This is a genomic window from Halomonas sp. DP8Y7-1, assembly GCF_019801685.1.
Lineage (GTDB): Bacteria > Pseudomonadota > Gammaproteobacteria > Pseudomonadales > Halomonadaceae > Halomonas > Halomonas litopenaei_A.
This window is the reverse complement of record NZ_JAHVIN010000001.1, coordinates 57,672-115,342: the sequence shown is the minus strand read 5'-3', so window position 1 is coordinate 115,342 and position 57,671 is coordinate 57,672. Positions and strand designations below refer to the sequence as shown.

46 protein-coding genes (2 of these 46 cut by a window edge) are annotated in these 57,671 nt (G+C 62.2%); 25 read left to right on the top strand and 21 right to left on the bottom strand.

All coding sequences use genetic code 11. The features are described from left to right. From KUV41_RS00470 to KUV41_RS19615, 3 genes are all read right to left on the bottom strand, one after another. On the bottom strand, positions 1–308 hold the start of the coding sequence (locus KUV41_RS00470; protein ID WP_222483662.1) for an acyl-CoA dehydrogenase. It extends 1,480 nt beyond the left edge of the window; 308 of the gene's 1,788 nt are visible here — the first part of the coding sequence; the start codon lies at positions 306–308; its stop codon lies beyond the left edge, outside the window. Positions 309–769: 461 nt separating this feature from the next. Beyond that, positions 770–1,408: an outer membrane lipoprotein chaperone LolA gene (gene lolA, locus KUV41_RS00465; RefSeq protein WP_206944357.1), complete on the bottom strand. Its 639-nt coding sequence runs from the start codon at positions 1,406–1,408 to the stop codon at positions 770–772. 190 nt (positions 1,409–1,598) lie between these two features. Beyond that, entirely contained in the window at positions 1,599–5,324 is a 3,726-nt protein-coding gene (locus KUV41_RS19615; RefSeq protein ID WP_222483660.1) for a DNA translocase FtsK, read from the bottom strand. Between the two features lie 139 nt (positions 5,325–5,463). Between KUV41_RS19615 and aat the strand changes: the two genes are divergently transcribed. From aat to infA, 3 genes are all read left to right on the top strand, one after another. Further along, the gene (gene aat / locus KUV41_RS00455) at positions 5,464–6,189 is read left to right on the top strand and encodes a leucyl/phenylalanyl-tRNA--protein transferase (RefSeq protein ID WP_222239297.1); all 726 of its coding nucleotides are present in this window, start codon (positions 5,464–5,466) and stop codon (positions 6,187–6,189) included. 194 nt (positions 6,190–6,383) lie between these two features. Beyond that, entirely contained in the window at positions 6,384–7,130 is a 747-nt protein-coding gene (locus KUV41_RS00450; protein ID WP_206944362.1) for an arginyltransferase, read from the top strand. Positions 7,131–7,403: 273 nt separating this feature from the next. Continuing rightward, the gene (gene infA, locus KUV41_RS00445) at positions 7,404–7,622 is read left to right on the top strand and encodes a translation initiation factor IF-1 (RefSeq protein ID WP_013332816.1); all 219 of its coding nucleotides are present in this window, start codon (positions 7,404–7,406) and stop codon (positions 7,620–7,622) included. A 414-nt stretch (positions 7,623–8,036) separates the two neighbouring features. Here infA and clpA read toward each other — a convergent pair whose 3' ends face one another. The 3 genes from clpA to icd all read right to left on the bottom strand — a co-directional run bounded on the left by clpA (position 8,037) and on the right by icd (position 12,349). Further along, positions 8,037–10,313: an ATP-dependent Clp protease ATP-binding subunit ClpA gene (clpA, locus tag KUV41_RS00440; RefSeq protein ID WP_222239296.1), complete on the bottom strand. Its 2,277-nt coding sequence runs from the start codon at positions 10,311–10,313 to the stop codon at positions 8,037–8,039. Positions 10,314–10,493: 180 nt separating this feature from the next. Continuing rightward, positions 10,494–10,841: an ATP-dependent Clp protease adapter ClpS gene (gene clpS, locus KUV41_RS00435; protein ID WP_206944514.1), complete on the bottom strand. Its 348-nt coding sequence runs from the start codon at positions 10,839–10,841 to the stop codon at positions 10,494–10,496. 251 nt (positions 10,842–11,092) lie between these two features. Next, positions 11,093–12,349, bottom strand: a complete 1,257-nt coding sequence (gene icd / locus KUV41_RS00430; protein WP_206944366.1) for an NADP-dependent isocitrate dehydrogenase — start codon at positions 12,347–12,349, stop codon at positions 11,093–11,095. A 144-nt stretch (positions 12,350–12,493) separates the two neighbouring features. Here icd and KUV41_RS00425 point away from each other — a divergent pair, with 144 nt between their 5' ends. The 9 genes from KUV41_RS00425 (at position 12,494) to KUV41_RS00385 (ending at position 21,510) form a co-directional block, all read left to right on the top strand. Continuing rightward, positions 12,494–13,081, top strand: coding sequence for a pseudouridine synthase (locus KUV41_RS00425; RefSeq protein ID WP_222164231.1), 588 nt, complete (start codon positions 12,494–12,496; stop codon positions 13,079–13,081). After that, the gene (locus tag KUV41_RS00420; RefSeq protein WP_206944515.1) at positions 13,078–13,527 is read left to right on the top strand and encodes an NUDIX domain-containing protein; all 450 of its coding nucleotides are present in this window, start codon (positions 13,078–13,080) and stop codon (positions 13,525–13,527) included. The genes KUV41_RS00425 and KUV41_RS00420 overlap by 4 nt, the downstream gene beginning before the upstream one ends. 66 nt (positions 13,528–13,593) lie before the next feature. Beyond that, positions 13,594–14,706, top strand: a complete 1,113-nt coding sequence (gene mnmA, locus KUV41_RS00415) for a tRNA 2-thiouridine(34) synthase MnmA (RefSeq protein WP_222483658.1) — start codon at positions 13,594–13,596, stop codon at positions 14,704–14,706. Beyond that, positions 14,703–15,341: a high frequency lysogenization protein HflD gene (gene hflD / locus KUV41_RS00410; protein ID WP_206944372.1), complete on the top strand. Its 639-nt coding sequence runs from the start codon at positions 14,703–14,705 to the stop codon at positions 15,339–15,341. The genes mnmA and hflD overlap by 4 nt, the downstream gene beginning before the upstream one ends. A gap of 50 nt (positions 15,342–15,391) precedes the next feature. Continuing rightward, a complete protein-coding gene (gene purB / locus KUV41_RS00405) occupies positions 15,392–16,765 on the top strand; it encodes an adenylosuccinate lyase (protein ID WP_222164233.1) in 1,374 nt (457 codons plus the stop codon). A 174-nt stretch (positions 16,766–16,939) separates the two neighbouring features. Then, positions 16,940–18,139, top strand: a complete 1,200-nt coding sequence (locus tag KUV41_RS00400) for a cupin domain-containing protein (protein WP_222483656.1) — start codon at positions 16,940–16,942, stop codon at positions 18,137–18,139. Then, complete coding sequence (locus tag KUV41_RS00395; RefSeq protein ID WP_222483654.1) at positions 18,132–18,560, top strand: GNAT family N-acetyltransferase; 429 nt, start codon at positions 18,132–18,134, stop codon at positions 18,558–18,560. Before KUV41_RS00400 ends, KUV41_RS00395 begins: the two co-directional genes overlap by 8 nt. A 436-nt stretch (positions 18,561–18,996) precedes the next feature. Then, positions 18,997–20,592 (top strand): isocitrate lyase, encoded by a 1,596-nt coding sequence (locus KUV41_RS00390; RefSeq protein WP_206944379.1) that lies wholly within the window; start codon positions 18,997–18,999, stop codon positions 20,590–20,592. A 447-nt stretch (positions 20,593–21,039) separates the two neighbouring features. Further along, positions 21,040–21,510 carry a glycine zipper 2TM domain-containing protein gene (locus KUV41_RS00385; protein ID WP_222164235.1) on the top strand — a complete coding sequence of 157 codons (471 nt, stop codon included), beginning with the start codon at positions 21,040–21,042 and terminating at the stop codon, positions 21,508–21,510. A gap of 164 nt (positions 21,511–21,674) precedes the next feature. Here KUV41_RS00385 and KUV41_RS00380 read toward each other — a convergent pair whose 3' ends face one another. Then, positions 21,675–21,950 (bottom strand): hypothetical protein, encoded by a 276-nt coding sequence (locus KUV41_RS00380; RefSeq protein ID WP_206944381.1) that lies wholly within the window; start codon positions 21,948–21,950, stop codon positions 21,675–21,677. A gap of 217 nt (positions 21,951–22,167) precedes the next feature. Here KUV41_RS00380 and KUV41_RS00375 point away from each other — a divergent pair, with 217 nt between their 5' ends. After that, a complete protein-coding gene (locus KUV41_RS00375; protein WP_045992921.1) occupies positions 22,168–22,650 on the top strand; it encodes a peptidylprolyl isomerase in 483 nt (160 codons plus the stop codon). A 343-nt stretch (positions 22,651–22,993) separates the two neighbouring features. Here the strand turns inward: KUV41_RS00375 and KUV41_RS00370 are convergent, their stop codons facing one another. Together KUV41_RS00370 and KUV41_RS00365 are read right to left on the bottom strand one after the other, a co-directional pair. Next, positions 22,994–23,632 carry a CDP-alcohol phosphatidyltransferase family protein gene (locus KUV41_RS00370; protein ID WP_222483652.1) on the bottom strand — a complete coding sequence of 213 codons (639 nt, stop codon included), beginning with the start codon at positions 23,630–23,632 and terminating at the stop codon, positions 22,994–22,996. A 93-nt stretch (positions 23,633–23,725) separates the two neighbouring features. Further along, positions 23,726–25,969 (bottom strand): FAD-dependent oxidoreductase, encoded by a 2,244-nt coding sequence (locus KUV41_RS00365; protein WP_222483650.1) that lies wholly within the window; start codon positions 25,967–25,969, stop codon positions 23,726–23,728. Positions 25,970–26,253: 284 nt separating this feature from the next. On the opposite strand from KUV41_RS00365, the gene msrA reads away from it, so the two are divergent. After that, positions 26,254–26,895 carry a peptide-methionine (S)-S-oxide reductase MsrA gene (gene msrA / locus KUV41_RS00360; protein ID WP_222483648.1) on the top strand — a complete coding sequence of 214 codons (642 nt, stop codon included), beginning with the start codon at positions 26,254–26,256 and terminating at the stop codon, positions 26,893–26,895. Between the two features lie 173 nt (positions 26,896–27,068). Here the strand turns inward: msrA and KUV41_RS00355 are convergent, their stop codons facing one another. Further along, positions 27,069–28,289, bottom strand: a complete 1,221-nt coding sequence (locus KUV41_RS00355; RefSeq protein ID WP_222483646.1) for an MFS transporter — start codon at positions 28,287–28,289, stop codon at positions 27,069–27,071. A gap of 87 nt (positions 28,290–28,376) precedes the next feature. On the opposite strand from KUV41_RS00355, the gene KUV41_RS00350 reads away from it, so the two are divergent. After that, positions 28,377–29,264 carry a LysR family transcriptional regulator gene (locus KUV41_RS00350; RefSeq protein WP_222164240.1) on the top strand — a complete coding sequence of 296 codons (888 nt, stop codon included), beginning with the start codon at positions 28,377–28,379 and terminating at the stop codon, positions 29,262–29,264. 151 nt (positions 29,265–29,415) lie between these two features. On the opposite strand, the gene KUV41_RS00345 is transcribed toward KUV41_RS00350, so the two are convergent. Both KUV41_RS00345 and KUV41_RS00340 read right to left on the bottom strand, forming a co-directional pair. Further along, positions 29,416–29,892, bottom strand: coding sequence for a C40 family peptidase (locus tag KUV41_RS00345; protein WP_308126695.1), 477 nt, complete (start codon positions 29,890–29,892; stop codon positions 29,416–29,418). 385 nt (positions 29,893–30,277) lie between these two features. Beyond that, positions 30,278–32,734, bottom strand: coding sequence for a DUF1266 domain-containing protein (locus KUV41_RS00340; protein ID WP_222483644.1), 2,457 nt, complete (start codon positions 32,732–32,734; stop codon positions 30,278–30,280). A gap of 369 nt (positions 32,735–33,103) precedes the next feature. On the opposite strand from KUV41_RS00340, the gene KUV41_RS00335 reads away from it, so the two are divergent. From KUV41_RS00335 to KUV41_RS00325, 3 genes are all read left to right on the top strand, one after another. After that, positions 33,104–34,543 (top strand): NAD-dependent succinate-semialdehyde dehydrogenase, encoded by a 1,440-nt coding sequence (locus KUV41_RS00335; protein WP_206944390.1) that lies wholly within the window; start codon positions 33,104–33,106, stop codon positions 34,541–34,543. A 167-nt stretch (positions 34,544–34,710) separates the two neighbouring features. After that, the gene (locus KUV41_RS00330; RefSeq protein ID WP_206944392.1) at positions 34,711–36,003 is read left to right on the top strand and encodes an aspartate aminotransferase family protein; all 1,293 of its coding nucleotides are present in this window, start codon (positions 34,711–34,713) and stop codon (positions 36,001–36,003) included. Positions 36,004–36,184: 181 nt separating this feature from the next. Next, entirely contained in the window at positions 36,185–37,603 is a 1,419-nt protein-coding gene (locus tag KUV41_RS00325) for an amidase (RefSeq protein WP_222483642.1), read from the top strand. A gap of 1,299 nt (positions 37,604–38,902) precedes the next feature. Here the strand turns inward: KUV41_RS00325 and KUV41_RS00320 are convergent. Together KUV41_RS00320 and KUV41_RS00315 are read right to left on the bottom strand one after the other, a co-directional pair. Further along, the gene (locus tag KUV41_RS00320) at positions 38,903–39,142 is read right to left on the bottom strand and encodes a GlsB/YeaQ/YmgE family stress response membrane protein (RefSeq protein ID WP_206944395.1); all 240 of its coding nucleotides are present in this window, start codon (positions 39,140–39,142) and stop codon (positions 38,903–38,905) included. Positions 39,143–39,512: 370 nt separating this feature from the next. Beyond that, a complete protein-coding gene (locus KUV41_RS00315; RefSeq protein ID WP_206944396.1) occupies positions 39,513–40,067 on the bottom strand; it encodes a DUF924 family protein in 555 nt (184 codons plus the stop codon). A gap of 161 nt (positions 40,068–40,228) precedes the next feature. Between KUV41_RS00315 and KUV41_RS00310 the strand changes: the two genes are divergently transcribed. The 6 genes from KUV41_RS00310 (at position 40,229) to KUV41_RS00285 (ending at position 47,317) form a co-directional block, all read left to right on the top strand. Continuing rightward, positions 40,229–40,450 (top strand): hypothetical protein, encoded by a 222-nt coding sequence (locus tag KUV41_RS00310; protein WP_222483634.1) that lies wholly within the window; start codon positions 40,229–40,231, stop codon positions 40,448–40,450. Positions 40,451–40,809: 359 nt separating this feature from the next. After that, the gene (locus KUV41_RS00305; RefSeq protein WP_222239283.1) at positions 40,810–42,405 is read left to right on the top strand and encodes a solute:sodium symporter family transporter; all 1,596 of its coding nucleotides are present in this window, start codon (positions 40,810–40,812) and stop codon (positions 42,403–42,405) included. A gap of 167 nt (positions 42,406–42,572) precedes the next feature. Then, positions 42,573–43,565, top strand: coding sequence for a GlxA family transcriptional regulator (locus tag KUV41_RS00300; RefSeq protein ID WP_261395871.1), 993 nt, complete (start codon positions 42,573–42,575; stop codon positions 43,563–43,565). Positions 43,566–43,662: 97 nt separating this feature from the next. After that, positions 43,663–44,841 (top strand): MFS transporter, encoded by a 1,179-nt coding sequence (locus KUV41_RS00295; RefSeq protein WP_222164283.1) that lies wholly within the window; start codon positions 43,663–43,665, stop codon positions 44,839–44,841. A gap of 20 nt (positions 44,842–44,861) precedes the next feature. Continuing rightward, complete coding sequence (locus KUV41_RS00290) at positions 44,862–46,265, top strand: YcjX family protein (RefSeq protein WP_222483632.1); 1,404 nt, start codon at positions 44,862–44,864, stop codon at positions 46,263–46,265. Then, positions 46,262–47,317, top strand: coding sequence for a YcjF family protein (locus KUV41_RS00285; protein WP_222483630.1), 1,056 nt, complete (start codon positions 46,262–46,264; stop codon positions 47,315–47,317). The genes KUV41_RS00290 and KUV41_RS00285 overlap by 4 nt, the downstream gene beginning before the upstream one ends. Before the next feature lie 79 nt (positions 47,318–47,396). Here the strand turns inward: KUV41_RS00285 and KUV41_RS00280 are convergent, their stop codons facing one another. From KUV41_RS00280 to KUV41_RS00250, 7 genes are all read right to left on the bottom strand, one after another. Beyond that, a complete protein-coding gene (locus KUV41_RS00280; RefSeq protein ID WP_222483622.1) occupies positions 47,397–48,581 on the bottom strand; it encodes an AGE family epimerase/isomerase in 1,185 nt (394 codons plus the stop codon). A gap of 128 nt (positions 48,582–48,709) precedes the next feature. Continuing rightward, complete coding sequence (locus KUV41_RS00275; protein ID WP_222483615.1) at positions 48,710–49,525, bottom strand: Cof-type HAD-IIB family hydrolase; 816 nt, start codon at positions 49,523–49,525, stop codon at positions 48,710–48,712. Between the two features lie 186 nt (positions 49,526–49,711). After that, entirely contained in the window at positions 49,712–51,421 is a 1,710-nt protein-coding gene (nagE, locus tag KUV41_RS00270) for an N-acetylglucosamine-specific PTS transporter subunit IIBC (protein ID WP_222483613.1), read from the bottom strand. After that, complete coding sequence (ptsP, locus tag KUV41_RS00265) at positions 51,418–53,985, bottom strand: phosphoenolpyruvate--protein phosphotransferase (protein ID WP_222483612.1); 2,568 nt, start codon at positions 53,983–53,985, stop codon at positions 51,418–51,420. Before ptsP ends, nagE begins: the two co-directional genes overlap by 4 nt. A gap of 56 nt (positions 53,986–54,041) precedes the next feature. Further along, complete coding sequence (locus tag KUV41_RS00260) at positions 54,042–55,061, bottom strand: SIS domain-containing protein (RefSeq protein ID WP_222483611.1); 1,020 nt, start codon at positions 55,059–55,061, stop codon at positions 54,042–54,044. Continuing rightward, positions 55,045–56,181: an N-acetylglucosamine-6-phosphate deacetylase gene (gene nagA, locus KUV41_RS00255; protein ID WP_206944411.1), complete on the bottom strand. Its 1,137-nt coding sequence runs from the start codon at positions 56,179–56,181 to the stop codon at positions 55,045–55,047. Before nagA ends, KUV41_RS00260 begins: the two co-directional genes overlap by 17 nt. Positions 56,182–56,190: 9 nt before the next feature. Then, complete coding sequence (locus KUV41_RS00250) at positions 56,191–56,925, bottom strand: GntR family transcriptional regulator (RefSeq protein WP_206944413.1); 735 nt, start codon at positions 56,923–56,925, stop codon at positions 56,191–56,193. A gap of 307 nt (positions 56,926–57,232) precedes the next feature. Here KUV41_RS00250 and KUV41_RS00245 point away from each other — a divergent pair, with 307 nt between their 5' ends. Continuing rightward, on the top strand, positions 57,233–57,671 hold the 5' end (the start) of the coding sequence (locus KUV41_RS00245) for an exoribonuclease II (RefSeq protein ID WP_222483610.1). Its footprint extends 1,502 nt past the window's final position; the window shows 439 of its 1,941 coding nt (coding positions 1–439); its start codon is at positions 57,233–57,235; the stop codon falls past the right edge of the window.

Genomic DNA, 57,671 nt, shown 5'->3' with positions numbered 1-57,671 from the left:
CCTTGTCCGCCCAGCGACTCGGATACACCAATGCCATTCCAGCCGCCTTCCGCGTAGGCCTGGTAAGCCTCAGCAAACCCATCCGGCAACGTCACCCCGCCGTCGTCGCGTCGTTGGCAGCCCTGGCGATCCCCTGTGGCATTCAGGGGCCCCCACACATCGGTGGCTAGCTTTCCGGCTTCTTCCAGCACGGCATCGATCAGATCAGGACTGACCTCGCCGAAGACCGGCAGGTCCAGGGATTTGTGCTCAAGCAACTCACTCAGCACAAAGGCCATGTCTTTCAAAGGAGCGGCGTAGGGATACATGGGGGCACCTCATGAAAACGATACCCGCGATAGTAGATTCCCTAGTCGACGCAAACTATTGGGCCAAGGTCGAAAAACCGTAAAACGGTGATCTTCGACAAGGTCCATGCTCAGACCGGCAAGGTGCACGCACTGAGATGGGGCCAGCAACTGCCCAGGGCCAGGCCCCGTGGCGACGCCCTGTCAGTGCTCGGCAGACATCCTGCCGTACACAGAGGTGACGGGGCATGCCCCCAGGGATAAGGGATAAGGGATAAGGGAGAAGGGAAAAGCGAGAAGCGATGAAGGCGGTGATCAGAACGGAGGCTGCGGCAAAGGGGGTCAGAGAAAAAAAGTGGCCAGAAAAGACAGCGCCGCCGCCCGAAGGGGCGACGGCGGCATCAGGTCCCGAGTCTCTGTTCCGTCCTGACTGGCCGTGAAAGGCCAAGACATCAGAGCGACGACCCTACCGGACCCGTGGATCAGGGTGTCTGGCGAATGACATCAGTACCCTCGGGAATATCGAACTGGTAGCGCCCGTCATCGATCTGGCCATTCTGCTCGGCGTTGTCAAAGGCAATCGCCGTGCGTTGGCCGGTGCTGTCGGTCATTTCCAGTGCCGCCAACTCCTCGCTGTAGAAGGTCAGGCGCAGGCTTTCAAACAAGGTGTCGGCCGCCTTGGGTTCCAGCGTGAAGGTCTCCGAGGTGCCTTGCTGGGAGCTCGACACGTTATAGCTGTCGGTCAGCTCGCTGGCACTTCCCGACAACAGCAAGGCAGGCGTGTGCGTAACGCGTTCGTCCAGAGCCTGGATAGTGGCTTGCTGCAGGTCCGGGTCGAACAAGGTGACTTCGCTGCCGTCCGATACCACCACCTGCTCATACGGCGCCTCTACCTCCCAGCGGAACTTGCCGGGACGTGACAGCCACATGTGCCCCTCCGTACGCTGCAGTCGCTGACCGCTGCCGTCCAGAATCTGCTGTTCAAAATCGGCAGAGTAGGTGTTCAGCGGCTCCAGCATGCGCGTCAGTCGCTCGGCACCATCCGCCAGCGCAGTAGCAGGCACCGCAAGTGCCAGTGCGAGCGTGGCCAAGCCGGAAGTCAGGGTAAGGCGTGCAGGCATAGCGTCTCTCCGTCGATATGGTCGATTTCCCTGTCGTGCCGAAGTTGCTCCGGCATGAACGGGCATGTCCCTTTGAGCCCAGTATGCCTGGCAAGTTGCCATGAGTCTCAAACGCAACCGTCTGTTGCATGGTCGTTTCATGGTAGCGCCGCATGCGTCGCCAAAAAGAGACACATGCGACGATCGGGGGCTAGCCTCCTGCGGGAGGCGGTGCCAGCACTTCACGTCCACCGTTGGTGCCCATGGAGGACACGACACCGGCCATTTCCATGGCTTCCACCAGACGCGCGGCCCGGTTGTAGCCGATCTTGAAACGCCGCTGCACGGCGGAGATAGATGCGCGCCGCGACTCGGTAACAAAGGCCACCGCCTCGTCATACAGCGCATCCTGTTCGGCATCGCTGTCGTCACCGGAGCCCTCAGCCTCCAGCCCGGTCAAGGCATCGGCGGAGACACCCCCCGACAGGATCTCGTCAATGTACTCAGGCTCGCCACGGCGCTTCCAGTCCTCGACCACTCGGTGAACTTCGTCATCGTCGACGAAGGCCCCGTGAACGCGAGTGGGCTGGCCCGAGCCGGCCGGCAGATAGAGCATATCGCCGTGACCGAGCAGGTTTTCAGCGCCGCCCTGGTCGAGAATAGTGCGCGAATCCACTCGCGACGACACCTGGAAGGCCATGCGCGTGGGAATGTTGGCCTTGATCAGGCCGGTCACCACGTCCACGGACGGACGCTGGGTCGCCAGCACCAGATGGATACCCGCGGCGCGCGCTTTCTGGGCCAGGCGAGCAATCAGTTCCTCGACCTTCTTGCCGACGATCATGAACATGTCGGCAAACTCGTCGATCACCACCACGATGTACGGCAGCTTTTCCAGCACCGGAGGGGTCTGATGCATTTCCCACGGCTGAGGCTCCCACAACGGATCCGCCACCTGGGCGCCGGCACGCTCGGCTTCATCCAGCTTGCTGTTGAAGCCGGCGATATTCCGCACCCCCATGGCCGCCATCAGCTTGTAGCGGCGTTCCATCTCGGCCACACACCAGCGCAGCGCGTTGGCGGCTTCCTTCATGTCGGTGACGACAGGCGCCAGCAGATGCGGGATTCCGTCGTAGACCGACAGCTCAAGCATCTTGGGATCGACCATGATCAGGCGTAATTCGTCAGGGGTCGCCTTGAGCAGCATCGAGATCAACATGGCATTGACCCCGACGGACTTGCCCGAACCGGTCGTACCGGCCACCAGCACGTGAGGCATCTTGCCCAGGTTGGCGACCACCGCCGCTCCCCCGATGTCCTGGCCCAATGCCATGGTCAGAGCGGAGGCCTCGTCCTGATAGCGATCCGAATCGATCACCTCGCGCAGGCGAATCATGGCCCGGTTGGGATTGGGAATCTCGATCCCCACGGTGGGACGCCCCGGAATCACCTCCACCACGCGGACGCTCTTGACCATCAGCGAACGCGCCAGATCCTTGGCCAGGTTGCTGATCTTGGACACCTTCACTCCCGCTGCGGGCTTGATCTCGAAGCGGGTGATGACCGGACCCGGCCATGTGTCGACCACCTCGGCCTTCACGCCATATTCGCGCAGGCGCATTTCCAGCAGCTCCGCCATGTCGGCAAGCTGCTCTTCGGTGTAGTTGGGCTGGTGCGGCTCGGGCGGCGTCAACAGTCGCAGACCCGGCAAGTCACCATCGGGTTCGGGCAGATCATCGAAGCCGGAACGCTGGTTCTGCAGGTGCTCCACGGTCCACAGCGTCGGGCCGCCCTGATCGGCCGCTTCCCTCCCCTGCTCCGCTGTCGCCACATGGGGAGTGACCGGCGCATCGCTATCCTGGTGGTGGACATGCCCGCGGTCCTCGGCCGATGGCTCAGCTGAAGAGGCGTCGCCCCTTGGCGGAGCCTCTGCCGCCGTCACAGACGACTGCTGCCGACTGTCCACGGTGGGCTGCGACACGCTGTCAGGGTGAGCGCTTACCACCCGCCGAGGGGCCTCGTGCGTGGACGACAGCAGTCCAGCGCTGGACGCCAGGGCGCCACCAGCCAGCGCACCGCCGTCGTCTGGCAACACCGGCTCGGGGATATCCTCTGCCCGCCTTTCTTCGCGCTGAGGCGCTTCAGGGGTAGCAGCAGCGGGAGCTGCAGCGCCAGCTGTTGAGGAACCAGCCGTGGAGGGCCCAGTTGTAGAGGGACCAGCTGTGGAGGATGCAGCTTCGCTGGGCGGCTGCGGGGCGTTCGTCCTGTGCTGTCCCTGATTCGTACTGTGCTGTCCCTGAATAGCAGCGCCCCGAATAGCAGAGCCCTGAGGTGGCGCTTCGTCCTCGGCGTGAGCCGGCGACGGAGGCTGCGATGTCGTCGCACCGGCGTCAGCGGCATCTTCGGCTGCACGCTGGCCCGCGTGATCTTGAGGCGCCGGAGAGGCTGATACGCCGCTCTGCGCGGTGTCAGCGTCAAGCCTGCGCTCCTGGGCCTCGGCACTGGTGCTTTCTGGGGCCACGCTGCGCGTCTCATGGGGCATCGAGGCCGCCGGCTCAGGGGCAGCAGCCCCGGCGGCGGGCTCATCGCGCTCAGCGCGCAGGGCAAACGTTGGCTCCGCGGGCTGGCGGGTGTCACGCCTGACGTCAGCGGAGTGTCGTGTTGGCGAGCCCGCAACCGTATCGTCACTCGGGCCTGTCCCGAGACTCGCGCCCAGGGTGGGCTCCCGGCGCTCGCGGGCTGAGGTTGGTGCACTGCCAAAAGACGGCTCACGGCGAGCGGCTGTCCCAGCCTCCCTTTCGTGTTCCCGAGAGGGGCTGACAGAATCTCTAGCAGCGGGGGCACGCCCATGACGCTCATCAGCACCCAAGGCAGGCGCTGGCTCCTCCCTGCTTGCCCTCAGCCCAATGGAGGGCTCAGTGGCCGCGCGGCTATGGCCGGCTGTCGCCAGTCGTTCGGTATAGGCAGCCCCCGGCTGTTTGGCTGACGGCGTGGATTCCGCCACCTCCCATGGAATATCGGTGCCGTCCTCGGTGTCCCACTGCAGGCGCTCGGAGGCGACATCGCGACGACGGCCCAGCAAGCGCTGCCACCAGGCAGGCTTGTTTGCGGCCCCGTCTTGCTCGTCTTCGTCCTGAATGCCGCGCTGGGTGTGGTCCTCGACCGATGACTCCACACGATCCGCCTCAGCATCCGAAAGAGCCGGATCCTGGGCCTGCTTGCGCGCGGAGACAGCCTCGTCGGAGGCATCCTTGCCGCCCGCGAAACGCGCCTTGATCCAACGCCCCAACAGCAGGCAACGATGACCGGCCTCGTCCATCACGTTCAGCCAGGACAAGCCGGTGAACAATGGCATCCCGCCCAGAATCCCGACGACCGCCAGCAGCCCTGTGCCGCCATACCCGACTAGCGGGCGCAGCGCACCGACCAGCCCCACGCCAAGTATGCCGCCAGTGGAATACGGCAATACACTTTCCGGGTGGTTGAAATACAGCGCGCCGAGAGTCGTCGATCCCAGCAGCAGCAGCACCAGGCCGCCACAGCGAACGGCTAGCGCAGTGGCATCCCACTCAAACTCGACCCGCCGGGAGCGAATCAGATACCACGCCGCGAACGCCAGCATTCCCGGCCACCACAGGGCACTGACCCCAAACAGCGAGTACAGCACGTCGGCTAGCCAGGCGCCGATCGGCCCCATCCAGTTGGCGACGTCGGTTTCAGGACCGCTGCTCGACCAGCCAGGATCTGCAGGTTCAAAGCTGAACAGTGCCAGCAACAGGAACACACAGGCGGCCAGCAGCACGATGATGACACCTTCCCTGGCAGAGCCGTGCAGACGCAGGCCAACTTTCTTGGCGGTCTCCTTGGCAGCTGCCGCCGTCGCTCGAGACGACACAGACTTCTTGTTGGCACTCAAATGGCCTTCCCCTTGCGCCATGGCGGCGTCTTCCATCCTACTGACTGGCCCTCATGATACCGAGCCAGCCGGTGAGCGAATAGGCCCCAGACGGCTTGAGCGTGCCGCCATCTGGGGGCACACTCGCCTGTTGATCAAAAACCCTGTTGAAGGGAGCCCCATGCTACCCTGGCTATCCCCCTACCCGGTCGCCTTTCCCAGCGTCGAGACGGCCCTTGACGACCCCGACGGCTTGTTGGCTGCAGGGGGCGACCTGACCCCCGAATGGTTGATTGCCGCCTATCGTCGCGGCATCTTTCCTTGGTACAGCGATGACCAGCCCATCCTGTGGTGGAGTCCGAATCCTCGCATGGTACTGCGTCCCGACGAACTGCGCGTGCGTCGGAGTCTGGCCAAACGCGTCCGCAATGCAGGTTTTACTGTCACCGCCAATCGCGCCTTCACGTCGGTGGTTGCCGCCTGCGCTGCTCCCCGAGGTGGCGACCAGGATGGCACCTGGATCATCGACGAGATGCGCAGCGCCTATGACCAACTCCACCGCATGGGTGTGGCTCATTCGGTAGAAGTATGGCGTGACACCACTCTGGTAGGAGGGCTGTATGGTGTAGCACTTGGTCCTGTGTTCTTTGGCGAATCCATGTTCAGTCGCGAGGCTGACGCGTCCAAGATCGCCCTGGTCCATCTGGCACATGCGATGCAGCGGGGAGCCGGCAAGCTTATCGACTGCCAGATGCAGACCCCGCATCTGGCCAGCCTGGGCGCTAGAGGTATCGCCCGATCCGAGTTCATCGGCTATCTTGAGAAGTGGCTGGATGGCCTGGACACAGACGCTCTGGTCACGCCTGCGTGGTCCTTTGCTGACGTGGCTTGCGTCGACAACGTCTGACTCGGCGCTTGCCATCGCAGTGGGTGCATCGCCACGCCCCCCCTGCCGTTGGAATCATTGAGTTGAGATCATTGAGTTGAGGTCATTGCAGTTCAGACCACGGCAGTTCAGACCACGGCAGTTGAGAGCATTGCAGCGGGTCATGCCTTTGCCTGACGACCGACGAGACGCCATCCGACAGGGAGACGGCCGCCTTGAGCAGCAACACACCGCGGCAACCGGTCCGCGACCTGAGGTTTTTCCTCACGGTGCCACACGCTTGCAGCTACCTGCCAGAAAAAGAGGCGACCACGCTGTTCCTTGATCCCAAGGAATCGCCGGGGCCGAGTGTGTATGATGCGCTGACGCTGCTCGGCTTTCGGCGCAGCGGGCTTCACCTGTACCGCCCCCACTGCGAAGGCTGCCATGCCTGTGTCTCGGTGCGGATTCCTGTCGCGGAATTTCGTCCAAACAGGAGCCAGAAACGTTTGATGCGGCGCAATGCCGATCTGACCGTCGACGTGGTACCTGCCCGCTTCGACTCTTCCCACTATGATCTCTATGCGCGCTATATCTGCACTCGCCACCACGATGGCGACATGTTCCCCCCAAGCCATGAACAGTACCGCACCTTTCTGAGTCTCGACCAGCCTTATGCCCGACTGCTGGAGATGCGACTCGACGACAGGCTGGTGGCGGTCTCCGCCTTCGATGAACTCGGCCACGGCCTGTCAGCCATCTACACCTTCTTCGACCCCGAGCAGAGCCTCGAGAGGCGATCCCTTGGCACCCAGGCGGTGCTCACCCTGATCCAGATGGCGTCGGCGAAAGGGCTTGACCACGTATACCTAGGTTACTGGATCGAGGCGTGTCGCAAGATGAGCTACAAGAGCAACTTCACTCCCCTCGAAAGGCTGGACGGGCGCCTGTGGCGCCGGCTGGTACCTACCGAACACGGCTGAACGCCTGGCGCTGTACCGCCCTGAGTCGCGCCAGGGTCGCCACTGCTCACTCGATCCAGACAGCCTATGCTGCCAGCAACGACGGCATGCCAGTGACAGGGTAAACACCAAAGGCGTCAGACCTCAGTCTAGACATCTGCCGTTTTTTCAGGCAACTCACTTTGCCATCTGCCCCAGCATCCGGCAGAATATCGCGCTATCCTGACCAGAGTAACGGCAGTCGCGCCGCGCGGTCGGGCATCACTCTGTCTACACATGCGAGGATTCGCCTATATGGCACGCGAAGACCATATTGAAATGGAAGGCGTGGTCGTCGACACGCTTCCCAACACCATGTTCCGGGTCGAGCTGGAAAACGGCCACGTGGTCACCGCCCACATCTCGGGCAAGATGCGCAAGAACTACATCCGCATCCTGACCGGGGACAAGGTCAAGGTCGAGTTGACTCCCTATGACCTGTCCAAGGGTCGCATCGTATACCGTTCTCGTTGAGATCGGCCGGCGTCAGCGCTTTGCGTAGACGCCACTTGCCGGTATCGCGCCCGTCGGGCGTGCCCGCCTCGCCGGCAAGCGCAGCTCCCTGATATTCGGGTCAATGCCCATCGGCATTCGGCCCCTATCGCCCAGTGCTGGAGCACTCCTGACACTGGTGCTGGATAACACCGGAGCCTGGCGCAAACGCCGCCTGCTGCGCAGCCCACCCCTGCCACGATTTACGTAGCAGGGTGGCGCTTGGCGTCCGGAACTCGCCTGCGTTTTTAACACCCTGCCGCCTTGCTGCCCGGTCCCGTGGGCAAGCGAGCCAGCAGGCGATACCTACAAGAACGCCCTGTCATAAGACAGGGCGTCATCTCTTGCTTCAGCGGTGTCCTCAAGACTCGCTGCGGCCTAAACCAGAGAGCTCAGTCAGGGCGCATCGGCCAGCTCCACATCGGTGGAGAGATGCAACTCGCCACTTTCGAGGCTGACATGAACAACACCCCCGTGCTCAGCCAGATCTCCAAACAAGATCATCTCGGCCAAGGGCTTCTTCAGCTTCTCCTGAATCAACCTTGCCATCGGGCGAGCTCCCATGTCCGGGTCATAGCCCATGGTCGCAAGCCAATCTCTCGCCTCGTCATCGACTTCCAGCTGAACACGCTTTTCGTCTAGCTGAGCCTGCAGTTCCACCAGGAACTTGTCGACCACGTTGCGCACCACCGGCTTGGGCAACGCCGAGAACTGGATAATGCCGTCCAGGCGATTGCGGAATTCCGGTGTAAAGGTCTTGCGAATCGCCTCCATGGCATCGGTGGAGTGATCCTGGGTCTGGAAGCCGATGGAGCGGCGCGTCGCGATCTCCACACCCGCGTTGGATGTCATGATCAGGATGACGTGACGGAAGTCCGCCTCGCGACCATTGTTGTCGGTAAGACGCCCGTGATCCATCACCTGCAGCAGCAGATTGAACACTTCCGGATGTGCCTTCTCGATTTCATCCAGCAGCAGCACGCAATGGGGCTGTTTGGTCACTGCTTCTGTCAGCAGGCCGCCCTGGTCATACCCTACATAGCCGGGAGGTGCGCCGATAAGACGTGAAACGGTGTGCCGCTCCATGTACTCCGACATGTCGAAGCGCAGCAGCTCGACGCCCATGATGTGCGCCAGCTGGCGAGCCACCTCGGTCTTGCCCACTCCCGTCGGGCCAGCAAACAGGAAGCTGCCCACAGGCTTGTCAGGAGACTTGAGCCCAGCGCGAGAGAGCTTGATCGCCGCCGCCAGGCTATCGATGGCCTCATCCTGGCCGAACACCAGCATCTTGAGGTCGCGATCCAGATTCTCCAGCAGCTTGCGATCGGAGCTGGACACGCTCTTCGGCGGAATTCTAGCAATCGATGCGACTACCGCCTCGACCTGATCCACATCGATGGTATCGACACGCATCTCGGGCGGCAGCAAGCGCTGGTGAGCGCCCGCTTCGTCAATGACATCGATGGCCTTATCCGGCAGGAAGCGGTCGTTGATGTAACGGTCGGCCAAGCGGGCCGCACTGTCGAGCGCAGCGTCGGTGTACTTGAGCTGGTGATGCTCCTCGAAGCGCGAGCGCAAGCCCTTGAGGATCTTGATGGAGTCTTCCACCGAGGGAGCCAGGACGTCGACCTTCTGGAAACGACGCGCCAGCGCCCGGTCCTTCTCGAAGATACCGCGGAACTCCTGGAAGGTGGTCGAACCGATGCAGCGCAACTCGCCGGAAGACAGCAGAGGCTTAAGCAGGTTCGAGGCATCCATCACCCCGCCAGAGGCCGCCCCCGCGCCGATCACGGTATGAATCTCGTCGATGAACAGAATCGCGTTGGGCAACTTGCGCAATTCGGCCAGCAGGCTCTTCAGGCGCTTCTCGAAGTCACCGCGATACTTGGTACCCGCCAGCAGTGCGCCCATATCGAGGGAGTACACGACGGCATCCCCGATCACGTCGGGAACGTCCTCCTCGACGATGCGCTTGGCCAGGCCCTCGGCGATGGCTGTCTTGCCCACCCCGGCCTCGCCCACCAGCAGCGGATTGTTCTTGCGACGGCGTGCCAGAATCTGCACCACACGCTCAAGCTCGTGGTCGCGGCCGATCAGCGGATCGATCTTGCCCATACGCGCCTGTTCGTTGAGGTTGGTAGCAAACCCGGTCAACGGGTTGCCGCCGGCCTCGGTGCTGCCATCTTCAGCATCTTCTGCCTCCGGCGACGATGCCGCCGGGCTTTGACCGTGACCGGTCACCTTCGAAATACCGTGAGCGATATAGTTGACGGCGTCGACACGGGCCACGTTCTGCTGTTTCAGGAAGTAGACCGCCTGGCTCTCCTGCTCGGAGAAGATGGCCACCAGCACGTTGGCGCCCGTCACTTCGCTCTTGCCTGAAGACTGCACATGGAAGACCGCACGCTGCAGGACACGCTGGAACCCGAGGGTGGGCTGCGTCTCGCGCTCGGTCTGGTCTTCCGGAATCAGCGGCGTCGTGGAATTGATAAAGTCCTGCAGGTCAGACCGCAGCTTGTCGAGGTTAGCCCCGCAGGCACGCAGCACGTCTGATGCTGACGCATTATCCAGAAGTGCCAGCAGCAGGTGCTCCACGGTCATGAACTCGTGGCGCTTGGAGCGCGCCACGGTGAAGGCCGTGTTCAGGGTCAGTTCAAGTTCTTTGCTCAGCATGGCAGTCCCCTTCTCGCCGCCTAGGGCTTGCGTCGGATCTTTTATGGTCCGGCACCATCAACATCGGGTACAAATGGCGCCGTTGCAAGTTCTTCGTCAACGGAGGACGCGTCTCCGTTAACGCATGTGCCGCCTCATGCGCCCACATCACAGGCAGATCAGCGATTCTCAGGATTCCACCTAGTCCGCCGCTTCAATATCGCTCAGCAGAGGATGCTGACACTCCCTGGCATACTCGTTGACCTGGTGACTCTTGGTCTCGGCAATGTCGTGGGTAAAGACGCCACAGGTGGCTTTGCCATGGCTGTGCACTGTCAGCATGATCTGCACGGCCGTCTCGCTATCCAGGTGAAAGAACGTCCTGAGAACCTCCACCACAAACTCCATGGGGGTGAAGTCGTCATTATGCAAGACAACCTTATACATGGGTGGCTTGGCTAACTCAGGATCGGCTTCCTGAGTGGCCAGGTCACCGTCGTCCTGTTCGTCGGGCTCTCCCGGCGGACGCGTCATTCCTGCCACCGGCATCTGGATCCAGAGCGGATCCTCGTCTCTTGCGTTGAACATAGGCCTCACACTGTCAATCGGGTGCCCGCGCTCACCCGCGTCGAGCATTGGACGTCTGGGGCGCGGTAGGGTTCCCTCTCATTATCGGGAATCCCGACGCGGCTTTCACCCTCTACGCGGACAAAATGCAAAAGGCCCTCGCCGGCGAGGGCGAGGGCCTTGTCTGTCAGCACTGACAACGAGCAGGACGGCTCGTCGCTCGGTGCAGTCGCTTACATGTTGTCAGCGACAGCCTGACCGAACTCAGAGCACTTGAACAGCGTGGCATTTTCCATCAGGCGGTGGAAGTCATAAGTGACTTCACCCTTGCTGATGGCTTTCTCCATGCCTTTCAGCACCAGATCAGCAGCCTCGACCCAGCCCATGTGACGCAGCATCATCTCGGCAGACAGGATCAGCGAGCCCGGGTTGACCTTGTCCTGGCCAGCGTACTTCGGCGCAGTACCGTGAGTCGCTTCGAACATGGCAGTGGTGTCGGAGATGTTGGCGCCCGGAGCAATACCGATGCCGCCGACTTCAGCCGCCAGAGCGTCGGACAGGTAGTCACCGTTCAGGTTCAGGGTCGCGATGACGTCATATTCGGCCGGACGCAGCAGGATCTGCTGCAGCATCGCGTCAGCGATCACGTCCTTGACCACGATGTCCTTGCCGGTCTTCGGGTTCTTGAAGGTCATCCAGGGGCCGCCATCGAGGAGCTCAGCGCCAAACTCTTCCTTGGCCAGCTCATAGCCCCAATCCTTGAAGGCGCCTTCGGTGAACTTCATGATGTTGCCCTTGTGCACCAGGGTCAGCGACTCGCGGTCGTTGTCGATGGTGTACTGCAGGGCCTGGCGCACGAGACGCTTGGTGCCTTCCTCGGACACCGGCTTGACGCCAATGCCGCAACCCTCGGGGAAGCGGATGTTGGTCACGCCCATTTCCTCGCGCAGGAACTTGATGACCTTGTCGGCCTCAGCGGTACCCGCCTTCCACTCGATACCGGCATAGATATCTTCAGAGTTCTCGCGGAAGATAACCATGTCGACGTCAGCGGGCTTCTTGACCGGGCTAGGCACGCCTTCGAACCAGCGCACCGGACGCTGGCAGACATACAGGTCCAGCTTCTGGCGCAGTGCGACGTTCAAGGAGCGGATACCACCGCCCACCGGCGTGGTCAGCGGGCCCTTGATGGAAACGATGTATTCCTTGACCGCTTCCAGGGTTTCTTCCGGCAGCCAGGTGTCCGCGTCATAGACGTGGGTGGCCTTCTCGCCGGCGTAGACTTCCATCCAGTGGATCTTGCGCTCGCCGTTGTAGGCCTTCTGCACAGCGGCGTCGATGGCGATCTTCATCGCCGGGGTGACGTCGACACCGATACCATCACCCTCGATGAACGGGATGATCGGGTTGTTCGGCACATTCAGGCTGTTGTCGGCGTTAGCGGTGATCTTTTCGCCGCCCTCAGGGACGACAATTTTCTGGAAACCCATTGAGAACTCCCCTGTCAGGTCTATTCAGTGGAGCGCGGAGTATAGCATTACCCCCAGCGCCCGGAGTAGGCTTTGTCGACAATCTTTGCAAATGACCGCACGAGCCCCGTCAGACGGGCCTCGTCAGGACTACCGAGCCAGCCCATGAGTCAACTCTACCTGCTGCACAAGCCCTACCGCGTGCTGTCCCAGTTCACCGATGAGCAGGGACGCGATACGCTGGCGTCGCTCATCGATGTACCCGACATCTACCCTGCCGGACGTCTCGACTACGACTCGGAGGGGCTTTTGTTGCTCAGCGACGACGGTGAGTTGATTCATCGTATCAGCCACCCCCGCCACAAGCAGCCCAAGACGTACCGTGTGCTGGTTGAAGGACAGCCGGATCAGCGCGCTCTGGACGCCCTTGCAAAAGGCGTCACGCTCAAGGACGGACCGACCCGACCTGCCAAGGTACGACGCCTTGTCCACAGCGGCCTGCCGGAGCGTGAACCACCTCTCGACCCGAAACGCCATCCTGATACCTGCTGGCTGGAGCTGACCATCAGCGAAGGGCGAAACCGCCAGGTGCGCAGAATGACAGCACACGTCGGGTACCCCACACTTAGACTTGTACGGGTGGCCATTGGCCCATGGAACCTGGACGGGCTGGCGCCGGGGCAATGGCAGCGTCAGACGCTGCATGCACCCAAGCGCCCGAGAACCGCATCCCCAGCGAGGAGACGCCGATAATGCGATGGACCCCTTATGTGACCGTGGCCACCGTGGTCGAACGCGCTGGGCGCTTCTTGATGGTGGAAGAGGACCATGGCGGCCCTCATACCCTGTTCAATCAGCCCGCAGGCCATCTGGAACCCGGTGAGCGCATTCGCGATGGCGCACTGCGTGAAGTCGCCGAGGAGACCGCCTGGCGGGTGGGTATCACCGACTATCTGGGCATGTACGTGTATCAGACCAAGGACGGCAAGGCGTTTCACAGCCACGCGTTTCTGGGCATGGCACTGGCCCACCTGGGTACCGAGCTTGACCGCGATATCCACGCCATCCACTGGCTGACCCTGGAAGAAATCGAAGCACTGGATCGGGACGGACGTCTACGCAGCCCTCTGGTGCTTAAACGTATCCGCGATGCCCTGGCTGGCAAGACCTTTCCCATGGACGTGCTCCACGAGCGGTGAGGCTTCGGTTGAGCGCCGCATTTCGTGTATAATCTTCGCCCCTGCACCACCACCCCGAGAGTTGTTATGTCAGCGTCCAACGGCAAAGTCATCGTCGGCATGTCCGGCGGAGTCGATTCCTCCGTTTCCGCACTGCGCCTGATCGAACAGGGATATCAGGTAGAAGGTCTGTTCATGAAGAACTGGGACGAGGACGACGGCACCGAATACTGCACCGCCATGGAGGATCTGGCGGACGCCCAGGCCGTGTGCGAAAAACTCGACATCCCCCTGCATACCGCCAATTTTGCCGCTGAATACTGGGACAATGTGTTCGAGCACTTCCTGGCAGAGTACAAGGCTGGCCGCACGCCGAATCCGGATATCCTGTGCAACCGCGAGATCAAGTTCAAGGTGTTCCTTGATTACGCAGAGATGCTGGGAGCCGAGATGATCGCCACCGGCCACTATGTCCGCCGCGGTGAGCGCGATGGCCGTCCTCGCCTGCTGAAGGGCCTGGATGGCAACAAGGACCAGAGCTATTTTCTGCACGCGGTGCCGGAAGCGGCCATCGCCCGCACGCTGTTCCCTGTGGGCGAGATCGAAAAGCCGGAAGTTCGTGCCATTGCCGAGCGCCACGGTCTGGTCACCGCCAGGAAGAAGGACTCCACGGGCATCTGCTTCATCGGCGAACGACGCTTCGGCGATTTCCTCAAGCAGTATCTTCCGGCTCAGCCCGGCCGCATCGAGACACCTGATGGTGACGACATCGGCGAACATATGGGACTGATGTACTACACCCTGGGACAGCGTCAGGGGCTCGGTATCGGCGGCCTCGCCAACTACTCCGAGGACCCCTGGTACGTGGCTGGCAAGGATCTGGAGCGTAATGTCCTGGTGGCCGTGCAAGGCAAGCATCACTCTCTGCTCTACACCGACAGCCTGGCCACTGAAGCCATGGACTGGGTAGCCGGTCACGCTCCCTGCCAGCAGGGTCGCTTCACTGCCAAGACGCGCTACCGTCAGGAGGACGTGCCCTGCACGCTGACCAGCATGGCAGACGGCGGTGTCGAGGTGTACTTCGATGAGCCTCAACGCGCCGTGACACCCGGCCAGTCACTGGTCATCTACGACGGAGATGTCTGCCTCGGTGGCGGCGTCATCCGACACACCTGGAACGCCAAGGAGCGCGCGGCATGACCGATTCGGTACCTATTCACCGCGCGCCGGAATCCCCGGCTGCCCGCCAGGCCATTGCCATGGCGGGCGTGTTCCAGGCGGCTCATCTGGTGGATGACCTTGCCCGCACCGGCCAAGTGGACAGTCGCGCCTGGGACACTCAGATCAACGCCACCCTGGTGACCAACCCTCCCACCTTCGAATCGATCTACGGTGGACACCCGAACAACCTGCGGCTGGGCCTGGAGACGCTGGACGGCGTCCTGGGTCGCCGGCAGGCCAATCCGGTGGTGATGCGCTACGGCTTCAGCCTGATGCTGCTGATGAACAAGCTGCGCAACCAGCCCGCCATGATGGATGAGCTCGGCGCTCACCTGACCCGCATTCAGGGCCAGGCCGAACACTTCGGCCCCACCCACGAAAACGTGGTGGCTAGCCTCGGCGAGGCCTACCAGCAGACCCTGTCGACCTTCAAGAACCGCATCGTGGTCCAGGGCGACCCCTCCCTGCTGCAGAGCCGAATGATGCCCGAGCGAGTGCGGGCGTGCCTGCTGTCCGGCATCCGCTTCGGCCTGCTGTGGCACCAGCAGGGCGGGCGACGCTGGAAGCTGGTCTTCCAGCGAGGCAGCCTCAAGCGTGCCCTGGACTCGCTATAACGATATCGCTTCGACACTCTACCCTGTACCTACCCCACCGGAACCACACCATGCAACTCTCCGCACTGACCGCCCTCTCCCCCGTCGACGGCCGCTACGGCAGCAAGGCCGAATCCCTGCGCGAGCATTTCAGCGAATTTGGCCTGATTCGTGCCCGCGTCACCGTCGAGATCCGTTGGCTCGAGCGCCTCGCCGCTCACCCCCAGATCACCGAGGTGCCGGAATTGTCGGCCGCAGCCACCGCCTTCCTGGACGGCCTGGTAAAGAACTTCAGCGAAGCAGACGCTTCACGCATCAAGGACATCGAACGCACCACCAACCACGATGTGAAAGCGGTGGAGTACTGGATCAAGGAAGCGATCGCCGACAACGCAGAGCTGCATGCCGTCACCGAGTTCGTGCACTTCGCCTGCACCAGCGAGGACATCAACAACCTGTCCTACGGGGTAATGCTGCGCGATGGCCTGGACAGCCTGCTGCCCACCATGCGCCAGGTGGCCGACGAGGTTGCACGACTGGCAGCCGAGCACGCTGAAGTGCCGATGCTCTCGCGCACCCACGGCCAGACCGCCAGCCCCACGACGCTGGGCAAGGAAATGGCCAACGTGGCCTACCGTCTGCGTCGCCAGCTCAAGCAGATCGAAAGCGCCGAGGTGCTGGGCAAGATCAATGGTGCGGTCGGCAACTACAACGCCCATCTGGCGACCTACCCGGACATCGACTGGGAGGCCAATGCCCGCACCTTTGTCGAGGGCCTGGGTCTGACCTTCAACCCGTACACCACCCAGATCGAGCCTCACGACTATATCGCCGAGCTGTTCGATGCGGTCTGCCGATTCAACACCATCCTGATCGACTTTGACCGTGATGTCTGGGGCTACATCTCGCTGGGCTACTTCAAGCAGCGCACCGTGGCCGGCGAGATTGGCTCCTCGACCATGCCCCACAAGGTCAACCCGATCGACTTCGAGAATTCCGAAGGCAACCTGGGCCTGGCCAATGCCATTCTTGCTCACCTGGCCCAGAAACTGCCGATCTCCCGCTGGCAGCGGGACCTGACGGACTCCACCGTGCTGAGAAACCTCGGCGTCGGTCTGGCCTATGGCCTGATTGCCTACCAGGCGTCGCTCAAGGGCATCAGCAAGCTGGAAGCCAACCCCCAGCGCCTGGCAGAAGATCTCGACGCCAGCTGGGAAGTGCTGGCGGAGCCGATTCAGACCGTCATGCGTCGTTACGGCATTGAAAAGCCCTACGAAAAGCTCAAGGAACTGACCCGCGGCAAGCGCATCGATCAGGCCGGTTTCGCCGCCTTCATCGATGGCCTCGAGCTGCCGGAAGCCGTCAAGGCGGAGCTCAAGCAACTGACCCCAGGCAGCTACATCGGCAATGCCGTGGCACAGGCCCAGGCGCTGCCTCGCCACTGACCCGGCGGCGGCCTCACGCAGCGTCTGTTCGCGACGTTGCTGTGCTCGCGGCAGCTGTCAGACCCGTTCTCACCCCACCCTATGGTGGGGTGAGGCGTATTCAGTCCTTGCCCTTGCACTCATCACATGCTCGACTGCCCAGCGAGCCGCTTCTCACCATCATCAGGAATCATCATGTCAGCCGATACCCCTCTTACCCTGCTCGGCGGCCTGTCAGCCGCCGATTTTCTCCGGGACTACTGGCAGAAGGCGCCACTGCTGATTCGTGGCGCCTTCCCTGACTTCGACAACCCCCTGTCTCCCGATGAGTTGGCAGGACTAGCCTGTGAAGACAATGTCGAGGCGCGTCTGGTGGAAGAACAGGGCCCCGAGGGTGCCTGGCAGGTCAGCCACGGCCCCTTCGATGACCGTACCTTCGCACGCTTGCCGGAACACGACTGGACCCTGCTGGTGCAGGCGGTCGACCACTACGTGCCGGACGTCGCGGCGTTGCTGGAAGAGTTTTCTTTCCTGCCACGCTGGAGACTGGACGACATCATGGTCAGCTATGCCCCTCCCGGCGGGAGCGTGGGGCCCCACGTCGACCAGTACGATGTGTTTCTTGTCCAGGGCAGTGGTCAACGGCATTGGCAGCTGGGTGGCAAGGTGGCGGACGATGCACCGATCATCAAGGGCATCGATCTACGTATCCTCCAGACATTCGACATCGACCCCGACCACGATTGGGTACTGGAACCCGGTGATATGCTCTACCTGCCCCCGGGCTGGGCGCATCATGGCGTCAGCCAGTCGGATGACTGCATGACCTATTCCGTCGGCTTTCGAGCCCCGTCTGCCGATGAAGCGATCACCTCCTTTGCCGACTACCTGGGTGAGCAGCAGCCAGCGTCCAAGCGCTACAGCGATGCCGGCATGCCACCGTCCACGGATCCTGGAGAGCTCGACAGCGCCGCGCTGGAGCGCATGCGAGCGCTGATTCTCGACACCATTGACGACCCCGCTCAGCTGGCACAATGGTTTGGCCGGGTGATGACCCAGCCCAAGTATGTCGACCAGCTCGCCCCCAGCGACACGCCCACCCCTGAGGATGAGCTTGTCACTGCACTACAGGAAGGCGACATCCTGGTCACCGCGCCTGGCTCGCGCTTTGCCTGGCATGCCATCAGCGCCGACCGAGCAACCTTGTTCGCCGACGGCGACGGGATCGAATGCGATCTGGCGTTGGCGCAAGACATCGCAGGCCGTAACGAGTTCGATGCCAGCCTGCTGGATCACCCCGATGCCCCGCGGGTACTGGTCAAGCTGGTGGACGCCGGTAGCCTGGGCTGGCCTGTCACAGACGACGAATGGGACGAGGAGGAGGACCATGACTGAGGTCACCATACAGCACGGAGGCTGGGAGCAGCTTGGCGACGCTGCCAGCGAGATTCGCCACCGCGTATTCGTTATCGAGCAGAACGTTCCCCTGGAGGAGGAATGGGACGGTCGAGACCCACAATGCCTGCATTTTCTGGCCATCCGCGGTGAGCAGCCGCTGGGTACTGCCCGGTTGCTGCCGGACGGCCACATCGGTCGCGTCGCCGTCCTGGCCGAAGCCCGCGGACTCGGCGTTGGCGTTGCCCTGATGCGGGCAGCCATTGATGCCGCACGCGAACAACGCTTCAGCCAGGTCGAGCTCGCCGCCCAGACACAGGCGCTAGGCTTCTATGAAGCCCTTGGCTTTGTCGCGGAAGGCGAGGTCTTTCTCGATGCCGGAATACCGCATCGCAACATGACACTAACGCTCGCCACCTGATCCCTTCCCCACCCTGATACCTCAGGAAATTCGACTACAGGAATACCTCGCAATGACGCATTCCTGTAGTCGGACTACAACGTTGTATTACCCCAAGTACCAATAGCAAACCCTCATGCTGCTGGGCCATAGTCTGTTCCATGGCGCGGACGAAGGGCCGCTACAGGAAGGTAACTCGCCTACTTTGTAGTCATCCTGATCCGCCGCGCCGAAACGGGACCACGGCTGCAGTATCGTTCACTGGCTGGGTCGAAAAATACGACTACACTTCGCAGATGCAGCATAAGGCGGACAGCACTTCTGCTGCATGGCACTGAATCAGCACGACACCGATGCCAGCACTGGGCAACGACAGGACTGGCAGAGAGAACAGAGGCAGTGTGCTGCATGTGGCACCGCGATAGTCGCTTCATCACAACATCAGGACGGCCAGACCATGACCTTTCGTGAAGAACTGAAGACACTGACCCAGCTTCGTGAAGCCCAACGCGGCAAGTGGGACAACATCGACCCGCATAGCGCTGCCCGCATGCGCGTGCAGAATCGCTTTCGCACCGGCCTCGATATCGCTCGCTACACCGCCGCCATCATGCGTGAAGACATGGCCGCCTATGATGCTGACAGCGCCAACTACACCCAGTCCCTGGGCTGCTGGCATGGCTTCATCGGCCAGCAGAAGCTGATCTCCATCAAGAAGCACTTCGGCACGACCAAGCGTCGTTACCTCTACCTGTCCGGCTGGATGGTCGCCGCCCTGCGCAGCGAATTCGGACCTCTGCCCGACCAGTCCATGCACGAAAAGACCAGCGTCGCCGCCCTCATCGAGGAGCTCTACACCTTCCTGCGTCAAGCGGACACCTGGGAGCTCAACCACCTCTTCCGCGCCCTGGATGACGCCCAACAGGCCGGCGACGACGCCAAGGTCGAGGAGTTGACCCAGCAGATCGACAGCCACCAGACCCACGTGGTGCCGATCATCGCCGATATCGACGCCGGTTTCGGTAACGCTGAAGCGACCTACCTGCTGGCCAAGAAGATGATTGAAGCAGGCGCCTGCTGCATTCAGCTCGAGAACCAGGTGTCTGACGAGAAGCAGTGCGGACATCAGGACGGCAAGGTCACGGTGCCCCACGAGGACTTCATCGCCAAGATCAACGCCGTGCGCTACGCCTTCCTCGAACTGGGCGTCGATGATGGTGTCATCGTGGCCCGAACCGACTCTCTCGGTGCCGGTCTGACCCAGAAGATCGCAGTCACTCAGGAGCCTGGCGATCTTGGCGATCAGTACAACAGCTTCCTGGATGGCGATGAGATTGCCTCTGCCAGTGATATCGACAACGGCGACGTGGTCATCAAGCAGAACGGCAAACTGGTCAAGGTCAAGCGACTGGCGTCCGGCTTGTATCAGTTCAAGCCCGGCACCGGTGAAGACCGGGTCGTGCTGGACTGTATCACCAGCCTGCAAAACGGAGCCGACCTGCTGTGGATCGAGACCGAGAAACCCCACGTCGGGCAGATCGCCAGCATGGTCAACCGCATTCGCGAAGCGGTGCCCAATGCCAAGCTGGTCTACAACAATTCACCGTCCTTCAACTGGACGCTGAACTTCCGCCAGCAGGTCTTCGACGCCTGGGAGAGCGAAGGCAAGGATGTGTCTGCCTACGATCGCGCCGACCTGATGAATGCGCGCTACGACGAAACGGAGCTGGGTCAGCTGGCTGACGAGTGGACACGCAACTTCCAGCGTGATGCCTCCCGGGAAGCCGGTATCTTCCACCATCTCATAACGCTGCCGACGTACCACACAGCCGCGCTGTCCACCGACACGCTGGCCAAGGGCTACTTCGGTGACGAGGGGATGCTGGCCTACGTTGCCGGGGTGCAGCGTCGCGAAATTCGCGAGGGGATTGCCACCGTCAAGCATCAGGACATGGCCGGCTCCAACATTGGCGATGACCACAAGGAGTTCTTCCACGGTGATGCCGCACTCAAGGCTGGCGGCAAGGACAACACCATGAACCAGTTCGGCTAAAAAGCGGTAGATTGGGCTGCGGCGCCCCGGACTGCCAAGTGGCGGTTCGGGGCGCACTCGTCTGGGCGGACACACCGGCGGACGTGTCACCGGCGAACATTTTTCAGTGCCCTTTCGTCTCCCTGCTGCTTGAGATGCGCTGCACAGAGCTCCTTGCATCAACATCTCCTTGCATCAACGCTAGCCAAGGACAGGCGCGCCAGCACACTCTTGTTGTCAGGAAAGCGCCAGCACTGCGACATTACCTTATCGACGGCGAGTCACCGCTGGGGCGCTGTCGGCCCAACAAGCGTCGGGAGTGGCCCGGGAAGCGGGAACCAAAACCCTGTGATAGCTTCTAATGAGGCACTAGACTATTATCGAACAGCGTTTCGCAAGCCAAGGGCTACGCCACCATCCCGGGCAGGACGCCCTGCTGAGACGCAACTGCATTCAAGGAGAACACCCATGAAGATTACACTGCTGCCCGTCCTCGCCATCAGCGCTCTGACGCTGGCAGGCTGTACTGCCACCAACCAATACTCCGGCAACGTTTACTCAGGCAATCAGGCGCAGACAGCCCAGAATGTCCAGGTCGGCACCATCACCGCCCTGCGCCGCGTGCAGATTCAAGGCGACAGCGCTGCCAGTGGCATTCTCGGCACCGGCGGGGGTGCCATCATCGGTGGTCTTCTCGGCAACCAGGTCGGCGGAGGCTCCGGACGCACCATCGCCACTGCCGCGGGCGCCATCGGCGGTGCAGTCGCAGGTAACCAGATTGAAAAAGGCGTCAACCGCACCGATGCCTGGGAGATGGAGATTCGCAAGGACACTGGCCAGACCGTCGTCATCGTGCAGAAAGCAGATCAGGCCTTCCAGGTCGGTCAGCGCGTCCGCTTGATTGGCAGTGGTTCACGCCAGAGCGTTGCTCCTTACTGAGCCGACATGCTTGAGATGGCCTCCTCCCGCCATTAGACCAAGCCAATACACAAACACCCCATAGCGTCGCTATGGGGTGTTTGTGTATCTCGCGTGCGCTTGGCAGGCACTTCACCATCGACAGCCTAACGCCCCTTCCGCCGTCAGGGCGTCACAGAACTGGGTCAGTGCACCTTGCCCATGACCCAGCAGCCCAGCTTGCAGGCCACCAGAGCAATGACGCCAATCACCAGCAGGGTCATCAGCATATCGATGGGGAAGACGATAAAGGTAGCGCCCAGAACCGCCAGGGCCGGGCACCAGATCCAGCGATCGTCGTCGCTGCGCAGTACCGACGGCAACAGCCCGTCGAGCACGCACCCAAGCCCTTTCTCCCAGGACTTGATCATAACCGCCAGCAATACCGCAAAGGCCAGCACCCAGATAAGTAGCGATGTCATATCGTAGCTCCGCAAAAACAGCGTGGAAGGCAGGATGAAAAATCTCCCCTGAGGGTATCCCCACCATCGGCACTGCGCAACAGCACCATGGGTGGGCACCCGCGTGAATCCTGCTCAGGATATGACCACGTAAGGTGAAAAATGTCCCATTCCCCTGACAGCCCCCGCACCGTCGCGTTACCATGCGTCCTCACACGCACTCACCAAAGGTTCATCAATGCAAATTGCGCAGAATTCCGTTGTCGCGTTCCACTACACCCTGACCAATGACGCAGGTGAAGTGCTGGACAGCTCGGAAGGCCGCGAGCCGCTGACCTACCTCCACGGCGCCGGCAACATTATTCCGGGTCTGGAAAAGGAACTCGAAGGCAAGGCCGCAGGCGACAAGGTCAACGCCAAGGTCGCTCCCGCCGAAGGTTACGGTGAGGTCCAGGAGCAACTGGTCCAGGAAGTGCCGCGCGATGCCTTCCAGGGCGTCGAGAGCATCGAGCCGGGCATGCAGTTCCAAGCCCAGACCCAGGGCGGTCCGCTGATGGTCACCGTGACCCAGGTGGAAGGCGATACGGTTACCGTTGACGGCAACCATCCGCTGGCAGGCCAAAACCTGAACTTCGACGTGGAGATTGCCGAAGTTCGTGAGGCTAGCCAGGAAGAAATCGAGCACGGCCACGTGCACGGTGAAGGCGGCCACGAGCACTAAGGCTCGCCACGATCACCGCGCTGCTGCGCTTTACCCGCAGCGACATCGCGGCACATTGAGCCAGCGCTAGATCCCAGGATCAGCGAATCGGCTTAGCCCTGACAGGGCAGCAAAGGACAGCTTAGGCTGTCCTTTTGCATGTCTGGGCACTGCTCAGCAGAAGGCCCGCGCTGGCGTCTTCTCCCTGCTTGCGCTCACTGCCTTTTAGCGCTGCCCTGTTGTTAGCCTTTCGCTACCCAGTCGTTACCCTGTTGCCACCCTATGGTGACGATAGGGTGGCCCCTTAGGTCGCCGCCCCTTTCTGTCGCTGCCCTGCCTTTACGGGAATAGTGGCGACGCGCGATCAGGGATTGGGCAATGACTGGGATGAGATCGCCTTCAGGGTGTGATAACCGCCCCAGAGTCGCGTGGCCGTCGTCAGCAGACACGCCCCTGCAAAGACGACCGCCAACGTCGGGAAGTGACCGGGCCACAGACAAAAGGCGATCAACGCCAGCACGGTTTCGGTACCCTCGGTCAATCCGTGGAGGTAGTAGAAGGCTTTGCGCTGAAAGCGTGGACGCTCCAGATCATGTCGGGCCGCCATGATGGCGAAGGCCAGAAATGATGTCCCCGTGCCGATGAAAGCGAACAGCAACAAGGCCGCCGGCAGCGCATTCTGCTCGCTATCGGCCAGAGCAAACCCCAGCACGACGCTCGCGTAGAAAACGAAGTCGAGGCCGATATCGAGAAAACCTCCCGCATCGGACGCAATGTCCAAGCGGCGCGCCAGAGCTCCATCGAGACCGTCTGCCACACGATTCAAGACAATTGCCAGCAGCGCCCAACCATAGGCCTGAATCGCCAGCAACGGCAGCGCCAGCATGCCGATGGCGAAGCCTGCCAAGGTCACGTGATCTGGGCGTACCTGAGCACGCTGAAGCAGTGTGACCAGAGGCTTCAGGGGCCCTTGGGTTTTCGGCATGGTCCAGCGATCTAGCATTTTCAGTCTCGGTAAGAGGAAGGGTATCAAGGGTGAAAAGGCGCACGGCGGAAACCTCCGCCGTGCGCTCTGGAGTGACTCGCTCGTCAGGGACTAGGCCGCGGTATCGTTGGCAGCTCGCGTCGCGCCGTCCGACTTGGTCGCCGCGTCGGCCTCCCCGGATGACGCGGCCTGATCCGCCTCGGCGCCACCTCTACGCCAGCGGAAGTAACGCTCAAGGTAGCCAAGCACACGTTCGGGCTTGTGGGCATTCTTCCAGACACCAGCAGCCGCCTTGACCGCTTCGGAGTGGGTCGGATAAGGGTGAATGGTCCCCAGCAGCTTGTTGAGCCCGATGCCACGCGTCATCGCTAGAGTGAATTCCGCCAGCATCTCTCCTGCTCCGGCACCCACAATGGTTGCCCCAAGGATGCGGTCCTTGCCAGGTACGGTCAGCACCTTGACGAAGCCAGTCGTGTCACCTTCAGCGATGGCCCTGTCCAGTTCTGACAGTTCATAGCGCGTCACCTCGAAGGCTACGCCCTGTTCCTCGGCCTCACGCTCGTTGAGACCGACCCTGGCCACTTCAGGGTCACAGAAGGTCACGGCGGGCAGTGCCTTGTAGCTCACCGTGAATCGCTTGAATTCACCGAACAGCGCGTTGACGGTGGCATGCCACGCCTGGTGGGCACTGGCATGGGTCAACTGGAAAGGCCCGACCACATCACCACACGCCCAGACATTCGGCAGAATGGACTGCAGACCACCGTCCACATCCAGGGTGCCATTATCGCGAGTGCCTACGCCTAGCGCCTCGAGGCCCAGCCCCTCTACGTTCGCCTGGCGCCCCACCGCCACCAGCAGCTGGTCAAAGGCCAAGTGCTCAATACGGGTCTCTCCACCGTCGTTGATCTCTACCTCAAGACGGTGCTCGCCGTTGTCGCCTGCCAGCACCTTGAGCGCTCGGGTCGACAGATACAGGTGCACACCGCTGGCTTCAAGCCCGGCTGCCGCTTCACGCGCCACATCCGAATCCTCACGGGGCAGCAGCTGAGGCCCCATTTCGACCAGCGAGACCTGACTGCCCAGCCGAGAGAAACTCTGCCCCAGCTCGCTGCCGATCGGGCCTCCCCCCAGCACGACCAGTCGCTTGGGCAGCGAGGTCAACTGCCACAGGTTATCCGACGTCAACACCTCAATGTCGTCGATTCCCGGAAGCGGCGGCACCCTGGGCCGCGCGCCGCTGGCAATAATGACATGCCGCGTGGTCAGCACCTGCTCCCCCACCTGCACGCGCCAGGGGTCAAGAAGCCGTGCCTCCCCCTCGACCACATCCACGCCAAGCCCCCGATAACGCTCAGGGCTGTCATGGGGCTCCACCTCAGCGATGGCACCGTGTACATGCCCCATCACCGCGGCGAAATCTACCTGGGGCTCGCCAGCGCTTACGCCATAGGCAGGCGCCCGACGGATGTCCTCCGCCGCCCGGGCTGCGCGGATCAGTGCCTTGGACGGAACGCAGCCCGTATTGAGACAGTCGCCCCCCATGCGATGGCGTTCGACCAGTGTCACCTTGGCCTTTACCGCCGCCGCGATATAGCTCGCTACCAGGCCAGCAGACCCCGCCCCGATGACCACGATGTCGCGATCGAAGCGAGCTGGACGCTGATAGGCTGACGCCAGGCGACGACGCTTGAGCACGCCCACCAGCGCCTTGGCAAGCCAAGGGAACAGGCCAATCAGCACGAACGACAACACCAGACCCGGCGACAGAATCCCCGACAACGAATCCAGATCCCCGAGCTCACGCCCGGCGTTCACGAACACGGCGGTTCCCGGCAACATGCCAAGCTGGCTGACCCAGTAGAAGGTCGGCAGACGCATCCGGGTCAGCCCCACCACCAGGTTGATCACAAAGAAAGGAAAGATGGGGATAAGACGCAGGGTGAAGAGATAAAAAGGCCCCTCTCGATCAATGCCGGCATTGATCCGCGAGAGCTGCCGGGAAAAGCGCGTTTCCAGGCTCTGGCGCAGCAACGTCCGGGCAATCAGTGCCGCCAACGTTGCGCCCAGCGAACTGGCAAACGACACCAGCAACAGCCCAGCCCAGAAGCCAAACAGTGCACCGGCCAGCAGTGTCAGCAATCCCGCCCCTGGCAGCGACAGTGCAGCCATCAGTACGTAGATTGCGAAAAAGCCTCCCGCCACGGTCCATGGGTCGTCATGGAACCACTGCTGAAACTGCGCTTGCTGCGACTTGATGGCCTCCAGAGTAAAGGCATCGTTGGCGCCGGTGGCGAAGAAGGCGACAACCGCGAGAGCGATCACTGCCAGCAATATCCATTTTTTACGGGTCACCCGTCTCTCCTTCTCGACTCGGTAGGGCACAGGGGCCTGGGCAACAGACGTCACGATCTCGCCGTGCGTCAGTAACAAGACGCTTCTCGCTGGCTCAGGGCCAAGGCATCACGATGCCTTCGAGGTTAGCAGCAGCGGCTATGTCGCGGATAGCCGCCCTAGCCTTACGGCTGAAAATGCAAAGATTCTGAATTTAGCTGAGTCGTCCTGTAAGGAAGGACCCGCCACACTGACCAAACCTGCGGAAAGTCACCTGCACCCTGGACACTAAACGGAGTGAATTGATGCGAATTCCCCTGATCCCACGAAGCGTCATTGTTGCCGGCATGTTGACTGGTGCCACGCTGACAGCCCCCACGGCCTTTGCCGATCAGCAGACGGCTATCTTTGGTGGGGGCTGTTTCTGGTGCATGGAAGAAGCGTTCGACAAGATCGACGGCGTCGAGGCGACCGTATCGGGCTTTGCCGCCGGGAAAACAGAGAACCCGACCTATCAGGCGGTCAGCGCTGGGGGGACCGGCTACGTGGAAGTCGTGCAAGTCACTTACGACACCGACAAGCTCGACTACGAAGACCTGCTCTACGTCTACTGGCGCAACATTGATCCCTTTGTCGCCAATCGGCAGTTCTGTGACGAAGGTGACACCTATCGCTCTTCATTGCTGCCGCTGAACGACGAGCAGCGCAGCCAGGCGCAAGCAAGCCGAGACGCCATCGCCGAACGCTTTGATCAGCCTATCGAGACCCTGATCGAAGACCCTGGCACCTTCTATCCGGCCGAGGACTATCACCAGAACTACTATCAGAACAACAAGGTTCGCTACACCTTCTACAAGAACGCATGCGGTCGCCCGGATCGCCTCAAGGAGATCTGGGGCGAAGAAGCCATGCCCCATGCGGCTCCGGGTCAACAGGCGAGCTCCTGAGCCCTTGCCATGAAGGCCGCTCTGGGGCTCCTCTGCTGTAGCCCATTGCCCTCACGGCCCCTCTCGACCAACGTGGACGAGAGGGGCCGCTGTCTTCCTGACAGCTCTTGCTTCCTGACAGCTCTTGGCCAGCAGATCTTTACGGCAGAAGGGTGGCGGGTGGCGCCGGCCGGCTAATGACTGCCGGACGTAGCCACGGCGATGTTGCGTGCTTCTTCTTGCCGCTGACGCCGACACAAGCGCCAGCTCAGCCATCCCGTCAAGGCAAGTACACACCAGCTGGCGCCGATCACACCGGTCCACCCCTGCCACAGCCAAAATGGCTCCAGCCATAGCGGCCCCAGGCTCGCACCCAGATAGTAGAAGACCAGGTAAAGCGCCGACGCGCTGCCCCGTCCCGTCTTGGCCTGGCGCCCGACCCAGCCTGATGCGGTCGCATGGCACAGAAAGAAGCCAAAGGCACTGACCATCAGCGCCACCACGATCACGCTGAGGGACTCGACCAGCGTCATCCCCAGCCCCACACTCACGATCCCGATTCCCAGCAGCATGGTGCCCGGCGCACCAAGCCTGGCGACCACCCGGGCTGACAGGGTCGAGCCAAGGGTGCCGCCCAGATAGGTAAGGAACAGTAGCCCCAGCCAGCGAGGGCCAAGCAGAAACGGGGATTCTGCCAGACGGAACGTCATGTAACTGTACTGGTTGATGAACACCAGAAAGTTCAGTCCCCCAATCAGATAGGCCGGCCACAGCCATGGATTGCCAAGATGCGACCTCATCTGCTGCACCGCGCCGGACACGCGAAAAGGCTGGGGCTTGAAGCTCCTGGCGGCAGGCAGCAACCACCAGAACAACATCGTGCCTGCCAGCGTGACCACCGCCACCGAAACGAAACTTGCCTGCACCCCCTGCCACTCACCGATGACGCCGCCCAGGATGCGCCCGCCGATACCTCCCAGGGTGTTGGCGGCGATATACAGTCCTACCGCACGGGTCATGGCCTGAGGGGAAAATTCGTCCCCCATCCATGCAATGGCGACGGCCGGCAAACCACCCAGCGCAAGCCCCTGCAGCACCCTGGCAGCCAGCAGGCTCTCCAGCCCCGGAACAAAGGCAATCAACAGCGTCGCCAAACCCACCGCGGCCAGACTGACCTTCATGATCGCACCGCGCCCAATGGCGTCGGATAGCGGGCCATACACCAACAATGACAAGGCCAGCGTCAACGTTGCCAAGGACATGACCAGGCCGATCATCAAGGTCGATGCACCATGTGCCTCTCGCAACATGGGCAGCAAGGGCTGGGGTGCGTACAGGTTGATGAACACCAGCATGGAACCCAGACACAGAGCCAGTGTCGCTCTGCGCCAGGTGGGCGTATCGGCATGAATCATGAAGGTCTCCTTTGGCAAACGCTATCATCCATGCTTCACTTCCATCACACCAACAGAAGAAAATGATGCTCACCATCAGATTGACTTATGAGTCTACCCTTTGATCTCAGATCGCTGGCCGTTTTCGTTGCCGTGGTCGACCATGGCGGCTTCAGCGCTGCCGCTCGTGCGCGACATGTAGCCCAATCTGCCGTCAGCCAGACCATCGCTTCACTGGAACAACGCCTGGATACGCCGCTGTTCAAACGTCAGGAACGCCCCATACAGCTGACTCCAGAGGGTGAGGTGCTGCTGCAGCATGCGAGGCGTCTTCTTGACGATGCCAGCGCCACGGAGCTCGCCATGCGGGAACTCAAGGGCCTGGTCAAGGGTGAGGTCCGCATCGGCATTCCTTCCATGCTGGGCTCCTATTACCTGCCCCCGCTGCTGATGGGATTTGCCGCGCGTCACCCCGGCATCCGCATGACCGTCATCGAGGCAGGCGCACGCCGCCTGCAAGCCCTGATCAAGGAGCGGGAACTGGATTTAGGCATCGTGGTGGAAGACGGCACGAATCACGACCTGGAGACGGAAACCCTGCTGTGTGAAGAAATGGTGATCTGTGCCCCTCGCGACCATCCTTTTGTGTCACAAGGCCAGGTCAGTGCAGCGGAGTTTCTGTCACAGCCGCTGGTGCTGTTTCAGGACGGCTACTTTCATCGAGAGTTTGTGGACGCCATGGCCCGCCAGCTTGGCATGGCACCTCAACTGGCGTTTCAATCCAACCTGATTCCGCTGACCAAGGCTATCGTGCGCCAAGGCTTCGGCATCACCACATTTCTGCGTCGGGTCGTGGAGGAAGACGACCTGGCCGCCGTGTCCTTTTCGCCGCCAGCCATGTTGACCTTGTCCCTCGCCTGGCAGCCCCAGGGGTACCTGTCGCGCGCCGAACGGGCCTTCATCGACTACGCACTGGCCAACCGCCACGGGCTATGACCAAGCCGCAAGCCGTAGAGTTGACGACATAAAAGAGGCAAGCCATCAGGCTTGCCTCTTTTATGTCCATCTAACGATTCACAGGACAGCATCATGGGGCGCAGGCCATGACCAGTGACCTGAGCAGCCGCTTGTCCGCCATCAAGCGCTATCAGCCGCCAAACTGTGCCGGGCTGTAGGCAAACTGTCGCATGCTCAGATGTGTCGGCTCGAGCGGGCGGCGGGCCTGCCAGTAGTAGCGGCGCCAGTAGCTGTTGTCGAGCTTGGAAATCATGACACCACGTGAAGAAGACGCGTGCAGAAAACGCCCCTGCCCGACGTAGATGCCGACATGACGATTGCCAGGAGGCTTGAAGAAGACGAGATCACCAGGGGACAGCTGATCGCGAGTGATGGGTTCGCCCATGTGGAGCTGGCTGCCGGTGGTTCGGGGTAGCTCGACCTGGAAGGCGTCGCTGAAAATGTTCTGCACCAGCGCCGAACAGTCGATGCCACTCATGTTGGTGCCACCAAACCGATAGGGCGTTCCCGCCCAGCGATCGTGTTCTGCCATCAGGGCCTCACGAATCGCGGCGGCTGGATCATCCAGGAAGCTGCCGCCGGTATTGGGCACTTCAACAGGTGACATTCGCGAGGCGGCTCGCTCCGCCAATGTCGGCATGTCTCTGCTGAAATAATCGTTCTGGGCAGTATCCTGTTGACTCGCACATCCGACCAACAGGCCAAGCATCATCATAGCCGCTGTCACGCGGCAGGTCTGGGCGACGCTCATGCGACACACACCTCATTCCCTGAACCGGACCCGCTGACGACAGATCCGGCGCCCAAGAGCCCCTGTGGAAGTGACGCACTAGTGCCACTGCCACAATACCCTCAGCTACGCTAGTGGATCGACGACCCCCTTCTTTACGGGGGGTCTGACGAAAGTTCTCATGGATAGTAGCCAAAATAATCTGTTATGACGATAGATCAGGACAATTTTTTGGCACTTTTTTTCTGTTGTTCCAAGACGATCAGTGCAGGGTTCGACCATCTCCCGGCAAAGTATCAATATGCAGAGGTGCCCAGTGTCGCGGGCGCGCCCCCGGAAAGTCCAGGCTCGCCCAGGTTCCCGCGAGGGGTGGAGCTCCCGACAACCAGGCGATCAAAGCCTGTCGAAAACTGGCCAGAAATGACTCGCGCTCTGGCGTCTCACCCATGAAGAACGAGAATCCTGCGTACAGCCCTCTTGCGTAGTCCTGCCAGCCGGCATAGTGGGTAGATGCCAACTGATAGGCCCGTTCAAGCAGGGCCAGAAAGTCTGGCTGTGCCAGCCAGCCAAGCTGTCGACCGGCAATGGCAAGGTCGACGGCCTGTGCCAGATCCCAGGCACACATGTCGATATCGTTGCAATGGTCGGCATTGTCGCGAACACGCAGCAGGCGCAGCAGGTGATTACGCTCCTCCTCATTGCACTCCCCGGACTCAAGAGTGGCAATCTCGGAGTTCAAGCGCGCGGCATTCAGGGTGTAGGGCGCATAGTTGATCTGATACTCCTGACGATCTCCCACATCGAGCAGAAAGCGCACGAAATCGATCAGCTCCGTCGCCGTATGCAGCCCGTAATGGCCATCGATCCAATCGCGGATCGACGCACCCTCACGATCGCTCTCTGGCTGAGGCAGACTCCAGGAGGCGGTATTCAAAGGTCCGACCAGAGACAGCGCCGTAAAATGCATCAGACTAGGCCGCTCTCCCGGCTCTCGCCAGTCCCCGCCCTGCCAGGTCAGCCAATGAAACAGACTGCCAGGATCGTCCAGGTGCCAGCGAATCTCATGACTCAGCGTCGGCTGTTCAGGCTCCGGTAGCAGACTGTCCCAGGTCGCCCACGCTTCGAGTAGCCGCTTTGGCGAACTGTAAAAACGGCACAGGACATCACGCAGTGCTGCCGCCATTTCCTCAAGACTGGCGGCATCAAACTGCTCACTATCCATGCTCATCAACAGGTAGAAAGCGTACTTTTCCGCCATATGAATGGTGGCCGAGTGGCGCGTGGCCTTGGCCAATCCGTCGCGCCCGGAGATGTCGCCAGCGGGCGCATCACCAAAGGGGGTTCGGGCGGAGGGCAAGGCACGATGGGCAGCGTCGGCCGCCAGTTGGTTAAGATGATGGGCCTGGGCCGGTAACCAGTAGCGAACCAATGCCCGGGCCCCTTCGTCCGGATGCAGGTCCAGCGTCTCGACCAGATACTTGCGGGCTTCATCTCGGCGGGACTGCACCAGTGTCGGCGACGGCCCTTGGCGCGCAGCCAGTTCGGGCTCGCGTACCGAGGCCAGGGCGAGCACCCAGTGCCGCGGCGATAGACGAAAGCCACGGGCGGCCTCGCGCGAGGCCTCAATCATGCCTTCGTCCAGCAGCTCCGCCAGACTGTCCTGCCAGGGGCTCAGGGGAGAGCCCATCAGCCATTGCCAGTCAGCGGCCAAGCTGGGAAGCCGGTCCTGACCTTCGAACAACCCACGCCCCCGCTGGTAGGACCGTGCCAACGCGCTCCAATCACTGTAACGACGCTGCACCAGGTCGGCAGCGTGATAGGCCATCAGAGCTGCGTCGCTGGGGGACAGCCAGCCCATGCAGGCGCCCGCCCAGGCCAGGTCCACCGCACGCAGCCAGTCCCAGGCGGCCCACTCCAGCGGCTCGCCCTGGTCGATGTAACGGCACAGTAGGCGGCCGTAGGCACGCTCCTGGGGGCCGAGACCTTCACACCAAGCCTGTCGCTCTGCGGTGCTGACACTCATCAGTCGCGAGGCGTCGATATCCCACCCCTGCCGGTCGCCTTGGCTCGTCAGCCAGAGCAGCGCCCGCTCAAGATCCTCGACACAATGAATCTGCCAGACCTCAGCCAGCCAGGTATCGACACCCTGCCAGTCGTGCTGACTGGCTGGCGTGACCAGCACGGGAGAGAAGGCAGCACGCAGGCGCCAGACACGATCCTCGGGACTATCCGGCCATAACGGCCCGACAGATGCCTGGGCGAGGCCCTGCTCTAGCAATGACCAGGTGATACCAGCACCCTCGCCTTCCAGCTTGGACAAGGCTCGGCAGGCATCGAGCAAACCTTCGTCGCCGTGCAACCAGCCTTCCCGACCACGCGCCTCGCACAGGGCCTCAAGCCAATCATCCAGGCTGTCGTAGCGGCGCTGAATCTCGCGGCAGCGATTGACGGCCCAGGACCGGGCGACATCGGCTGTCAGCCAACCGGCAGCCCCACCCAGCGCAATCAGCTCCAGAGACGCCAGCAATTGCGATGCGGATGCATGACCGGCCGCATCCAGCTCAAGCAGACGCCAGGCCAGCTCACCTCGATCCACCACTTCAATGGCAGCCAGGCGCTCAAGCGCCGCCTCTTCCGGCAACGTCAAAGGGTCAGGCATGAAAGCCCAGTCACACAGCACCAGTTGCTGCGCCCACCAGGCATTGAGCGGATCAACCAAGTCTCACCTCGCTGGAACACGAATATCAGGCCGGCCCGGCAGAAGCCTGCTACGGGGTTTCACTCTTCACTATGTTGCGTCGCCGTCTCTACACAACTGCGCTTGTCGACAGGCAACCCCGCAGTGGCCGCAGAGCCAACGTCGCAGGCGGTGGCAACAAGACGGCGACATAGTGTACCGGAAACTGCTCGTCGCGCCGATGCCAATGTCCTGTTCGAGTGGTGAACGATGGTCGTGCTGTGCGCTTCCACCGGATTCTTCAAACAGCCGTAAAAAATTATGGTCACGCCCCTTGGCGCCATGTTTCAAATAATGCACACTCGTCAATCATGAGATAACACCTATTCCCTGACTTTCGCGGAGCCCCCCATGTCCAACGCTCAGGACCTGATTATCGACAAGGCATACATCGGCGGCCAATGGCGTGCCACCGACCGTCGCTTCAGTGTGACCAATCCCGCCACGGGTGCCGTTCTGGCAGAAGTACCGGACCTCGGTGCCGATGAGGTGAAAGAGGCCATCGGCGCCGCTGATCAGGCCTGGGCTGGCTGGAAGCGCAAGACCGCCAAGGAGCGCTCCGCACTGCTACGCGCCTGGTTCAACGCGATCATGGACCATCAGGAAGCCCTCGCCGAGCTGATGACCCTTGAGCAAGGCAAGCCGCTGGCAGAGTCTCGCGGCGAAGTGGCCTACGGGGCTGCCTTTGTCGAGTTCTATGCCGAGGAAGCCAAGCGCATCGCCGGCGAGACGCTTCCAGGCCACGGCCAGGACAAGCGCATTCTGGTATTCCGTGAACCGGTCGGCGTGGTCGCTGCCATCACCCCGTGGAACTTTCCGCTGGCCATGATCACCCGCAAGTGCGCCCCTGCTCTGGCAGCAGGCTGCACCGTGGTAGTGAAGCCGGCAGAGGCGACCCCTCTGACCGCCCTGGCGCTGGCCAAGCTGGCAGAAGAGGTCGGCATTCCCGCTGGTGTCATCAATATCGTGACCTCCAGCTCGCCTCGCGAAGTGGGCCCCGTGCTGACCGGTGACGCGAGAGTGCGCAAGGTGTCTTTCACGGGCTCTACTCCGGTAGGCAAGATTCTGCTGGCCCAATGCGCAGATACCGTCAAGAAGGCTTCCATGGAGCTAGGTGGCAACGCTCCCTTCATCGTCTTTGATGACGCTGACCTGGACGCAGCCGTGGAAGGCGCCATTGCCTCCAAGTACCGCAACTCCGGTCAGACCTGTGTGTGTACCAACCGCTTCCTGGTTCAGGACGGGGTGTACGATGCCTTCGTCGAAAAGCTGGGCAAGCGCGTTGCCCAGCTCAAGGTGGGCAACGGCCTGGAAGAAGGCGTGGTCCAGGGCCCGCTGATCAACGCGGCCGCGGTGGACAAGGTGCAATCGCATATCGCTGACGCCCTCGACAAGGGTGCGCGTCTGGTGACCGGTGGTGAAGCTCTGGAAGGCACCTTCTTCCAGCCCACGGTGCTGGCCGATGTCACCACCGCCATGCGCGTGGCCAAGGAAGAAACCTTCGGCCCGTTGGCCCCCATCTTCCGCTTCAGCAGTGACGATGAGGCCATCGCCATGGCCAATGATACCGAGTTCGGCCTGGCTGCCTACTTCTACGCCAGCGATTACCGTCGCATCTGGCGCACCATGGAGCAGCTGGAGTACGGCATGGTCGCCATCAACGAAGGCATCCTGTCTACCGAACTCGCGCCCTTCGGGGGCGTCAAGGAGTCGGGTCTTGGACGCGAGGGTTCGCGCCATGGCCTCGACGAATACACCGAACTCAAGTACGCCTGCGTCGGCGGCCTGTGAAAGCCGGGCGACCAGCCGTCTGCCTCATGCCACGAACACCAGAGGAACACTTGAGTTAGACCGTGCATTCTCACCACAAAATATGCCGGGACGCGCACTGCGCGTCCTGTCGTTAACGTCTACCCTGAACACACTCTCTCCAAACTGCAGGCACAAGGAGTCTGAAGATGTCCAACGCACAACTGAATGAACTCAAGCAAAAGTACGTGGCCAAGGGTGCCGCCAGCCCCGCGACCGCCTTCGCAGACCATGCCAAGAATGCGGAACTGTGGGACGCCGACGGCAACCGTTTCATTGACTTCGCTGGCGGCATCGGCGTCCTCAATATTGGTCACTGCCATCCCAAGGTGGTCCAGGCGGTCAAGGACCAGCTGGACAAGGTGATGCACACCTGCCAGACCGTGATGCCCTATGAAGGCTACGTCAAAGTGGCCGAGAAGCTGGCCGAGATCACCCCGGTGCGCGGCGATGCCAAGGTCATGCTCGCCAACTCCGGCGCCGAAGCGCTGGAAAACGCGGTCAAGATTGCACGTGCCGCGACCGGCCGCAACAACGTCATCTGCTTCGACGGTGGCTACCACGGCCGTACCTTCATGACCATGGCCATGAACGGCAAGGTGGCTCCCTATGCCAACGACTTCGGCACCATGCCGGGCTGCGTCTTCCGCGCCGGCTACCCGGTCGCTGAGCACGGCATCAGCGAAGAGGAAGCCATTCGTCGCCTGAAGATGGTACTGAAGACCGACGCCAACCCGGCCGACACCGCGGCCATCGTGCTTGAGCCTGTGCTGGGCGAAGGTGGCTTCTACCCGGCTCCGCAGAGCTTCCTCGAAAAGATTCGCGAGATCTGCGACGAGCACGGCATTCTGATGATCATCGACGAAGTTCAGAGCGGCTTCGGTCGTACCGGAAAAATGTTTGCCATCGAACACAGCGGCGTTCAGCCCGACCTGATGACCATGGCCAAAAGCATGGCAGCAGGCATGCCGATCTCAGCAGTGGTCGGCACTGACAAGCACATGGACGCCTCCGGCGCCAACTCGCTGGGTGGCACCTATGCCGGTAGCCCAGTGTCCTGCGCCGCCACCCTGGCAGTACTAGAGGTGTTCGAAGAAGAGGATATCCTGGCCAAGAGCCGCGCGCTGGGTGACAAGCTGGCACAACGTTTCGCCCAGTGGGCCGAGACATTCGACGCTGTCGTGCACCCCCGCAACCTCGGTTCCATGGCCGCCTTCGAACTGAACGGCAAGGATGGTCAGCCGGCCCCCGAGCTGGCCGCTGAACTTTGCAAGCGCGCTCGCGAGAACGGCCTGATCCTGCTTTCTTGCGGCATGTTCGGCAACACCATTCGCTTCCTCATGCCGGTCACCATCGAGGACGCGGTTCTCGAAGAAGGCCTTGGCATCATCGAGAACGACCTCAAGGCCATGCTGGGCAGCACTGCCGCCGCCACGGCGTAATGCTCAGACGCTGACGGCCCACCGCCGTCATGCCTCGACGCCACCGGCTGATGCCGGTGGCGTTGTTGTTTGGGGGCAGTGAAAAAGCAGCAATGCTCGCCCTTGCGGGCACCCAGATTGGAAAAAATGTGCCCAAACAAGCTACGGTAAAGCCTCACTCATGGACGCGAGGGACCCGACCATGCAAGAGGATGAACTAGGCAATATGGGCGTTGCGGCACTGACGGAACATTACCGCAATGGCAGCGTCTCACCGCTGGAAGCGACTCGAGCCGCCCTGTCCAGGATTGAACGCTTTAACCCGACCGTTAATGCCTACACCTATATCGATGCCGAAGGCGCCGAGAAAGCCGCAACAGCCTCGGCGCGGCGATGGGGGCAAGGCAAGCCACTCAGCCCCATCGACGGCGTACCGGTCTCCATCAAGGACCTGACCAACGTCGCGGGCATGCCAACGTCAAATGGCTCGCTGCTGGGGTCTCGTCAGCCCTGTGACACTGATGCGCCACCGGCCCGGCGACTGAGAGAGGCCGGCGCTGTTCTGCTGGGCAAGACCAACACGCCGGAAGATGGCTGGAAGGCGGTCACCGATAACCGCGTGTTCGGTGCCACCTGCAACCCCTGGGACACTCGCCTGACGTCCGGCGGATCGTCGGGAGGTGCTGCCGCAGCTGCCGCCCTGAACATGGGGGTGCTGCATCAAGGTGGCGACTCTGGCGGTTCCATTCGCATACCCGCCGCCTTCTGCGGCGTCTTCGGCTTCAAACCAAGCTTTGGCTGGACACCGCAGTGGCCGCCAGCGGAGGCCCCGACGCTTTCCCATATCGGCCCGATCACGCGCACGGTGGAAGACGCCGCCGCCATGCTCAATGTCATTGGCCGCTACGACTACGTGGACCCCTATGCTACCCGAGGTCAGCCGAGCGACTGGGGCCAGGACCTGGGCCAGGACTTGCGCGGTCTGCGCATCGCCTTCTCCACCGATCTCGGCTTCGCCGACGTGGACCCTCAGATCGTCGCCAAGGTCAGAGAGGCCGCCCACCACCTCGAAGCCTTGGGTGCCGAGGTCTGCGAGGTCAACCCAGACCTCCCGTCGCCCCTGTGGATCTTTCAGCGACTGTGGTTTACCGCCTCACTGGAGATGGTCTCGCAGCTCAGTGATGACGACCGTGCCAAGCTGGACCCCGGCCTTTACGAGAATGCCTTGCGCGCAGAGGACTGGAAGGCCGTAGAGCTCTTCCGCGCCCAGGCCGCCCGGGCCGACCTGACGATGCGCCTGGAACAGTTCAATCAGGACTATCACCTGCTGATGACCCCATCCGTGCCCATCAGTCCCTTCGAGATTCACCACCAGGTGCCTCCGGGAAGTGGCATGCGCGACTGGGAGGAATGGGCGCCCTTCTCCTACCCCTTCAACCTCAGTCAGCAGCCCGCAGCGTCGGTTCCCTGCGGCTTTACCGAACAGGGACTGCCTGTCGGTTTTCAACTGGCGGGAGGCAAGTACGATGACGTCAGGGTGCTCAGGGCGTGCCACGCGTACCTGCAGGCACACCCACCCCGCTTTCCCTCCCTGCCTGACCCCGCCCGTCAGGCAGGCTGAATGGCGCTTGCCATCGGCGCCAAGGGAAGATCAAAAATTAAACACAACATAATGGCGCTGCTACTTCAAACCCACCACTTAACCCAATAACAAGCCCCTTCCAGCGCCCTACCCGTATGAGAAAAGCGAAGGTATCCCGACCTTCGCTTTTCTCCACCACCACATTGGCGATTTAGTGGCATTCAAACTCCGCGACGAGCCCTGTCGAAGGAATCCTCATGGGAATACCATTTACCACACTAGGAACAGATGAGACGAATGCATCATCCTCATTTCCCGTTATGGTATAGTTCGAGTCGCCACATACCTCTTCAGCCTCTTCTCTCACATTGTCCATGTGATCCGATTTTGATGCCCAAACATTACCACTACTCGTCACTCTGTATTTATGCGGCCCGATATTTTCGGAATGGGCTATTGAGCATGCTGCAATCAAGAAAACACAACATAGCGCGATGATAAATATAAAAAAATTTCTCACAACTTGATACTCCTTATTCTTGGAATAACCTGGTAAACATGAGTATGCGCAGCATCTGAGGCCACTTCTCACTAGCACAACCGTCCTCGCCTATTTTGAGAAAGTATCCTTCACAGGCTGCCTATCGACTATGCAAATCTCTAACTCGACCACACCACACATAACCATCACAAACTTGACCTAGATCAAAACCCATGAGGCAAAGAAAGCGTTCCACCTCTATATTAATGAGCACACATACTTTACCCCACGTCATTAATTGGAAGCTTATCCCATACGGTGGAAGACATAGTTTGCTAGCCAGAAACAACGAATACACGGCTTCACCTAGTCAGCAAGGCGTTATACTAACGACTAACTCCGGACCCTATCTTGAAGAACACGTCATGGTGCACGTTATCATCGAGTAAAAACGGAGCAACCGAGTGATAGCAACTCTGCTCGAGCGGTTACCGCAGGCGATCAATCGAAAAATGACTCACTATGGATAGCCCGATGACAGGTATCCTGCATATCAACGCAATATCGTCACCGCATGCCTCCCCGACCAGGTAAACGGCGACCTTCATCATCTGTCGACCACGGGCCGAAACCTCTATCGCTGCTTTGACACACCCTGCAACGCTGCCTCAGCGGTACCCGTCATGGCGAAGAGCGCCTACCGGGCAGCCATGGCGTGAACAAGAGAACCGGCGTAACGAGATGCCTAGCCCGCTCAAACGCCAAGGGCCCGGTGCAATGCACCGGGCCCTTGGCGTTTGAGCGATGATGACGCTCCTTATGAGGCCATATCACCCCTCAACGGTCGTGAGTGAACGCTAACCTCGCAGCTTCCCCACGCCCCACAGCAATACCACGGCACCTACCACGGCCGTCACCAGTGAGCCGATGAATCCTCCACTGGAAAGCCCAACCAGGCTGAACAGCAGGCCACCGATCAATGCACCAACGACACCAACCCCGATATTGCCAAGCAGACCGAAACCACCGCCACGCATGATGTTACCTGCGATCCAGCCGGCCAGTCCGCCAATGATCAACCACGCGATAAAGCCCATTGCGTTCTCCTTCGTCGCTGAATGAAAGCTTGCGGTTCTGCGGTACAAGCCCCCCAGCGGCAAATCCCTTGGCCGAGGAGCAAGACCTTCTGGCGTGCCCTAGAGGCCATCGCCCATGCCTTTACAGCTATACCATTACATTCATGCATACGAAAGTAGCGATCTGTATCTCGAGCCATGCAAGAGGAGGCCTGGCTAAGCACCAGCGGCCCCTACCGCGGCCACCCTAGATGGTCAAAAGCCGTGCTCTACCGCCACCGCACACCACCATGGAGCCACCAGCAAAACGCAATGCCTGTCCTGCATCAGCCCCGCACCGATTGCGAGCCCTCACTCACCGCGCCTGCCTTCTGGCCTCACCGAGTCACCGTCAGAAGCGATTTCCCGGCTCGGCGAGGAACGCCTCTTCCTCTGGCGTGGAGCGCCGCCCCAAGGCAGCGTTGCGCTGAGGATAACGACCGAAGCGGAGCAGTACCTCCCGGTGCCGGTGCTCATGGTGCAAATTGCTTTCCAGTCCCGGTTGGTCAAACAGGCGCAAGGCTTCCTCATGTATCAACAGTGACTCGCTGTGCATGTAAGGCATGTAGAGAAAGGCGCGCCAGGCGACATCCAGCACCCGATCCGCCCCCTGTGCCACCGCCTCCTGCGCCAGCACCAATGCCTGGCCATCGCAGGCGAAGGCAAGCGCACTATCACGGTGGATGTTTCGCGAGAACTGATCCAGGACCAGGATTTCCGCCAAGCGCCCGCGTGCCGAGGTACGCCACTGCCAGGTCTCGGCGGACGCGGCAGCAGACAGCGTCGCACTGAACGCATCGCGCATGCGTTGGTCCAGGTCGGCGTCCTTGGCAAACCACTGCCGCGGCGTCAACGTGTGAAACCAGAACTCGATGACCTCATCGGCTCGCGCTACCGCTACTGACATGGCATTCTCCCCCTTCCAGAAATCCTCTGCCATTGGCGCCCGGCTACCGGCATTGGGACGCCGGCACCGGATGATGGTCGACCACCACGACTCGCCAAGATGGCATTGTGTGATCGCTCGCGTGACTCACCCGGCCACCCACCTGCTGGATCCCATCCCCCATGACACCCTTCGAACTGCTTCGCTCGCTGGCGGTCGTCTTTCATATGTCTGGCCTGGTCGTCTGCCTGCTGGGTCTGCATATCGCTCGCACCCATCGCTGGCCAGGGCGGCTTCTGGCCGCCTGCGGATTCATCATTGCGGCAACGCCTACATTGCTGCAACTATTTGGCATCGTTGAGCCTGTGCCGGTTCCAGCAGTTCTTCCGGAACCACACGGCTAAGACAAAAGATGTATGGCTCGAGCGTGATAGCCACATAAACTAGCCAACATGCTGCCAACAGGCACTATATCGACGAACTTAATCCTTTAAGAAACGGAAAAGCGCGTTCACCTCAGGCGGCCTGACCGCGCTGGCTCCGCCATCGCGACCAGCATGTGCAGGGGCGATCTCGATACCGATCATCAAGTGAAGCGATACAGCTGCAATACTGCATACAGCGTCCCGGGACCCTTGACCACCGGTTAGCACCGGCGGGGGACGCTACCACTGAACCCTTGGTCGGCCAGTACCGTCGTCGCCCCCACGGCACGCGCAGCGGGAACGCCGCCACCGCGGAACACGATTGCAAGGATGACACTATGCCCCTACTGACCTTTGCGTCCTTTTTGTTCTTTACCGGCCTGGTCGCCTTCATCACCTGGCGGATTACCCGCCGGGACGACCATTCCAGCACCAGCGGCTTCTTTCTCGCTGGCCGCAGCCTGACCTTCCCGCTGATTGCGGGCTCATTGCTGATGACCAACCTGTCCACGGAGCAGATGGTGGGCTTGAACGGCTCAGCCTTCACCGATGGCCTTAGCGTCATGGCCTGGGAAGTGGTCGCCGTCATGGCACTGGTGGCGCTGGCGCTGTTCTTTCTGCCGCGCTTCCTCAAGAGCGGGATCGCCACCCTGCCCCAGCTGTTGGAAATCCGCTTCGACAAGGGCACCCAGCTGATCACCAACGTGATCTTCCTGATCGCCTACGCGGTGGTGCTGCTGCCGATCATCCTGTATTCCGGCGCGATCGGCCTGCAAGGGATGCTCGACCTGTCGGGACTGACCGGGATCGAATCCAGTACCACGCTGCTATGGCTGACGGTATGGATTGTCGGCATCATCGGTTCCATCTATGCCCTGTTTGGCGGCCTGCGCACGGTGGCCGTGTCCGATACTCTCAACGGCATCGGACTACTTGTCGGTGGCTTTGTCATTGTCTATTTCGGCTTGCAGGCCGTCAGCGACAGTGGCGGCGTTCTCGCCGGCTGGGACATCCTCAAGCAGGCCAACCCCGAGAAGATGAACTCGATCGGGGGCAGTGACCAGAGCGTACCGTTCTTTACCCTGTTCACCGGGGTCTTTCTCATCAACGTGTTCTACTGGACCACCAACCAGCAGATCATCCAGCGCACCTTTGCCGCCAAGAACCTGGCCGAAGGCCAGAAAGGCGTGCTGCTGACGGGCTTCTTCAAGCTGCTGGGTCCGCTTTACCTGGTCCTGCCCGGCATCATTGCCTATCACCTGTATGCCGACCAGGGCATCAAGGCGGACGAAGCATACGGCCACCTGGTCTTCAACGTGCTGCCCGCGCCGCTGACAGGCTTCTTTGCCGCGGTGATGGTTGGCGCCATCCTGTCATCCTTCAACTCGGCGCTGAACTCGACCACGACGTTGTTCAGCCTGGGCCTCTACAAGGCCGTACTCAAGAAGGACGCCAGCGAGGCCCAGGTGGTCAGGTCCAGCCAGGTGTTCGGTTGGATCATGGCGATCTCGGCCATGACCATTGCCCCCCTGCTGGCGGGTCAGGAAAGCCTGTTCGGCTACCTGCAGAAAATGAACGCCATCTACTTCATCCCCATTCTTGCCGTGGTGGTCGTCGGCCTGCTGACCAAGCGGGTGCCGCCCATGGCCGCCAAGATCGCCCTGGTTGGCGGCTGTCTGATGATCTTTGCCGGTTACTTCATTCCCCCGTTCAACAAGCTGCCCGTGCTGATGCACGAATTCCATTTCGTTGCGCTGGTCTTCGTGTTGCTGGTGGTCATCATGCTGCTGATCGGCAAGTGGCGCCCACGCACCGAAGCCTGGCAGCAGGAGGACGTCGGCGCAGTGGATCTGACACCCTGGAAAGGCGCCGTTCCCGCAGGCATCCTGCTGGTCGTACTGGTGATTGCCATCTACGTGGCCTTTGCTGGCTGAAGCCCCCCACTCCCTCGAGTCGCCTCCATAACGCCTCGCTCCACCCCACTGGAGCGGGGCGTTGCTGATTGCGAGCCCCATGTCCGGATCGGTGGGGTACCTGTCCTTGCCGCCACCCTCACCAGGCGCCATCATCAACACGGCTTCCACGACATGCCGAGACCCCGATGATGGACATCAAAGACGTTGCCCTGCTGGCCTACCCCGATTGCCAGATGCTCGACGTCACGGGGCCCTGGCAGGTGTTCGCCACGACCAATGAGGTGCTTGGGCGCCGCCACTACCGCCTCCTGCTGATCGGGCGCGGCGACGAGGTCATGTCCAACGGCGGGTTACGCCTGCGACCGGACCTCGGCTGGCGTCAGTGGGAGGCGGGCGACGGTGGCCCAGTGGATAACGCCACCTTGCTGGTGGCCGGAGGACACGGCGTCTTTGTGCAATGCCAACAGGCTCGCTGGCGAGAGCGCCTCAACCGAGTGGCGCCACGCCTGGACAGGCTCGGGTCGGTCTGTACCGGCGCCTTTCTGCTGGCCGATGCTGGACTGCTCGACGATCACGACGCCACCACCCACTGGCGGCACTGCGAGCGCCTGGCCCAGACCTTTCCCCAGGTACGCGTGCAGGCAGATGCGCTGTATGTCCATGATCGCGGGCGTTACACCAGCGCAGGGGTGACGGCGGGTATCGACCTGGCCCTGTCACTGGTCGAGGCAGATCTAGGCACAGACGTGGTCGCCACCGTCGCCCGAGAACTGGTGATGTTTGTCCACCGTCCAGGGGGCCAGTCGCAATTCAGCGAGCTGATGGCCCGCCAACACGCCAGCGGCAGCCGTCTGCGTCCCCTGCTGGAGCGCCTGCACGCGGCGCCGGCAACCGATATGGACCTGCATAGCATGGCCGAACAGGTCCATATGTCGTCGCGCCACTTGTCTCGACTGTTCCGTCGCCAACTGGGCACGACGCCCATGGAGTACCTCACCCGAGTGCGCCTGGAGGCCGCCCGGCAGGACCTGATTCGTGGCGCGTCGTCACTCGAGCAACTGGCATCGCACTGGCGCCTGGGCACCAGCGAGCAGCTGCGACGCCTGTTCCAGCGTCACTACGGCGTATCACCCTCGATCTACCGAGCACGCTTCGGCACGTCATCCGAAACCAGCTGACGCGTTATCCCCCTCGCCAACTGACGCCTGGTCCCCCACCGGTCATCTGATACATCACACAGGAGTCCTCGACATGCACGACGCCACTCAACCGCGACTGCCCACCGGCGTCGTTCTGCTATCGCTGTGTCAAGCGCTGCTGGTCAGCGGCAACATCCTGCTGATCGCGGTGTCTCCGCTGATCGGCCAGGCCCTGGCTCCCACGCCGTGGCTGTCGACATTGCCGGTCGCTACCCAGTGGCTTGGCTTGATGCTGGCCACCCTGCCCGCATCACTGATCATGGGGCGACTGGGACGCAAGCGCGGCTTCGTGATCGGCAACCTGATCGGACTTGGCGGCACCGTGGCCGCCTGCGTGACGCTGGTCGCCGGCAACTTCGTCGGCTTCGCGATGGCCACCACCGCGATCGGTATCGGCATTGGCTTTGGCCAGCTCTACCGCTTTGCCGCCATCGAGATTGCTCCGGCCCAGGCACGGGACCGGGCCGTCGGCCTGGTGATGGGGGGCGGCGTGCTGGCGGCGTTTTTCGGCCCCTGGCTTGCCAGATTCAGCCAAGACGCATCGATCACCCCGTTTCTCGGCAGTTTCATTGGCCTGGGGGCGCTCTATCTGATCGCCCTTGGCCTGCTGCTGGTCATTCCCCTTCCCCCCGTTGACCGCCAGGCGCGTAATGAGCCCGCCCGTCCCATGGCCGAGCTGTTACGGCAAAGCAAGCTATGGCTGGCCATTCTCGGCGCCATGGTGGGCTACGGGGTGATGAACCTGGCCATGACGGCGACGCCCTTGGCCATGGCCACCCACGGTCACGCGTTTCACCATGTCTCGATGACGATCCAATGGCACGTATTGGCCATGTTTGTGCCGTCCTTCTTCACCGGGCGATTGACCCAGCGCCTGGGCGCCCCGAGCATGATCGCCCTGGGCTGTGTGCTGCTAATGGCCAGCGCACTCACCGCCCTGGGGCCCTCGACCATCGCCGGCTTCAACATTACCCTAGTGCTGCTCGGCCTCGGTTGGAACTTTACCTTCCTGCCCGCCACCGGCCTGCTGACCGAATGCTATCAGCCCGCCGAAAAAGCGCGGGTCCAGGCCCTCAACGAGTTTCTGGTGTTCACCACCGCCGCCATCACTGCCCTGGCAGCAGGCCCCCTAGTGGGAGTGCTGGGATGGCAGACATTGAATCTGTGGCTGCTTCCCATGGCGGCCCTGCCGCTGGTAGTGATCGCGCTACAATCGCTTGTCTTTGCGGCACGGCGCCCTCAGATTAGGGGGTAATCTGACAGGATGGAGCCGCAATGCCCACGGACCTGACCCGTGATCTGATGGATCTGATCGAACGTGGCCGAGACCGCCAGCTACGCCTGGCGGTCACCGGCCTGTCTCGGGCGGGCAAGACAGCCTTCCTTACTTCGCTGGTGGATCAGCTGCGCCATGCTGGCCTGGAAGCGCGCCTAGACTTGCTTGCTGCCAGCCGTGAGGGCCGTCTGCTGGGCGCCCAGCGGGTGGCCCAACGAGACCTGGGCGTGCCCCGCTTTCCTTTCGACCAGGCTCGCGCCAGCCTGGAACAGATTCCACCGCGCTGGCCAGAGCCCACCCGCGGCATCAGCGAGCTACGCCTGACCATTCGCTACCGTCCGCAGCGCCAATCCTGGTTCAGCGCCGACAACGCGGAGCTGACCCTGGACCTGTTCGATTATCCGGGGGAATGGCTGCTGGACCTGCCTCTGCTGGATCACACCTTTGCCAGCTGGAGCATGACCCAATGGCAAGCCATGCAGGAGAGCGCCGGCCCGGCACGACGGGCCATGCTAGCGCCTTGGCAGGCCTGCGTTGATCAACTCGACATCGCACAGGAGGCGGATGAAGCTCTCCTCGCCGATATCAGCGAGCAGTATGCCAGCGGACTGCGCGCCGCCCGTGAGGCGGGCTTTTCGCACCTTCAGCCAGGGCGTTTCCTGCTGCCCGGAGAGCTGGCCGGCGCCCCCGTGCTGCAGTTCTTTCCGCTGCCCGGTCTTGACAGTCACTCAGCCGAGACCCTGGAACGCTTGCCTGAGTCGAGCGTGTATCGGACGCTGGCACGCCGCTTTGCCCACTATCAGCAACATATCGTCAAGCCGTTCTACCGCGATCACTTCCGTCGATTCGACCGCCAGATCGTGCTGGTCGACGTGCTGGGCGCCCTCAACGCCGGCCCTGAACGTTTCGAGGACCTGTCCCAGGCGTTGCAGCAACTGATGCAGAGTTTCAACTACGGCAGGCGCAGCCTGTTCAGCCGCCTGTTCACACCGCGCATCGATCGCCTGGCCATTGCCGCGACCAAGGCGGACCATGTCACGCCGGATCAGCATGCCAGGCTTGTCAGCCTACTGGAGGCACTGCTCGCGGAACCCCTGAAAAATCTCAAGTACGCCGATATTCCGGTCAAGGCACTGTCGCTGGCCTCCATTCGCGCCACCGAGGCGCGTGAGGTCACCCATCAGGGACGTACATCGCCGGCCCTCAGGGGCACCACCCTGGACGGCGAGTCGCTGCTGACCTTCCCGGGAGAGGTGCCAGGCCGGCTTCCAGACCCTGCCTTCTGGGAACGTCAGGGATTCGACTTTACCGCCTTCAGGCCGCAACCGGTGACGGCAGGAGCCCTGCCCCACATCCGCATGGATCTGGCGCTGGATTGGCTACTCGGAGACAAGCTCAGATGACCCAGGACTCGCCGAACGACCCGCGCCCCTCGGTGCGCTTTGCCGAGCAGGATGACGCCACCATCGGCTCTTTCCCTGACCCCAGGCCTGGCCAGCGCTTCGATGAAGGCGTCGACAGCCGGGCACTGACGCCCACCCCGCCAGCCACTGCCGACGACGATCAGGTGGACTTGGCGGGCACCCTTGGACGCCCTCGCAAACGCCGCTGGGGACTGGTGACGGTGCTGCTCGCCACTACCGGCCTTGGCGCTGCCGAACTGGTGACCGGCGTGCCCCAGACTCTAGCAGGGGGAGACCTGCTGGCGACCGGCTGGCAGCTGCTGGGACTGACGGCCATTGGACTTGGTGGAATGGCGCTGATGCGTGAGCTGTTTCGTCTGAAGCGATTGAAGCGCCACGATCAGCTGCGTCTGGCCCTGGCGCAGATGCATGAGCGCTCGCCCAAACAGGCACTGGCGCTGGCTCGGCGCCTCAAGACTCAGCTCGCTCTGGGCGATGACGACCCCCACTGGCATGCCTTCGAGGCGGCGCGAGAAGCGCACCATGATGGCCAGGACCTTCAGCAGCTGGTGGCGCACCACTTGCTGGCGCCGAGAGATAGAGAGGCCCAGCGCCTGATATCGCGAATGAGCGGAGAAACCGCGGTCATGGTCGCCGTCAGCCCGATGACCCTGGTGGACATGACCCTGGTGGCATGGCGCCACCTGGCGATGGTGGACCGGTTGTGTCGACTCTACGGGCTGGAGCTGGGCTACGCAGCCAGGCTCAAGCTGCTGCGCAGCGTGCTGTATCAGATGGCCTTTGCAGGCGCCACCGAGCTCGCCACCGACGCCAGCGTGCAGATGCTGTCACTGGATCTGGCCGGGCGCCTTTCGGCCCGCGCCGCCCAGGGCCTTGGCGTGGGTCTGCTCGGCGCTCGGCTGGGCTTGAGGACCCAGCGCCTGGTACGGCCGCTGACGTTCAGCCCGGAGCAGCGCCCCCGTTTGGCCGACCTTCGCCGCGACCTGTGGCGCCAGCTAAGACGCATGGAGGCGCCCAACAAGGACGCCTGAATCACCTTACAAACCACCGTACACACCAAACTCTACCGGACCCACGGAGCCAAGCGACGCCTGGCCCCGTGGGTTCTGTTCACCCACCTTCGCGCCGTGCCAGCACGCCCATCACCTCCTGACAGGCACCCATGGTGTGATAGTCCACCTTGCCGGCCGGGCTCTTGGCGTCATCGTAGCGGCGGTTGTCCGCAGACAGGATGCGATACCAGGCACCATGCCGATGATCCATCATATGCTGCCAGCTGTACTCCCACAGGCGCTGATACCAGCGCTGGTAGCAGCCCTTGCCGGTGACTTCCCACAGCACCGCAGCCGCGGCGAAGCTCTCTGCCTGTACCCAGAAGTACTTGTCGCCGTCACATACCTCGCCGTCCAGATCACATCCATACACCAGACCGCCATGCTGCTTGTCCCAGCCAGCGTCACAGGCACTGCTGAATAGCCGCTCTGCGGTCGGTATCAGCCAGGCGTCGTCGCGGTAACGGGACAGCAACACCAGCAGCTTGGCCCACTCGGTCTGGTGACCCACCTGATACCCCCAGGGGCGGAACAGGTGCTTGGGGTCCTGCCGGTTGTAGTCGAGGTCAGGGTTCCACTGCTGATCGTAGTGCTCCCATATCCACCCATGGGGATGCTTGCGGTTGATGCCGATGATCGAGCGCGCGATGGCCAAGGCCTGATCCAGATAGCGCGTTTCAGATGTCGCCTCGTAGGCTGCGATCAGCGCTTCGCAACCATGCATGTTGGCATTCTGGCCCCGGTAGTCCTTCAAGCGCCAACGCTCGTCCGCTTCATCGGCAAAACGCTGCCACTGGGGCTCCCAGAAGTGCTGCTGCAGCATTCGGTGAACCCGACCAATGCCTGCGTAGGCCTCGGCAATCCCCGCCCGGTAGGCCTCGGCATAGGCCAGCAGCACGAAGGCCAGACCGTAGCAATGATGGGTGGTGTCCTCAGGCTTGCCATCTCGTAGCGTCCAGGCATAGCCCTGATGGCGCGTCTGAAAGTGGGCCTTCTCCAGATAGGCAAGCCCGTGGCGCGCCCAGTGCAGATACTCGGATTGACCGCTGTGCAGCGCAAACCGCGCATAGGTGACGACATAGCGCGCGCTCGACACCAGATGACGATGCTCCGCGTCATAGACGCTGCCATCATCGCGCAGGTAGTGAAAGAAACCACCGTGGGGATCGATCGCCCTGGGGTGGTAGAAGGCCATCGTGTCGCGCACGTGACGGTCGAGAAACAGCGGGTCGTATCCGTTCATCCGACGCTCCTGAGAAGTGATCCGAGGCTATATGACCTGTTCATGCTGGGCGCCAAGGCCCAGCGACAGGGGCATGTCTGGGGCATTGGTGGGGTATTGGTGGGGTATTGGCGGGACTAGTGCAGCGACTAGCCGTGCCGCTCATCCGCGAGCCCGAAGCGACGGCGCAGGCAGCGCGCCACCCCTTCTTCGGCGTGATGGCCGATCACTGTCGCCCCGGGCAGATCCTGCGCCAGCTGGGGATGGGCGTTGGCCATGACGTGGGCTTCGCCCGCAAGACTCAGCATTTCCAGGTCATTGAGGTTGTCGCCAAAGGCCAGGCAACGCTCTGCAGGAATCCCCAGGTCATCGAGCAGCGCAGACACGGCACTGCCCTTGTTGACCCCTGCCGCCATGATTTCCAGCGAGTGGCTCATCGAATAGGTGATGTGCAAGGCATCGCCTGCTGCCTCCCGTGCGGCCGCTTCAATGGTGGCCAGCAGACGAGGCTCGCCGATGTAGAGCACCTTGCCTACACCCTGCACCTCCATTCGCTCCGTTGGCGCTACCTGGTACTCGAAGCCAGTCGCTTCATGCAGGGCCAGCAGACCAGGGGCATGATCGTCGATCAACCAGGCATCCTCGCGGTACATATTAAGGCGTACCTCTGACGGCCGGGGAAGGCTCAGCAGCATTTCCACCTGTTCCGGCCGCAGGTGCGCAGACCGCACACACTGCCCGGCAGCATCCAGGGTCCAGGCGCCGTTGCTGGATATGATGTGTGCCGCCCCACCCAGTCGATCGCGAAAACCGACCATATCCCGGTGGTGTCTGCCTGAGGCGAGGCACAGCCGATGCCCCTCCCCGGCCAACGCACGCAGGGTATCAATGGTCAGCGCGGCCAGGTCGTGATCGGCACCCAGCAAGGTGCCGTCAAGGTCGGACACGATCAAGTGTGGCTGCATAAAGGCTCCAGGACGTTGCAAGTGGATAGGGCCAGGGATCGCAGCAGTCTACACCATCGACCGGCGACACAAAGGGACAGCGTCTTGCGAGCAACATATGAAAGAGCAACGTATGAAAGAGCAACGGCACGCCTCTCGGCATGCCGTTGCTTAGGGTGCTTCGCCAAGGTCTCCTGGGAAACATGCTCAGTTGGGCACCACACCTGCCTCACGCAGGCCCCCGGCCAGAGCGTCCGCATCCTTGCCGACCACCAGATGCCAGACCCCCTCTGCCACCCTTAGCACACCGTGGCAGCCCAGCTGGGCCAAGGCCTGCTCATCCAGCTCGCTATCGTGACGGACCGCCAGACGCAGGCGAGTCGCGGCGCGAACGTCCAGCGCGCGGATGTTGTCACTTCCTCCCAGGGCTTGGCGCCAGGCTGCTACCTGCTCATCGTTGAGGCTTGTCGGGGTGGATACCTTCTGTCCGACCACGACCTCGGCGGGATCAGCCCCCACTGGGGGCGTCTGCCCCTGAGCCGCCATGGCCGCACGAATCTCGTCGGCGACGGTGTCGGCGATAGGGCCCAGGATCACCTGCACACCGCCCCCACCCAGTCGCAACACACCACGAGACCCCAGTGCCTTCAGCGCTGCCTCGTCGATCTGGTCCGGCTGTTTCAGTACCAGCCTCAGACGGGTGGTACAGGCCCCCACCGCTTCGAGGTTGGCCGCCCCTCCAAGGGCGGTGGTAAAGGCGGGACCACGCTCACCGAGTTCGGCGGCGCTCATCTGGGGGTCCTGCGTCAGCGGCTCGCGTCCCGGCGTGGGCAGGTCAAACCGCACAATCGCCCAACGGAACAGGCCGTAGTAGACAAGCCCGATGACCACGCCGACCGGCAACATCATCCATCCATTGGTGGACAGGCCGTAGGACAGGGCATAGTCGAAGGTCCCGGCGGAGAAGGTAAAGCCCAGCTTGACGTCGAGCCACTGCATGATGGCCATGCTGAGACCGGTCATCACCGCATGGAAGGCGTAGAGCAGCGGTGCGAGGAACATGAAGGTGAACTCGATGGGTTCCGTCACCCCGGTCAGGAAGGCGGTCAGTGCCAGTGATAGCAGCAGCCCCCCGACCTGGGCCCGACGTCCCTTGTCGGCGGTGTGGTACATGGCCAGTGCCGCCGCCGGCAGGCCAAACATCATCACCGGGAAGAAGCCCGCCATGAAGCCACCGGCAGTAGGATCTCCGGCAAAGAAGCGATTGAGATCGCCGGTGGCGTCGCCAAAGCTGCCGAAGACAAACCACACAAAGCTGTTGAGGACGTGATGCAGGCCGGTGACGATCAACAGGCGATTGAGTGCGCCGTAGACAAACTTGCCGAAAGCGCCAGCGTCAATCAGCCAATGGCCAAGGGTGTCGATGGCGTGCTGTATTGGCGGCCAGCCCCAACCAAAGGCGATGCCAAGTACCACGCCAGCAAGGCCGGTGGCGATGGGGACGAAACGCCGACCACCAAAAAACGCCAGATAGTCGGGTAGCTTGATGGCCTTGAAGCGGTTGTACAGTAGCCCCGCGACGGTACCCATGATGATACCCGCCAGCACTCCCATGTTGATCTCGGGGTTGAGACTTTCCAGCACCGCATCCAGCACCAGATAGCCGATGACCCCGGCAAGGCCCGCAGCACCATTGCTGTCGTCGGCAAAGCCGACGGCCAGTCCTATGGCAAAGATCAACGCCAGGTTGGCGAAGATCGCCTGGCCAGCGCTGGCCACAAAGGCAATGTCGAGAAGGTCAGGCTGCCCCAGCCGCAGCAGCAGGCCGGCGACCGGCAAGACGGCGATCGGCAGCATCAACGAACGCCCCAGCAGCTGCAGCGCAGCCATCAGGCGTGAGCCCAGTGAGCTTGTCATGTCATGATCCTCTCGGAAGGTGTCTCGGCGACCAGCGCGGCCTCTACCAGTTGCGTCAGTGCATGGCGCACCGATGCAGCGTCTGGCATCGCCAGCAGGGTATCGATTTCGCGCGCGATCACGCTGGCATCCAGGCGTCGCAAGCGCGCCTTCACCGCCGCTACGCTGGCCGGCTCCACCGATAGCTCGGAGACGCCCATGGCCACCAGCAGAGGACCCGCAAGCTCATCGCCGGCTGCCGCTCCGCACACTCCCACCGGGCAGCGCCCCCCGGTGCCCGCCAGGGTCGCCTGAATCAGTCGCAGCACGCCGGGGTGAAGCACATCCGCCCGGGCCGCCAGCAGCGCATCCTCGCGATCCATGGCCAGCCCATACTGGGTCAGATCGTTGGTACCGATCGACAGAAAGTCAGCCACCTTGGCCATGGCAGCGGAACATAGCGCCGCACTGGGTACTTCGATCATCGCTCCCAACAGCGGCAGTTCGGTCAGGCGCATGTCGGCCGCCATGGCCTCCATGCGCTCGCGCACCCATTCGAGCTCGCTGGCATCGCTGACCATCGGCACCATGATGCGCAGATGACGCAGCGGCTTGACCCCCAGCAAGGCGCGTAGCTGGGTATCCAGCAATTCAGGGTGAGACTGCCACAGGCGCATGCCGCGGACCCCGAGGGCAGGGTTGGGTGACGACGGCAGCGTCAGGTACGGCAGCTGCTTGTCGGCGCCGATATCCAGGGTGCGGATAATCACTGGCTTGGCGCCCAGGGCATCAACGCTGGCCTGATATTCCTCACGCTGCTGTGCTTCGCTGGGCGCCGAGTCCCGCCCCAGGAACAGAAACTCGCTGCGCATCAGGCCGACACCATCCGCCCCACTGGCGCTTGCCTGGCGGGCCTCTTCGGCGCTGCCGATATTGGCGGCGACCTCTACCATGCGGCTATCGCGGGTCACCACTTCCAGGTGTGCCTGGCTGCGTTCTTCTTCGGCGCGGGCGGCCCGGGCGGCGATCTCCTTCACCACCTGTTCGCAACGAGGCTGGTCAGGCGTCAGCTCCAGCCGCCCCTTGTCGGCATCCAGCACTACCGTGCTGCCGTGATGGGCATCGGCTGCCTCAAGCAGCGCGCCGCCCATGGCCACCAGACAGGGCACGCCCCGGGCGCGGGCCATGATCGCTACGTGGGAGGTGGTACCGCCCGCCGCCAGGCAGAGCCCCGCCGGATCATGCTGGCACAGCTCGACGAAGGATGAGGGAGTGAGGTCATCGGCCACGACAATGGCGTCTGCCGGCAGCTCCCCCAGGGCCGTTGACGGGCCATCACTGAAGGTCAGCATCACTTGACGCTGAAGGTCTCTCAGGTCAGCGATGCGACCGATCAAGATGGCGTTGCCGGTGGCGCGAAGGCGGTCGGCTTCTGCGTCCAGGGCTTCACGCCAGGCTTGCCCCGGACTGAGCCCCTCTTCCAGCCTGCTGACCGCCGATGCCACCAGGTCCGGATCTTCCAACCACGCCTGATGGGCTTCGAACACCTCAGCTTCGGCCTGCTGGCCTTCACGCAAGGCGCGTGTCCTGGACGCCTCTAGCTGCGCCCCTACCTGCTCCAGCGCCGCCATCAAGCGTGGACACTCCACCTGACGACCGTGACCCTCTAGCGGCACCTCAGGCAACCTGACGCTCAACACCGAAAGCGGCCCACTGGCCATCCCGCGACTGGCTGTCAGGCCCCCTAACTGTCCAGGCTCCAGCTCCCCTGCAGCGGGGGCCGCCTGCTGAATGTCACCGGCGCCATGGCCTTCCGCTGTGGTCAGCAGGGCAACAGCACTGGCCATTGCCGCCTCAGCGTTGACCCCTTCCACCTTGATCTGCACCGCATCGCCACACTCAAGCCCAAGATTCATCAGTGCGCTGACACTTCCGGAGCTCGCGGTGCGCGCCTTGGCACCCAGGCTCATGACGACCTGGTGGTCGCGGGCAATCGCCCTGAGCCTGGCCGCCGGACGTGCGTGCAGTCCCGCTTCAATGGCCAGCGTCACCGTGCGCTCGAGCTTTGGCCCCGCCGGCTCAACGCCAGCGACGCCGCCGGCCACCGCTGAGCTTGCCGGGCCCAGCACGATCATTGGTTCCCCTCGCTGTACGATATCGCCGGCACGCAGCTCCAGCTCGATCCACTGGCGCTCACCGCTATCCAGCACGACCATGGGCGTCACCAACGAGGCAGCGTCGCAGGCCAGCTGGTCCAGGTCGAAGTAACACAGAGGTTCGCCTGCCTGTACCCGTTGCCCCTGGGTCACGCAGGCCTCGATGCCACGACCTTCGAGCATCACGGTGTCGAGTCCAAGGTGCACCAGGACCTCTATGCCCTCATCACTCCTGATGGTAAACGCATGATGGGTGCGAGCAGACTGAACCACTTCGCCGTCACAGGGGGCATGCAAGCACCCGCCTAGCGGGTCCAGGGCGATGCCCTGGCCGAGACTGCCCTCGGCGAACACGGGATCCGGGACGTCGGCCAGGGGGACCACCACCCCCTTGACCGGCGCCACCAGGGTGACATTGCTCAAAACCATGATCTGCTCCGTATCGTTGTCATTGAGGAGAGGACGCTTGGGTGGAAGGGATCGCGCTAGACCGTGCAGGTCACCTTGCGCAGGTGACGGGGCTGATCAGGATCGATCCCCCTCGCCTCGGCGAGACGTGCCACCATCGGATAGAAGCTCTGAATGACGGACAGCGGCTCAAGGGCCTCATGGCTGGTGCCGGTCATCGTCAGCTGTCGCCGGGCCACCCTCTCGTCAGCGGCGAGCAGCACCTTGGCCCCGACGCCTTCCAGCCATTCTGCCAGCTCCAGCAGACCGGCCTGCTCGGCGCCTGGGGGAGCGAACACCAGCACCGGGTAGCCGGGCTCGATCAACGCCATCGGCCCATGCTTGACCTCAGCTCCGCTGAACGGCTCGGCTTGGATACCGCAGGTTTCCTTGAACTTGAGCGCGGCCTCCTGGGCGATCCCCAGGCCGGCGCCACGTCCAATCACCATCAAGCGATCGACATCCTTGAGCGCTTCCACGGCAGGGCTCCAGTCCTGAGCGGCAGCCTCTACCAACCGATCGGGAAGCTCGTTGAGTGCGCCCAGCAGCATGGCACTCTCGTTCCAGTGCGCCAGTAACTGGGCCCCAGCACTCAGGGTCGCCAGGAAGCTCTTGGTGGCTGCCACGCTGCGTTCTTCTCCGGCGAACAGCGGTATCTCGATATCGCTGGCCTGCCCAAGTGGCGATTCAGCGGTGTTGACCAAGGCCAGAGTGGTAGCGCCTCCCTGCTTCAGAGCGCGCTGGCTGACCACTAGATCGGGGCTCTGGCCCGACTGGGAAATGGCAATGGATAGCTGTCCCTGAAGCTTCCAGGGGGTGCGTGCAAGCGTCGACAGGGAGGGCGGCAGCGATGCCACCGGTATCCCCCGGGCCTGCATGCACAGATAGGCCAGATAGCTGGCAGCGTGATCCGAGCTGCCCCGCGCCACCGTCACGGCAGCGCTGGGCGCTTCATGGCGCAGCCGCTCCCCCAGATCGCGCAGCAGAGTCTGGTTACGCGCCAGCTGGCCGCGCAGTCGTTCCGGCGCATTCAGCGCCTCTTCAAGCATGAGTGACATGGGGGTCTCCTGACACCAGATGACCATCCAGGTGGACAGCCAAAAGCGTTAACTGGGGATCGAGCGTGACGACATCGGCGCGCGCACCAACCTCCAGGCGGCCCACGTCGGTGCGCCCAAGAAAGTCGGCGGGAAAACGCGACAAGCGATCCGAGGCCTCGGCCAGGCTGAGGCCGAGACCGACGAAGTTGCGCAGCGCCTGATCCATCGTCAGCGTGCTGCCCGCAAGGGTGCCGTCTGCCAGGCGCACACCGCCCAGGCACTTGGAGACCGTCTGGCTTCCCAGGCGGTAGTCGCCATCGGGCATGCCTGCCGCCGCGGTGGAGTCGGTCACCGCATACAGGCGCGGGATACAGCGAAGCGCAGTGCGAATAGCCCCAGGATGAACGTGCAACAGATCCGGGATGATCTCGGCATACTCAGCGTGGGCTAGCGCAGCACCGGCCATGCCGGGCTTGCGGTGATGCAGGCCGGTCATGGCATTGAACAGGTGGGTAAAGCCACAGGCGCCATGTGCCAAGGCTTCCACCCCGTCCTCGTAGCTGCCCAGGGTGTGGCCCAGCTGAACCTTGACGCCCTGTTCGCTGAGGTGACGAATCACCTCACCATGGCCGCTGATCTCGGCGGCCAGTGTGACCACCAGGATCGGGGCCAGCGCCAGCAACTCGTCCATCTCGGCCACGCTGGCGACCTGGGCATGGGCCGGCTGGGCACCGAGCTTGCCAGGGTTGATGTAGGGTCCTTCGAGATGCACGCCCAGGACTCGCGATGCCTGGGGCTCCGGCTCACGCATGTAGGTCGAGATCTCCCGCAGCACCGCGCGGACCTGTGCCGGAGTGGCGGTCATGGTCGTCGCCAGCAGGCTGGTCGTACCAAAGCGCAGGTGAGTGCGTGCCAGGGTCGCCACCGAGGCGGCCCCCTCCATCGCGTCCGCTCCCCCGCCGCCATGCACGTGCAGGTCAATGAATCCCGGAATCAGCCGCGGAGCATCGTTTTGCTCAGGGTCGACGGGGCGACCTTCTATCGCGGCAATGCGGCCATCTTCCAGCCGCATGTGACCCAGCAACCAGCCCTCCGGGGTCAATATATTGCCGCTCAAGCGGGTAGCAGCGATCGTCATGGACACCTCCTAGCGGACAAGCTCAACGGTGAAGTCGTAGTAGTCAGTGCGACAGTAAGTAACGCTTAACTCGGCAGGAGTGTCGTCGGCGAGAAACCCCAGACGGGTGACCTTGAGCAGCGCTTGCCCTGGTGCTACCTGGGCCAGGGCGGCCAGCTCGGCATCGGCATTGACCGCCGTCACCTGCTGGCGCGCGCGGACGATCGGCGTACCGGCGTCCTCCAGCCAGCGGTAGAGGGACACATCCACATCCATGGGATTGGGCAACACCGTGACCGGCAGGCAGCTTTCTTCGACCGCCATCACCACATCGTCGGCAAGGCGCAGACGCTTGAGCCGTGACACCTGGGCGTTGCTGGACAGCCCGAGGCGAAGGTTCTCCTCACTGCCGGGCTGGCAACGCTCACGTGCGATCCACTCCGAGCGAGGCTGAAACCCCCGCCTGGTCAACATCTCGCTGAAGCTGGTCAGGCGCGTCAGAGACTGGTCCATGCTAGGCCGGATAAAGGTGCCAGAACCGCGATCCCGTCGAATCAGGCCCGTCGTTTCCAGCTGATCAAGGGCCTTGCGGGCGGTAATTCTGGACACACCCAGCGCTTCGGCCAGGTTGCGTTCGGATGGCAAGGCTTCGCCGGCACGCCACTCGCCTCCGCGAATCGCGGCCTCCAGCTCATTCGCCAGCTGCCGATACAGGGGGGTGGCCAGCGTTCCATCAAGTCTTAGACGATCGAATCGTGAATCCATGGCGGTCAGGTCCTCGGAGCTAATAGGACCAATATAGCTCCACATGAAGACCAATTGAATACCAATCTAGTACCACATTGGTCGAACCCTGACTGTGCATTTCACGGCGAAGGGAGATGCCACTCAACACCCCGCCCGAGGTATCCAGCAGGGCGCGAAAGGAGGCCCCTGCTCTTGTCAGCGTGTCGGCAAGGGCCGATAAGTACCCACAAGATCTTGATTTCCCGTTGTCACCGAGCAAGGGGTTTGGCCGCCGCGCGAACAATCCGTATAGTGGCCCCCTTATTCCCGCCACTCGATCGTGACCATGCTGCAGAACAACGCCTTGCTGGCTCAGCTCAAGCAACAGATCCGCGATAACACCCCCCGTGTCACGGGTGTCATCAAAGCCACCGAAAAAGGCTTCGGTTTTCTCGAAACCGATGATGGTGCGTCCTACTTTGTGCCACCTCCCGCGATGAAGAAGGTGCTGCACGGCGATCGCGTCGAGGCGGTGCTGCACGAAGAAGGTGAGCGCAAGTCGGTCGAACCCGACACCTTGATCGAAAGCAACATGGAGCGCTTCGTTGCCCGAGTGCAGCTGCGCGAGGGCCGCCTGGCGGTGGTGCCCGACCACCCGTCGATCAAGACCGCCCTCAAGGCGCGCATCAAGCGCAGCCTGGACGAAAACACCATCGGCGATGGGGACTGGGTCGTGGCACGACTGGTGCGCCACCCGCTCAAGCCGGATGACCGCGCCTTCTTCA

Bases quoted from the DNA above. Each gene is read 5' to 3' on its own strand.
- mnmA (WP_222483658.1), top strand. From the start codon at position 13,594: ATGTCAGCGTCCAACGGCAAAGTCATCGTCGGCATGTCCGGCGGAGTC.
- hflD (WP_206944372.1), top strand. From the start codon at position 14,703: ATGACCGATTCGGTACCTATTCACCGCGCGCCGGAATCCCCGGCTGCC.
- KUV41_RS00400 (WP_222483656.1), top strand. From the start codon at position 16,940: ATGTCAGCCGATACCCCTCTTACCCTGCTCGGCGGCCTGTCAGCCGCC.
- nagE (WP_222483613.1), bottom strand. From the start codon at position 51,421: ATGACAAGCTCACTGGGCTCACGCCTGATGGCTGCGCTGCAGCTGCTG.
- KUV41_RS00350 (WP_222164240.1), top strand. From the start codon at position 28,377: ATGAGTCTACCCTTTGATCTCAGATCGCTGGCCGTTTTCGTTGCCGTG.
- msrA (WP_222483648.1), top strand. From the start codon at position 26,254: ATGCGAATTCCCCTGATCCCACGAAGCGTCATTGTTGCCGGCATGTTG.
- infA (WP_013332816.1), top strand. From the start codon at position 7,404: ATGGCACGCGAAGACCATATTGAAATGGAAGGCGTGGTCGTCGACACG.
- KUV41_RS00285 (WP_222483630.1), top strand. From the start codon at position 46,262: ATGACCCAGGACTCGCCGAACGACCCGCGCCCCTCGGTGCGCTTTGCC.
- aat (WP_222239297.1), top strand. From the start codon at position 5,464: ATGCTACCCTGGCTATCCCCCTACCCGGTCGCCTTTCCCAGCGTCGAG.
- nagA (WP_206944411.1), bottom strand. From the start codon at position 56,181: ATGACGATCGCTGCTACCCGCTTGAGCGGCAATATATTGACCCCGGAG.
- KUV41_RS00280 (WP_222483622.1), bottom strand. From the start codon at position 48,581: ATGAACGGATACGACCCGCTGTTTCTCGACCGTCACGTGCGCGACACG.
- KUV41_RS00275 (WP_222483615.1), bottom strand. From the start codon at position 49,525: ATGCAGCCACACTTGATCGTGTCCGACCTTGACGGCACCTTGCTGGGT.
- KUV41_RS00395 (WP_222483654.1), top strand. From the start codon at position 18,132: ATGACTGAGGTCACCATACAGCACGGAGGCTGGGAGCAGCTTGGCGAC.
- KUV41_RS00375 (WP_045992921.1), top strand. From the start codon at position 22,168: ATGCAAATTGCGCAGAATTCCGTTGTCGCGTTCCACTACACCCTGACC.
- purB (WP_222164233.1), top strand. From the start codon at position 15,392: ATGCAACTCTCCGCACTGACCGCCCTCTCCCCCGTCGACGGCCGCTAC.
- lolA (WP_206944357.1), bottom strand. From the start codon at position 1,408: ATGCCTGCACGCCTTACCCTGACTTCCGGCTTGGCCACGCTCGCACTG.
- KUV41_RS00315 (WP_206944396.1), bottom strand. From the start codon at position 40,067: ATGTCAGTAGCGGTAGCGCGAGCCGATGAGGTCATCGAGTTCTGGTTT.
- KUV41_RS00310 (WP_222483634.1), top strand. From the start codon at position 40,229: ATGACACCCTTCGAACTGCTTCGCTCGCTGGCGGTCGTCTTTCATATG.
- KUV41_RS00390 (WP_206944379.1), top strand. From the start codon at position 18,997: ATGACCTTTCGTGAAGAACTGAAGACACTGACCCAGCTTCGTGAAGCC.
- ptsP (WP_222483612.1), bottom strand. From the start codon at position 53,985: ATGGTTTTGAGCAATGTCACCCTGGTGGCGCCGGTCAAGGGGGTGGTG.
- KUV41_RS00330 (WP_206944392.1), top strand. From the start codon at position 34,711: ATGTCCAACGCACAACTGAATGAACTCAAGCAAAAGTACGTGGCCAAG.
- KUV41_RS00425 (WP_222164231.1), top strand. From the start codon at position 12,494: ATGAGTCAACTCTACCTGCTGCACAAGCCCTACCGCGTGCTGTCCCAG.
- KUV41_RS00335 (WP_206944390.1), top strand. From the start codon at position 33,104: ATGTCCAACGCTCAGGACCTGATTATCGACAAGGCATACATCGGCGGC.
- KUV41_RS00320 (WP_206944395.1), bottom strand. From the start codon at position 39,142: ATGGGCTTTATCGCGTGGTTGATCATTGGCGGACTGGCCGGCTGGATC.
- KUV41_RS00370 (WP_222483652.1), bottom strand. From the start codon at position 23,632: ATGCTAGATCGCTGGACCATGCCGAAAACCCAAGGGCCCCTGAAGCCT.
- KUV41_RS00325 (WP_222483642.1), top strand. From the start codon at position 36,185: ATGCAAGAGGATGAACTAGGCAATATGGGCGTTGCGGCACTGACGGAA.
- KUV41_RS00290 (WP_222483632.1), top strand. From the start codon at position 44,862: ATGCCCACGGACCTGACCCGTGATCTGATGGATCTGATCGAACGTGGC.
- KUV41_RS19615 (WP_222483660.1), bottom strand. From the start codon at position 5,324: ATGGCGCAAGGGGAAGGCCATTTGAGTGCCAACAAGAAGTCTGTGTCG.
- KUV41_RS00385 (WP_222164235.1), top strand. From the start codon at position 21,040: ATGAAGATTACACTGCTGCCCGTCCTCGCCATCAGCGCTCTGACGCTG.
- KUV41_RS00345 (WP_308126695.1), bottom strand. From the start codon at position 29,892: ATGTCACCTGTTGAAGTGCCCAATACCGGCGGCAGCTTCCTGGATGAT.
- KUV41_RS00250 (WP_206944413.1), bottom strand. From the start codon at position 56,925: ATGGATTCACGATTCGATCGTCTAAGACTTGATGGAACGCTGGCCACC.
- KUV41_RS00380 (WP_206944381.1), bottom strand. From the start codon at position 21,950: ATGACATCGCTACTTATCTGGGTGCTGGCCTTTGCGGTATTGCTGGCG.
- KUV41_RS00305 (WP_222239283.1), top strand. From the start codon at position 40,810: ATGCCCCTACTGACCTTTGCGTCCTTTTTGTTCTTTACCGGCCTGGTC.
- KUV41_RS00260 (WP_222483611.1), bottom strand. From the start codon at position 55,061: ATGTCACTCATGCTTGAAGAGGCGCTGAATGCGCCGGAACGACTGCGC.
- KUV41_RS00300 (WP_261395871.1), top strand. From the start codon at position 42,573: ATGATGGACATCAAAGACGTTGCCCTGCTGGCCTACCCCGATTGCCAG.
- icd (WP_206944366.1), bottom strand. From the start codon at position 12,349: ATGGGTTTCCAGAAAATTGTCGTCCCTGAGGGCGGCGAAAAGATCACC.
- KUV41_RS00355 (WP_222483646.1), bottom strand. From the start codon at position 28,289: ATGATTCATGCCGATACGCCCACCTGGCGCAGAGCGACACTGGCTCTG.
- clpA (WP_222239296.1), bottom strand. From the start codon at position 10,313: ATGCTGAGCAAAGAACTTGAACTGACCCTGAACACGGCCTTCACCGTG.
- clpS (WP_206944514.1), bottom strand. From the start codon at position 10,841: ATGCCGGTGGCAGGAATGACGCGTCCGCCGGGAGAGCCCGACGAACAG.